This window comes from Pseudomonas palleroniana, assembly GCF_003031675.1.
GTDB lineage: Bacteria > Pseudomonadota > Gammaproteobacteria > Pseudomonadales > Pseudomonadaceae > Aquipseudomonas > Aquipseudomonas palleroniana.
Genome location: NZ_PYWX01000034.1, coordinates 173,015 through 230,685 on the forward strand (window position 1 = coordinate 173,015; position 57,671 = coordinate 230,685).

Genomic DNA, 57,671 nt, shown 5'->3' on the forward strand with positions numbered 1-57,671 from the left:
AGCATAGTGCCGCCCACCAGCAGCGGAATATTGCCCCGCGCGGTAATGTCAGCCATGGCAGCCAGGGCGTCGGTACGGAAATCCGCCGCAGAATAGCTTTCGGCCGGGTCGATAATGTCGATCAGCCTGTGCGGGTACTGGGCCAATAGCGCTTTTGAGGGCTTGGCCGTACCGATGTCCATGTCCCGGTAAACCAGGGCAGAGTCGACACTGATCAGCTCGCACGGCAACACTTTGGTCAGCTCGATGGCCAGGTCGGTCTTGCCGGCGGCCGTGGGGCCCATCAGGAAGATGGCGGGGGGCAAGGCACTCATCAACGGCCGCGCAGGAACAGTTTGTCCAGATCGTCCAGGCCCATCTGGGTCCAGGTCGGTCGGCCATGGTTGCATTGCCCGCTGCGCTCGGTGTTTTCCATGTCGCGCAGCAGCCCGTTCATTTCCGGCAGGGCCAGGCGGCGATTGGCGCGGATGGCGCCATGACAGGCCATGGTGCCAAGCAGCTCATTGATGTGCGCCTGGATACGATCGCTGGTGCCGTACTCCATCAGGTCCGCCAGCACATCAGCGACCAGGCGGTTGGCTTCAGCCTGTTTGAGCAGCGCAGGAATCTGGCGGATCGCCAGGGTTTCCGGCCCAAGGCGCTGCAATTCGAAGCCCAGTTTCTGGAACACGCCGTGATGCTCTTCGGCGCAATCGGCTTCCCGCTGGCTGACCGCCAGGGACTCGGGCACCAACAGCGGCTGGCCGCTGAGGCCTTCGCTGGCCATGGCGATCTTCAAGCGCTCGTACATGATCCGCTCATGGGCGGCATGCATATCGACCAGCACCAGGCCGTGGGCGTTTTCCGCCAGGATGTAGATGCCTTTGAGTTGCGCCAACGCATAACCCAGCGGTGGAATATCCCCCCCACCCTCCGGCAACGCAACGGCGCCCGGCTCGGCCCCCGGCAATGGCGCAAAAAACTCGCGATAGGCCGCCTTGGCTTCCGCCACCGGCACTGTCGATTGCGGACGCGGCGTGTATTGGTACTGATAACCCGCGCCCGAACCGGAACCCGGCGCGGTGTATGACGGCTGTGGCTGCGGCGATTGCAACAAATTGGCCGCCAAGCTCATTTCGCCCTGTGGGCCAAACTCGCCGGCCTCCGGCCCGCTCGGCCGTACCACCGCCGTCACGATCGGCGCAGACAACTGATCATCCGGACGCACATCGCCCAAGGCACGGTGCAACGTGCCATAGAGGAAGTCATGCACCATGCGCCCGTCACGAAAACGCACTTCATGCTTGGTCGGATGCACGTTGACGTCGACCACCGACGGGTCGACCTCGAAAAACAGCACAAACGTGGGGTGCCGCCCATTGAACAGAACGTCGCGATACGCCTGGCGCACCGCATGGGCCACCAACTTATCGCGTACTGCACGACCATTCACGAAGAAATACTGCAGGTCCGCCTGGCTACGGGAGAACGTCGGCAACCCGACCCAACCCCACAGGCGCAAGCCGTTGCGCTCGATCTCAATCGGCAGTGCCTGCTCCAGGAAACCCGACCCGCAAACAGCGGCCACACGCCGTGCACGGGCAGCGTCGTCATTGGCTTCATGCAGGCTGAGGATGGTCTTGCCGTTGTGGCGCAGATGAAAAGCCACGTCGAAACGGGCCAGCGCCAAGCGCTTGATGACTTCCTGCAGGTGATCGAATTCGGTTTTTTCAGCCTTGAGGAACTTGCGGCGCGCCGGGGTATTGAAGAACAAGTCGCGCACTTCCACCGAAGTGCCCACCGGGTGCGCAGCCGGCTGGACTCGAGGCGCCATGTCACGGCCTTCGGTTTCTACCTGCCAGGCCTGGTCGGCACCACGGGTCCGCGAGGTCAGGGTCAGGCGGGCCACGGAGCTGATGGAGGCCAAGGCCTCACCGCGAAAACCCAGGCTCATCACCCGCTCAAGGTCTTCCAGATCGCGAATCTTGCTGGTGGCGTGACGCGCCAGAGCCAGCGGCAGGTCATCGGAGGAGATGCCGCTACCGTCATCGCGCACGCGCAGGAGCTTGACGCCGCCCTGCTCCACATCGACATCGATGCGCTTGGCGCCTGAGTCGATACTGTTCTCCAGCAGCTCCTTGATCACCGACGCCGGACGCTCAACCACCTCGCCCGCGGCAATCTGGTTGGCCAGGCGCGGGCTGAGCAGTTCGATGCGTGCGCCGCTGTTCAACTGTGATTCGCTCATTACTGCGCCGCCAATTCAGTGCCGGGAATGGTCAATACCTGGCCGACTTTCAATTCATCGGTTTTCAGGCCATTGGCACTGCGCAACGTGGCAGGCGAAACCTGGAAGCGCACGGCCAGCATGGCCAGGGTGTCGCCGGGCTGCACGCGATGGTCACGTGGGCCCTGGGCGATTTTCCCGGAGTCGCGCAGCCAGGCAATGTAAGTGCCCGGCGGCGGGTTCTGCTGGAAGAACTGGCGGATACCGGCGCTGATCGAACGCGCCAGCGCCTGCTGGTGGCTGGTACTGGCCAGCTTGGAGGCTTCGTTGGAATTGGAGATAAAGCCGGTTTCCACCAGGATCGACGGGATATCCGGCGACTTCAACACCATGAACCCAGCCTGCTCGACACGCTGCTTGTGCAGCGAAGTGACCCGGCCGATATTGCTCAGCACTTTCTGGCCGACGTTCAGGCTGGAGGTCAGCGAAGCAGTCATCGACAGGTCGAGCAGCACGCCGGCAAGCATTTTGTCCTTGTCATCCAGAGACACGTTGCCGGCCCCGCCGATCAAGTCGGAACGGTTTTCGCTGTCGGCCAGCCAACGGGCCGTCTCGGAAGTCGCGCCGCGATCGGACAGGGCGAACACCGAGGCGCCGAAGGCGGCGGACGAGGGTGCGGCGTCGGCGTGGATCGACACAAACAGGTCGGCGCCTTTCTTGCGGGCGATTTCCGTACGGCCGCGCAATGGAATGAAGTAGTCACCGGTACGGGTCAGCTCGGCGCGATAGCCTTTCATCGCGCTGACCTGACGCTGCAGCTCACGAGCGATGGCCAATACCACGTCTTTTTCATGCTGGCCGCGCGAGCCGGATGCGCCCGGGTCTTCGCCACCATGGCCGGCATCGATCACCACAATAATGTCACGCTTGCCCGGCGGGGCCGGTGGGGGTGGCGGCAACTTGACCTGCGGCTGCGACGGGTTGACCGGCACGGCCGGTACCGTGGCAACACTCGGGGTCGGCACGGGCGTCGGGTTGGCATCGGCGGGATTGTCGAACAGATCGACCACCAGCCGGTTGCCGTACTGGGCATTCGGCGCCAGGGAGAAGCTTTTCGGGGTCACGGCCTTTTTCAGGTCGATAACCACACGCAGATCGGTCGGCGTACGCTGGGCCGAGCGCATGGCGGTAATCGGGGTGTTGGCGGTGGACACTTTGAGCGGCGCGGCCAGGGACGCACCATTGATGTCGATCACCAGGCGATCGGGCGCCGTCAGGGTAAAGACACTGTGCTGGACCGGGCCAGACAGGTCGAACACCAGTCGCGTGTTATCCGGCGCTCGCCACAGGCGAACACTTTTCACCTGCGAAGCAGCCAGAGCATTGACAGTCATTGCCGCAAGCAATACCCCTACGACAGCAACCAACGCGCGAAAGCGCATACCTAACCCCACCAATTATTTGAATTCCAATGCCAAAGCGGCGCACCAGGACTGGCCGCGCACGCTTTGGGGCAACAACTTCAACTGACGTCCTGATTCATGCGGCGTAATGGTAATGGTCAGGTCCGGCTTTGGCAAAAAGCCTGTGCCTTTATCTGGCCACTCGATCAGGCACAACGCGTCTTCGTCGAAATAATCCCGGATGCCCATGTACTCCAGCTCTTCGGGATCGACCAGGCGATAAAGGTCGAAATGGAAAGCTCGCACCTGGCCAATTTCGTAGGGCTCTACCAGCGTGAACGTCGGGCTTTTAACCGCGCCAGTGTGGCCCAAGCCACGAATGATGCCGCGCGAGAGCGTGGTTTTGCCCGCCCCCAGGTCACCCTCAAGAAAAATCAGCCCGGTGCCCGCCGTCACTTGGGCGATACGATGGCCGAAGGCGACCATTGCGTCTTCATCTGCCAGAAACAGGGTTACTTCAGACACGGCGATTGCTCCTCCAGCAATTGACGAATGGCAGGAATCAGGTCACTGGCAGCCAGCCCGCGACCCAGTATGCCTTGGCGCTCTCCCGCCGCAGCGTGCAGCCACACGGCCAGACAGCCCGCCTCATAGGCCAGCATACCTTGAGCCAGCAGGGCGCCGACCAAGCCCGCCAGGACATCACCCAGCCCCGCCGTGGCCATCGCCGGATGACCACGATCACAGCGGGAAACCCGACCGTCCGGGCTGGCAATCAAACTGCCAGCACCCTTGAGGATAGCGACTGCATTGAATTTCTGGCTTAAAGCGCGCGCCACCTTAAGACGCTCGGCCTGAACCTCGGCTGTCGTGAGCCCCAACAAACGCGCCGCTTCGCCAGGGTGCGGGGTGATGACCGAGCCAACCGGCAAACTGACACCGCCCTTGGCCAGTTGATTCAACGCATCCGCATCCCAGACTTGCGGCTGCCGGGCGTTGGCGGCAGCCGACAGCAGGCTTTTGCCCCAGGATGCCTCACCCAGGCCAGGGCCAATGACAATCACCGAGATTTTTTCCAGCAACCCCATCAATTGGTTAGCCGAACTGACGCCGACGGTCATGACCTCCGGCAAGCGCGCCAGCGCCGCCGGCACATGCTCCGCCCGCGTCGCCAGGGACACCATGCCGGCACCACTGCGCAAGGCGCTTTCGGTACTCAGCAGCGCAGCACCGCCAAAGCCGTGGTCACCGCCGATGACCAGCAGGTGGCCGAACAAGCTTTTATGGGCCTGCGGAGGACGCGCAGCCAGTTGCGGCAAATGGCCGGGCAACAAAGGCTGAACGTCGGTTATTTCGTGTTTTGTCTGCGGCATGCGTCTTCAAGCTCCGATGTCTGGCAGAATTATACGCATCTCACCCGTGGTTTCCCGTGTCTCATGCCTGCTATTACCTCCGATCTGCCCGCCCTCGCCCAATCGATCAAAGACTGGGGCCGCGAACTGGGCTTTCAACAAGTCGGCATCAGCGGCCTGGACCTGGCCGAGCATGAACAGCACCTGCAACGCTGGCTCGCCGCGGGTTATCACGGCGAGATGGAGTACATGGGCGCCCATGGCAGCAAGCGCTCCCACCCGGATGAGCTGGTTCCGGGCACCTTGCGTGTGGTCTCGCTGCGCATGGACTACCTGCCCGGCGACACGCAAATGGCGCAATTGCTGGCCCAACCGGAAAAAGCCTATATCTCGCGCTATGCCCTGGGTCGTGACTATCACAAGCTGATCCGCAAGCGCGTACAGCAACTGGCCGAGCGCATTCAGGCACAGATCGGCCCGTTTGGCTTTCGCGCCTTCGTGGACAGCGCGCCCGTGCTGGAAAAAGCCATCGCCGAACAAGCCGGGTTGGGCTGGATCGGCAAGAACACCCTGGTACTCAACCGCAAGGCCGGCAGCTACTTCTTCCTGAGTGAACTGTTTGTCGACTTGCCACTGCCGGTGGACGCCCCCCATGACACCGAACACTGCGGCCGCTGCACCGCGTGCCTGGACATCTGCCCGACCAATGCCTTCGTCGGCCCCTATGTGCTGGACGCCCGACGCTGCATTTCCTACCTGACCATCGAACTCAAGAGCGCGATCCCTGAAGACCTGCGCCCGCTGATCGGCAATCGCGTGTTCGGCTGCGATGACTGCCAGATCGTTTGCCCGTGGAATCGTTTCGCCCGGCCTACCGCCGAGGGTGATTTCAAGCCACGCCACAACCTGGATAACGCCGAACTGGCCGAGCTGTTCATGTGGGACGAGGATAAATTCCTCAGCAGCACCGAGGGCTCACCGCTACGTCGCGCCGGTTACGAGCGCTGGCTACGCAACCTGGCGGTGGGCCTGGGCAACGCGCCGTCGAGCATCCCGGTGCTGGAGGCGTTGAAGGCACGCCGGGATTATCCGTCGGAACTGGTACGCGAACACGTCGAGTGGGCGCTGAACCAGCACGCTGGGCGTCAGTGCACGTCGTCGTTGTAGACGAACTTGGGCATTTCCCAGTGGAAACGGATCGCCAGCAACCGCAATAGAAAGCCGCTGAACAGCGTCAGCAAAATCGCTTGCTCGCTGGGCAGCTCCAGATACAGGCACAGCATGTAGAACCACGCGGCGAGGAACGAAACGCTGGCGTATAGCTCACGGCGGAAGATCAAGGGAATGTCGTTGCAGAAGATATCCCGCAGGATGCCGCCAAACACCCCGGTGATCACGCCACTGACCACAGCCACCAGCATGCCGTGGCCCATTTCCAGGGCGGTCATGCAGCCGATCAAGGTAAACGCCACCAGCCCCACGGCGTCCAGCGCCAGGAACAGCGAGCGCAGATGGCGCATCAGCGGTGCGATAAAGATCGTCACCAGTGCGGCAACCGACGTCAGCACCAGGTATTCCGGGTGCTTGACCCACGTCAGCGGGTAATGCCCCAGCAACACATCGCGCACCGAACCACCGCCCAGGGCGGTGACGCAGGCGATCAGCACCACGCCAAACCAGTCCATGCCACGGCGCCCGGCGGACAGCGCGCCGGTCATGGCTTCGGCCGTGATGGCGATGAGGTAAAGCATAAGCAGCATGAAGCAGTCCTTATCATCAAGCCTTGATGAAATGCTTGCGGTAGTGCTGCAACTCGGCAATCGACTCGCGAATATCATCCAGTGCCAAGTGCGTGCTGCCTTTGTGGAAGCTGTCTTTGACTTCCGGCGCCCAGCGTGCGGCCAGCTCTTTCAAGGTGGACACATCCAGGTTGCGGTAATGGAAGTAGCTTTCCAGCGCCTTCATGTGGGTATAAAGGAAGCGGCGGTCCTGGCAGATACTGTTGCCGCAGATCGGTGACTTGCCCTTGGGCACCCACTTCTCCAGGAAGGCGATGGTCTGGGCCTCGGCTTCGGCCATACTGATACGGCTGTCGCGCACCCGCTGGGTCAGGCCGGAGTTACCGTGGGTGCGGGTATTCCACTCGTCCATGGTGGCCAACACTGCATCACTGTGATGGATGGCAATCACCGGACCTTCGGCCAGGGTGTTGAGGTTGCTGTCGGTGACAATGGTCGCCATCTCGATGATGACGTCGGTGTCGGGGTTCAGACCGGTCATTTCCAGATCGATCCAAATCAGGTTCTGTGGGTTTTGCATGGCTTGATTCTCTTGGCACCTTGGCGTGGCTGCGCAGTTTAGCAGGCGGGGGCATGCTAGACTCGCGACCGTTTCACCTATCCTTTGCATTATCGACACGGAACACCAATGGCCAAACGCCAGCTCAATCGCCGCCAAAACTGGCGCATCGAAAAGATTCAGGGTGAACGCGCCGCTCGCGCCGCCAAACGTGAATCCTCCGCCGTGGAAGCGCTCGAAGGCGGCGACCTGGGCCCCGAACAAACGGGCCTGGTGATCGCGCACTTCGGTGTGCAGGTCGAGGTCGAGGCGCTGGAAGGCGAACTCGCCGGCCAGGTTTTCCGCTGCCACTTGCGCGCCAACCTGCCTGCGCTGGTCACCGGCGACCAGGTTGTGTGGCGTGCCGGCAACCAGGGCATTGGCGTAATCGTCGCCCAGTTGCCACGCACCACCGAACTGCGCCGCCCGGACAGCCGTGGCCAGCTCAAGCCGGTAGCCGCCAACGTCGACATGATCGTGATTGTGTTCGCGCCGCTGCCCGAGCCCCATGCCAACCTGATCGACCGCTATCTGGTGGCCGCCGAACATGCCGGCATTCGCCCGCTGTTGCTGCTGAACAAATTCGACCTGATCGACGAGCAAAACGCGCCGGCGCTCAACGCATTGCTGGCGGTCTACCGCACCTTGGGTTACCCGGTGCTGGAAGTCTCGGCGCATCACGGCAATGGCATGGAACAGTTGCAACAGCAGCTGGACGGGCGCATCAGCGTGTTCGTCGGCCAGTCGGGCGTAGGCAAGTCATCACTGGTCAACAGCCTGCTGCCTGAAGTCGAGACCCGCGTGGGGCCGCTGTCGGAGCTGTCCGGCCAGGGCACCCACACCACCACCACCGCGCGACTGTTCCACTTCCCCGGTGGCGGTGAGCTGATCGACTCCCCGGGCATCCGGGAATTCGGCCTCGGCCATGTCAGCCGCAGCGATGTGGAAGCAGGCTTCATCGAATTCAACGACCTGATCGGCACCTGCCGCTTCCGCGACTGCAAACACGACCGTGAGCCGGGCTGTGCGTTGCTCAAGGCCCTGGAAGATGGTCGTGTGCAGCAGCAACGGATGAACAGCTATCGGTCGATCATTGCGAGTTTGCCGGAGAACAGTTACTAACCTGCACCAACGAAAAGGCCGCGATCATCGCGGCCTTTTTGCATGGTGATTACGACTTGGGTGCAGGCACCGTAGGATCCTTCACTCCACCATCATCAAACAGGTTCAGCTTCTGCCGTAGCTCATGGGCCGGCAATGGCTCCTGCCCGGGAGGAATGGCGTTCGGGTCAGCCGGAACTTCCCCTGGCGCGCCTTCGCCAGGTTTCGGTACCGCAGGCGCCGCACTGTGATCACCCTCGATCGCGCGCTGGGCCTTTTTGGTCAGCACCACGATATCGATCCGGCGGTTGACCGGGTTGAACGGGTCTGCGGGATCAAACAATTGCGACGAAGCAAAACCCACCACTCGCGCGACTTGCGGGTCCGGATAGCTGCCCGCCACCAGCGCACGACGAGCAGCGTTGGCGCGGTTGGCCGAGAGTTCCCAGTTGCCGAAGTCGCCCTGGCCTGCATAGGGCTTGGCGTCGGTGTGGCCGCTGATGCTGATCTTGTTCGGCACCGCCTTGATGGTGTCGGCCATGGCCAGCAGGATATCTTCGAAGTACGGCTTCAAGCGGGCACTGCCGGAGTCGAACATCGGCCGGTTAGCGGCGTCGGTGATCTGGATACGCAGGCCCTCGGGCGTGATCTCGAAGGAGATCTGATCCTTGAACTTCAACAGTTGCGGGTTTTCTTCGACCTTGGTCTGCAACTCCTTGAGCAACAGTTCCAGGCGCTCCTGCTCGACTTGCTCAGCCATGGCCTCGACCGTGTCGCGCTCGACGGGGATTTTTTCCTGGGGGGCCTCGGTCTTGACCTCGGGGTTGATCGTGCGCTCAGGCGCCAACTGCGGCGAACCGCCGAGGTCGATCACAAAAGGCGTACCGCTTTCCGAGAAGCCAATGGGGTCTTTGAAGTAACCGGCAATGGCGATCTTCTGTTCCGGCGTGGCGGTAGACATCAGCCACAGAACCAGGAAGAACGCCATCATCGCCGTCGCAAAGTCGGCGAAGGCGATTTTCCAGGCGCCGCCGTGGTGCCCCGCAGCGAAGCGCTTGACGCGCTTGATGATTATCGGCTGGTTGTTTTCCATGGCTTAGCGACCGCGAACCGCTTGTTCCAGCTCGGCGAAGCTTGGGCGATGTTTCGGGTACAGCACCTTGCGACCGAACTCCACCGCCAACGATGGCGGCATGCCGGAGGCCGAAGCGACCAGGCACGCCTTGATCGCTTCATAGAGGTTGATCTCTTCCTTGGCATCATGCGCCAGGGAAGTCGCCAGCGGGCCAAAGAAACCGTAGGCCGCGAGAATACCGAAGAATGTCCCCACCAACGCCGCACCCACGTGCATGCCGATGGCCTTCTGGTCGCCATCGCCCAGGGACGCCATGGTCACCACGATACCGAGTACCGCCGCAACAATACCGAAGCCCGGCATGCCGTCGGCAATGCCGGTGACAGCGTGGGAGGGGTGTTCCAGTTCTTCCTTGAGGCTGAACAGCTCCATGTCGAACAGGCCTTCCAACTCGTGGGGGGCCATGTTGCCGGAAGACATGATGCGCAGGTAATCGCAGATATAGGCGGTCATACGCTCGTCTTTGAGCACGGCCGGGTACTTGGCGAAAATCGGGCTGGCCGCCGCATCTTCGATGTCGGCCTCGATGGCCATCATCCCCTCGCGGCGACTCTTGTTGAGGATCTCGTAGACCAGGCCCAGCACTTCCAGATAGAAGGTGTGGGAAAAGCGTGAACCGAACATGCTCAGGGATTTTTTGACCACATGCATGGTCATGTACCCAGGGTTGGCTTGCAGGAATGCACCGAATGCCGCCCCGCCGATGATCATCACTTCGAAAGGCTGGATCAACGCGGCAATTTTACCGTGGGAAAGGACGTAACCGCCGAGCACGCTCGCGAGGACGACGATGATGCCGATAATTTTAGCCATAGGAGATGGGTACTTGCGCCGTCGGGTTCATGGACATAGTGGGTGTAGCAGAAAAACTCTTGTTCTACTTATCGGCAAAACTGCGCCAGACTATAGCCCGTTAAGGCGAAAAGCCAATTCGGCCCATTCCGGGCGTGTTGAATGCATGTGATGACCGCGCCCCAACCATGGCTAATGAAACGACAGTCCCAACTGCAAAACCGACCACCCTCGCCGCTTGGATCAAGCGCCTGGATGATGTGCTGCTGCCCATTCCCCAAGCCAGCCACGAGCGCGTGTGCAAAGCCATTCGCGATAGCCGCAGTTCATTGCGAGATATTGCCGAGCTGATGCAAGACAGCCCGGCGTTGGTACTCAGCGTGATGCGCGAGGCCAACAGCCACACCCACGGCAGCCTCGCGGCCCCTGCGGAAAACCTCGAAGTGGCGCTCAACCGCCTCGGCCTCAAGCGTGCCGAAGAATTACTGGCGCGCCTACCCTCGGTGCCGGCCAATGAAATCCCCGTGGCCTTGCGCCAACTGCTGCTGGTGAGCCTGCACGCATCGCAGCAAGCCAACGGTTTATTCGGCAGTCGCCTGGCGCGCTTGTGGCAAGACATTCACTGGGGCAGCCTGCTGTTTTTATCGCCGCTTTGGCCGATGGCCGTCACCTACCCCAAGCTCCTGGAAGAATGGGAATTGCGGGTGATCCACAAGGGCCAGCCGGCACGCCAGGTCGAGCAGGAATTGTTCGGCGTACGGCTGCTGGATTTGTGCCTTGGCTTGACCGAAGCGTGGCACTTGCCGATCTGGGTGTCCCAGGGCTACAACCTGCTGCTGAGCGAACAACGCTTGCTGGTCAAGGCGCTGCATATCGCCCGCGAGGAAGATGAACTGCGCCACCAGCAGTTGCTCGACGCCGAACCCAACCTGCGCCGTTGGTTGAACCAGCCGGCCAATACTGTGCTGCTGGCTAACGGCCTGGCAATGTCGGCCCAGGAGTCCTGGACCTGCCCGCATACCGAACGCTGGCAATATCTGACTGCGCTCTACCTTCAAGCCCCCCTGGGCGACGTGCAGCAGCAAGCCCACCAGCAAGCGGTGACCAGCGCCCGCCATACCCTGATGCCCGACCTCTGGCACCCGGCCTTGTCGCTGATCTGGCCGTGGCATGTACAGAAGGTCCATCGCGGCTTGCTGCCCGCACCACCGCCCACCGCCGAAGCCTTGGCCGTATGGCGCAAGCGCTGCACCGAGTTGCTGGTTGAACCGAGCCGGTTTGCCAACGCCATGCACCTGACCACTTGCGCCAAAGAAGCATTGGTGGCGAGCGGCATGCAACGGGTGCTGCTGTTCATGGCCGACCGCGCCTTGAGTACCTTGCGCGTGCATCAAGCCGAAGGGTTGCCCAAGGACGCCGCAAACCTGAGCCTGGACGTGGTCAACAGCACGCTGCTGCAACGGCTTTTGGAAAAGTCCGCGCAGGTGCGTCTCACACCCGACAACCACGCACAGTTCTCTACGCTGCTGCCGCCAGTGCTGCGTCGCCTGTTTACCGGCGAACACCTGTTGTTGCGCTCCCTGAGCTGCAACGGCCGAGTGGTCATGCTGATGGTTGCCGACCAGGGCGGCGGGCCGTTCTCGGAAACCACGGTGCAGGCCTTCGGCAAAACAGCGCAATGCGTCGAGAAAGCACTGCACAGCTTTACCAACCGCAGCACTTGATGCTTGCGCTACAATCGCCGTCCTTTATCGCCAACATTTGTGCCCAGGAGACCTCACATGCCTGACTTCTCTGGCTTGCCGCTGGTGATCGAACCCGGCGACCTGCTCGGTCGACTGGATGCCGAACACCTGATTCTGGTGGACCTCACCAGCGCCGCCCGCTACGCCGAGGGTCATATCCCAGGCGCGCATTTCGTTGACCCCAAGCGCACCCAGTTGGGCCAGCCACCGGCTCCCGGCTTGCTGCCGAGCAAAGCCGACCTGCAAAAGCTGTTCGGCGAACTGGGCCACACCCCGAACGCAACCTACGTGGTCTACGACGACGAAGGCGGTGGCTGGGCCGGACGTTTTATCTGGATGCTCGACGTGATCGGCCACCAGAAATACCACTACCTGGACGGTGGCCTGCTCGCATGGCTGGAAGGCCAGCACCCGCTTTCCACCGAGGTACCCGCCCCCGTCGGTGGCCCGGTCAGCCTGACCTTGCACGACGGCCCTACCGCCACCCGCGAATACCTGCAAAGCCGTCTCGGCGCGGCTGACCTGGGCATCTGGGACGCACGCGGACCGCTGGAATATTCCGGCGAGAAAGTCCTCGCCGCCAAGGGCGGTCACATTCCCGGCGCGGTGAACTTCGAATGGACTGCCGGCATGGACAAGGCACGCAACCTGCGCATCCGTCGTGACATGCCGCAGATCCTCGAAGACCTCGGGCTGACCCGCGACAAAGAAATCATCACCCACTGCCAGACTCACCATCGCTCTGGCTTCACCTACCTGGTGGCCAAGGCGCTCGGTTATCCGCGAGTCAAAGGTTATGCCGGTTCCTGGGGCGAATGGGGCAACCACCCCGACACCCCCGTTGAGATTTAAGGTTTAAGGACAGTCAATGAAAAAGCAGTTATTCATCCTCAGCCAGTACCTGTTGCCGCACCACTTGCTATCGCGCCTGGCCGGGTGCATTGCCGAGTGTCGCGTGCGCTGGTTCAAGAATGCCTTCACCCAATGGTTTGCCAAGCGCTATCAAGTGGACATGTCCCAGGCCCTGGTTGAAGACCTGACCGCCTACGAGCACTTCAACGCCTTCTTCACCCGCGCGCTGAAAGACGGTGCCCGCCCGCTGGATCAAACCCAAGGCGCAGTGCTCAGCCCTGCCGATGGAGCGGTCAGCCAGCTAGGCCCTATCGAACACGGCCGCGTGTTCCAGGCCAAGGGCCACAGCTTCAGCGTGGTGGAACTGTTGGGTGGTGATACAGCGGTTGCTGCGCCGTTCATGGGCGGCGATTTCGCCACGATCTACCTGTCGCCCAAAGACTACCACCGCGTGCACATGCCCCTGGCCGGTACGTTGCGTGAGATGGTGTATGTGCCCGGGCGGATTTTCTCGGTGAACCAGACCACGGCTGAAAACGTGCCGGAGCTGTTTGCGCGTAACGAGCGTGTTGTCTGCCTGTTCGACACCGAACGCGGCCCGATGGCGGTGGTGCTGGTGGGTGCAATGATCGTGGCGTCGATTGAAACCGTGTGGGCAGGCCTGGTGACACCACCGAAACGCGAGCTGAAAACCTTCCGCTACGACGAAGCCGCGCGTGCGCCGATTCACTTGGAGAAAGGTGCGGAGCTGGGCCGCTTCAAGCTGGGTTCGACCGCCATCGTGCTGTTCGGGCCGGATCAGGTGAAGTGGGCTGAAGAACTGGTGGCAGGTTCGCCGGTGCAGATGGGCCAGGGTATTGGTTCACCTAAAGCCTGACCTGAAGCCGACGAAAATCAAATGTGAGAGGGGGCTTGCTCCCGATAGCATCAGTCAGTACATCTGTTGACTGAATCACCGCTATCGGGAGCAAGCCCCCTCCCACATTTTTGCTTGTATTCCTATAGTGAGAGCCGCTTAGAGCTGACCATCGCGGTCGCGAAAGCCCAGTAGATACAACACGCCATCCAACCCCAGGGTCGAAATCGCCTGCTTGGCCGATTGCTTGACCAGCGGCTTGGCGCGGAACGCCACACCCAACCCGGCAATCGCCAGCATCGGCAAGTCATTGGCGCCGTCGCCGACCGCAATGGTCTGCTCCAGGCGCAAACCTTCCTTATGGGCCAATTCCTTCAGCAGGTCGGCCTTGCGCTGCGCATCGACAATCGGCTCTACCGCCACGCCGGTCACCTTGCCATCCACCACTTCCAATTCGTTGGCGAACACATAGTCGATACCCAGCTTGGCCTGCAGTTGCTTGGCAAAGTAGGTGAAGCCGCCGGACAGGATCGCGGTTTTGTAACCCAGGCGCTTGAGTTCAGCGAACAGGGTTTCAGCGCCTTCGGTCAATCGCAGCGAAGCACCGATCGAATCCAGCACGCTCACGTCCAGCCCCTTGAGCAGCGCCAGACGCTCCTTGAAACTGGCACGGAAATCCAGCTCGCCGGCCATGGCGCGCTCGGTAATCTCGGAGACCTGCTCGCCCACACCGGCGGCCTTGGCCAACTCGTCAATCACTTCGGCCTCGATCAGCGTGGAGTCCATGTCGAACACCGCCAGGCGACGATTGCGGCGGAACAGCGAATCTTCCTGGAAGGCGATGTCGACATTCAGCGCCTGGGCCACGCTCAGGAATTCGGCGCGTAATGCCTGCGGGTCAGCCGGCTCGCCGCGCACAGAGAACTCGATGCAGCCCTTGCCTTTGTCGGCTGGCGTGTCCAGGGGCATACGACCCGACAGACGGTCGATGTGGTCGATATTCAAACCATACTGGGCAGTGATCGAACTGACGCGCTGCAATTGTTCAGCCGTCACCTTGCGGGTCAACAGGGTCACGATGTGGCGTTTTTTGCCCTGACCGTCGACCCAATGCTGGTAGTCCTCTTCGGACACGGGGGTGAATCGCACCTGTTGATCGAGCTTGTATGCCGTAAACAGGATGTCCTTGAGTACCGAGGACGCCTGCTCGGTGCTCGGGATTTCGACAAGGATGCCGAAGGACAAGGTGTCGTGGATCACCGCCTGACCGATGTCGAGAATGTTCACACCACCCTGGGCCAGCACGCCGGTAATGGCTGCGGTGAGACCCGGGCGGTCTTCACCGGTGATGTTTATCAGGACAATTTCGCGCAAAGCGCACCCCCAGGCTGGAAAAAAACCGCATTCTACCCACTTTCAGTGACCATCGGGCACAGCCAGCGCTTTGCCGGCCCTAGGGCTATCGCTATACTGCGCGTCAACTTCACGGACCAAGAGCCGAGCGCAAGTGAACCGGCCCACGCCAGTAAAAACCGATAACTTCTTCCTGCTGATCTTCCGGGCACTGCGCCACCGCCGTGTGCCGATCGCATTACGCATCGCCAGCCATAACGTGATCCTGGTCGCCCTGGCCTTGGTGATCTACGCCTGCGTGATGGGTTTGCAGTTCAAGCAGGCCATGCACGAACAAGCTGACGCGCTGGGCGCGAGCCTGACAACCCAGACCGCCACGTCGGCGACTGAGTTGCTGGTGTCCAACGACATCCTCAGCCTGAACGTGCTGCTCAATAACCTGACCAAGAACCCGCTGGTGGCTCACGCCGCTATCTACAGTGTGGATAACCGGATCATGGCCGAAGCCGGGCAGCGCCCGAAAAACGGCCTGTTGGGTGAGGCCGAGGGGCTGTACCAGAGCAACATCACGTTCCAGGACGTGAAGGCCGGCCAGTTGCGTATCAGCCTGGATATGCAGCAATTCCAGCAGCCGATGACCATCAGCCTGCAAAGCATGGGCATTCTCAGTGCGATCCTGTTGGCACTGGCCCTGGCCTTGAGCTTGCGCCTGGGTCGGCATATCTCCACGCCGCTGATGCAGTTGCGCATCTGGCTGCGGGATATCGACGAACATACCCCGGCCACCGACCGCCAGGACGAAATCGGCGATCTCGCTCGCCAGCTTCACGCCAGCTTCGCCCCGGAGCCGGTGGTGCGCGAACCTGAGCCGGAACCCGAGCCCGAATACAACGAGGCCGATGAGCCCGAGTTTGAAGTACGCGACCTGCGTGACCCAGGCTTTGATGACAGCGCCCCGGTAGCCGGGCTGAAGGCAATGCCGCGCCACGTGGTCAAGGCTGAAGAAGACGAACTGGACGACGAAGACCCGTTCGCCGACTTGCGCGACACGTCGGCCACTGCGCCAGTCACGGCCCCCAAGCCGGTCCCCGTGAAGAACGCCGAGCCCCAGCACAGCGCGGTATTGGCGGTACAACTGGGTGCCCAGGACCAACTGCGTCGCCTGCCCCGCGCCCGCCTGACGGAATTGCTCGAACGCTACCGTGACTGTCTCGACCAGGCCGCCTCGCTGTATCAAAGCGAGTTGCACACCCTGAACGATGGCAGCACCTTGATGCTGTTCCACAGCGAAGACAGTGGCGAAGACTACCTGACCAACGCCATCTGCTGCGGTGAGCTGCTGCGTGCCCTGGGCCATGCCCTGCAAATCGAAGTGGCGGACAGCGGCATTACCTTGCAACTGCAACTGGGCCTGACCGTCGGCGACGACCTGTTCGGCATGAGCCAGATCGACTTGCTGTTGACCGAGATCGCCCAGGATGCGCTGGCCTTGTCCCAACACAGCCGCAATTTGCTGCTGGTGGAGCGCAAGATCAGCGAAGACGCCTTGATTCGCCAGCGCGCACGTATCCGTCCAATCGCCAGCCCCGAAGGTGCAAGCTGCGTGGAACGCCTGATGGAGCCGTACCCGTCGATGCTCGAACGGCAGTTGGCGCGGATGCATGAGACCCGCACCAAGCCTTGAAACACGGCGGTGCGGGCTTGTGTGGGAAGGGGCTTGCTCCCGATAGCGGTGGGTCAGCAGCCAATCTGTAGCTGAACCACTGTCATCGGGAGCAAGCCCCCTCCCACAGTTGATCTTCAGCGCCACTCAACTCTGGCGCAAACAAAAAGGCCCGCTGAATCAGCGGGCCTTTTTTGTATCAGCGGTTCGGCTTAGAACCTGAACACTTCCATGTCCGTACGAATCGGCGTGGCCATCGGCATCTTCGGCTTGTCCGGGGCTGCCGGCTTGGCATGTACCGGCGCTGGTTTGCGCGGCGCTTCGGCGACCGCCGGCTGATTGGCCAATGGCTTGATCGCTACCGACAACTGCTGCGCCAAATGCTGCAACAACACGCCCTGGGCCTGGACCTGAGATGCAGTGGTGCCGACGTGCTCTTCCTGCAGGTGCACGATGCGGTTATCACGCACCTGGCCACGGCGATCGATCAAGCGCCACTGGGCATCCAGGATTGCCGGCTGCGAAGCCCCGGAATCGAGCCGGGTGATGGTCAGCAACACCTGCACATCCGGCGTAAAACCGGTAGGCGCAGGTGCCAGCACCACACGCTGGCTGTCCAACTGACCGGCCACCTGACGCAGCATCAACTGATTGATATCGGACGACAAACTGCCCGCCCAACGCCCATCGGTGGAACCTTGCAGGCTGCCGTCGTTCTGACGTTGTAGCAGGGTCTCGCGTTGCAGGTAATCGGCAACGACCACCGGGCCCAGCAATACGGCCATGCCGGCTGCTTGGGCAGGCTGAGCCGGACTTCCGCTGTCCAGCTGGTACAGCGACACCGGTTGGTGCGTGCTGCAACCCGCCAACCCCAGGAGGCCAGCGAGCATTAAAAATAGAGGAAGGCGTGGAGCAGTCATCATCCCATCCAGGTGGCTGCCACAAGGCGAACCACAACGTAATACAAAAAATACCTAAACACGCTCGGCCACGCCGGCGCTGGAAAGGCCATATCATCCGTGAATATGCGCCATGACTCCAGCGCCAAAGCGTCGATCTACGGGTTAAATCGTAGATCGAGCGTCTTAGTACGCCTTAAAGCGGCGCTTCCACCAACAAAGCATCCACTCGCTGGAAGCCTCGCGGCAGTTTGTTGCCTCGCCGACCGCGCTCACCCTTGTAGTGTTCAAGGTCGTCAGGGCGCAGCGACAATGTGCGCTTACCGGCCTGAAGCACCAGGGTCGCGCCTTCCGGGATCACGGCGATGTCGGTCACGTACTCCTCACGACTGGCCACCCGCTCCCCGGGAATCCCGATAATCTTGTTGCCCTTGCCTTTGCCCAACTGCGGCAGGTCGCTGATCTTGAACACCAGCAAACGGCCTTCAGTGGTCACCGAGGCCAGCCAGTTGCTCTCACGATCATCCACCGGGCGCGGCAATATCACTTTGGCATTATTCGGCAGGCTCAACAGAGCCTTGCCCGCCTTGTTCTTGGCCTGCAGGTCTTCACCCTTGACCACGAAGCCGTAACCAGCGTCGGAGGCGATCACGTACAGCGCATCATCATCCGGCAGCAGCACACACTCGAAATTCGCACCCGGCGGCGGCGTAAGGCGGCCTGTCAGCGGCTCGCCCTGGCCCCGCGCCGAAGGCAAGGTGTGGGCCGGCACCGAATAGCTACGCCCGGTGGAGTCAATGAACACCGCAAACTGGTTGGATCGTCCGGCCGCAGCGGTCTTGAAGCCATCACCGGCTTTGTAGGAGAGCCCGGTAGCGTCAATATCATGCCCCTTGGCGGAACGAACCCAACCCTTTTCCGACAGAACGACGGTAATTTTCTCATTCGGCAGCAGTTCGGTTTCCGTCAGCGCCTTGGCTTCCGCACGCTCGACGATTGGCGAACGACGTTCATCACCGTAAGTTTCCGCGTCTTTGATCAGCTCGCTGCGCACCAGTTTCTTGAGCTTGGCTTCACTGCCCAGCAGGGCTTGCAGCTTGGCTTGCTCCTTGAGCAGTGCGTCCTGTTCATCACGCAGCTTCATTTCTTCCAGCCGCGCCAGCTGACGCAAGCGGGTATCAAGGATGTAGTCCGCCTGGATCTCACTCAGCTCGAAACGCGCGATCAGTTCGGCTTTCGGGTGCTCGGCGGTGCGGATGATGTGGATCACTTCATCCAGGTTGAGGTAGGCAATCAGCAAACCGTCCAACAGGTGCAGGCGGCGCTCGACCTTGTCGAGGCGAAACTGCAGGCGGCGGCGCACGGTCTGCACGCGGAACTCCAGCCACTCCACCAGCAGGTTGCGCAGGTTCTTCAACTGCGGCTTGCCGTCCAGGCCAATAATGTTGACGTTGACGCGATAGCTGGACTCCAGATCGGTGCTGGCGAACAGATGCTGCATCAGCACCTCGTGATCGACCCGGCTGTTGGTCGGGATGATCACGATGCGGCAGGGGTTCTCGTGGTCGGACTCGTCACGCAGGTCGGCGACTTGCGGCAACTTCGACGGTTTGGCCTGCATCAGCGCAGCGATCTGCTCCAACACCTTGGCGCCGGACACCTGATGCGGCAGCGCGGTGACGATGATGTCGCCATCTTCGATGTGGTACACGGCACGCATGCGCACCGAGCCCTTGCCGGTTTCATACATCTTCAGCAGGTCGGCGCGCGGCGTGATGATTTCCGCTTCGGTCGGATAGTCCGGGCCCTGGATATGCTCGCAGAGCTGCTCGACCGTCGCTTTGGGCTCATCCAGCAAACGTACGCACGCCGTGGCGACTTCGCGCAAGTTGTGGGGTGGCACGTCGGTGGCCATGCCGACCGCGATGCCGGTGGTGCCATTGAGCAAAATATTCGGCAAACGTGCAGGCAACACCAAGGGTTCGTCGAGGGTGCCGTCAAAGTTCGGCCCCCAGTCCGCCGTGCCCTGGCCCAGCTCGCTGAGCAAGACTTCCGAGTAGCGCGACAGACGCGCTTCGGTGTAACGCATGGCGGCAAAGGACTTCGGATCATCCGGCGCACCCCAGTTACCCTGCCCGTCCACCAAGGTGTAGCGGTAGCTGAACGGCTGCGCCATCAGCACCATGGCTTCGTAGCAGGCCGAGTCGCCGTGGGGGTGGAACTTACCGAGCACGTCACCGACGGTACGCGCCGACTTCTTGTGCTTGGAGTCGGCGTCCAGGCCCAGCTCACTCATCGCGTAGACGATACGCCGCTGCACGGGTTTCAGGCCGTCGCCGATATGCGGCAAAGCACGGTCCATGATCACGTACATGGAGTAGTTGAGGTAGGCCTTTTCGGTGAAGTCAGCCAGCGACCGGCGTTCTACGCCATCTAAGCTGTCTGCGAGGATGTCACTCATGCGGGCCTCATCAATATCAGGTAAGGCGCAGCGGAACTGCCGCCGCGCTGAGTCAATTCAAAAAAACAGTGGTTCATGGCTGGGCGCTCCAGCCACCGGCCGGGGCAGCGAAACGATAGACCATTGGGCGTTTCTCACCATCGGCCCGTGGGCCGAAATTATTGTCGATGCCCACCCAGGCACCGTCTGCATCCACTATCAGGGCTTCAGCCAGGCCGTAGGGCTGGGCATAACGTCGGCTGGGCGTCAGCGCCTCGTCGGCAAATGACCAGCACAGCTCGACCTTGGCGGTGAGGGTATCGCGCCGGCAAATCTGGAACGCATTGCGCTCCAGGGTAAACAGCTTGCCGTTGTACAGCGCCAGATCGGCGAAGTCCTTGGACACCGCCTTGGCATTTTCAAACTGTGCCGGCTGCACTTCCTGGCCCGCTTCGCTGAGCAATACGCAGGGGCCGTCGCAGTCCCATACGCTCTGCCCGCGCTTGATGGCGATCAGGCCACGTCGCTCGCGTTCGGCCGCCAGCCAGATCTGATTGCCCTCGGCATTCACCGCCAGGCCCTCAAACAAGGCATTGAAGTGCAGCAACATGCCACTGGCCCGGGCTTCACGCACCATGCCAGGGGCGATTTTCAACCACTCGGCCGTCCCCGTTGCCGGCACCTGCAGCACCGCCGCATGGGCTTCGCTGACGATGTAACGATTGCCTGCGGCATCGCAGGTGATGCCTTCAAAATCCAGGTCGCCCCCGCGAATGAAGGACGCGGCCTTGGTCCGCGAACGCAAGCCCCACGGCAAACCGGAGTCAGGCACCGGTGGCACGTCGATCTTTACCGTTTCGGCCTTCCAGGTCGGCGCACTGATATCCAGGCGATAGATCTGGTCGTCGTCACGGTCCGACACCGTCCACAGCTCCTTGCCGCACAAGGCCAGGCCCGACAGATTACCGCCGCGCATACCGTCCACCGGGTGTTCGCCTACCAGCTTGAGCTCAGCCACGGGCGCGGCGACCCCTTCGGTGGCCGCCAACCCGCTCAACATCAGGATCGCCAAGGCGAAACCTGTGCGCATCAGCCCAGAACCTCGGCCAGGTTGCCGTTGGATTCCAGCCAGGATTTACGGTCGCCGGCGCGCTTCTTGGCCAGCAACATGTCCATCATTTCGGCGGTGGCGACGAAGTCGTCCAGGGTCAGTTGCACCAGACGCCGAGTGTTCGGGTCCATGGTAGTTTCGCGCAGCTGCGGCGGGTTCATCTCACCCAGCCCCTTGAATCGCGTGACCTGCGGCTTGCCACGCTTCTTCTCGGCCACCAGGCGATCGAGAATGCCATCGCGCTCGGCTTCGTCCAGGGCGTAGAAGATCTCCTTGCCCAGGTCGATACGGTACAGCGGTGGCATGGCGACATAGACGTGGCCGGCCTCCACCAACGGGCGGAAGTGCTGGACGAACAGCGCGCAGAGCAAGGTGGCGATGTGCAGGCCGTCGGAGTCGGCGTCGGCGAGGATGCAGATTTTGCCGTAGCGCAACTGGCTCATGTCCTCTGCGCCCGGGTCCACGCCAATAGCCACGGCAATGTTATGCACTTCCTGGCTGGCGAGGACCTCGCTGCCGTCGACTTCCCAGGTGTTGAGGATCTTGCCGCGTAACGGCAGGATCGCCTGGAATTCCTTATCCCGCGCCTGCTTGGCGGAACCACCGGCGGAGTCACCCTCCACCAGGAACAGTTCGGAACGCATCGGGTCCTGCCCCGCGCAATCGGCCAGTTTGCCTGGCAGTGCCGGGCCTTGGGTGATGCGCTTGCGCTCGACTTTCTTGCTCGCCTTCAGGCGTCGGCCGGCGTTGCTGATCGCCAGTTCCGCCAGGGCCAGGCCCAGCTCCGGGTGCTCGTTGAGCCACAGGCTGAAGGCATCCTTGACCACTCCGGAAACAAAGGCCGCCGCTTCCCGGGACGACAGGCGCTCCTTGGTCTGGCCGGAAAATTGCGGTTCCTGCATCTTCATCGACAGCACGAACGCGATGCGCTCCCACACGTCCTCCGGCGCCAGCTTCACGCCGCGCGGCAACAGACTGCGGTATTCGCAGAACTCGCGCATGGCGTCCAGCAAACCCTGGCGCAAACCGTTGACGTGAGTGCCGCCCTGAGCGGTGGGGATCAGGTTGACGTAGCTTTCCTGCACGCTGTCGCCACCTTCGGGCAACCACAGCAGAGCCCAGTCGACGGCCTCTTTATTACCCGCCAGGCTGCCGCAGAACGGCTCGTTGGGCAGGCGTTCGAAATCGCTGACCGAGTCTTCCAGATAGGAGCGCAGGCCGTCTTCGTAGTGCCACTCGACCTTCTCGCCGGTGCCTTTGTCTTCAAAGGTGACGAGCAGGCCCGGACACAACACGGCCTTGGCCTTGAGCACATGCTTGAGGCGGCTGATGGAGAATTTCGGTGAATCGAAGTATTTCGGGTCCGGCGCAAAGTACACGCTGGTGCCGGTGTTGCGCTTGCCAACGGTGCCGATCACTTCCAGGTCGGTGGCCTTGTACCCATCGGCGAACGTCATCTGGTACTCGTTGCCGTCACGCTTGACCTTGACCCGCACCAGCGTGGACAGGGCGTTGACCACGGAAATGCCTACACCGTGCAGGCCGCCGGAGAACTGGTAGTTCTTGTTGGAAAACTTGCCACCGGCATGCAGCTTGGTGAGGATCAGCTCGACGCCCGGCACCCCCTCTTCCGGGTGAATGTCCACCGGCATGCCGCGACCATCGTCGGACACTTCAAGGGAGTGGTCGGCGTGAAGAATGACATGCACCGACTTGGCATGCCCGGCCAAGGCTTCGTCGACGCTGTTGTCGATGACTTCCTGGGCAAGGTGGTTCGGCCGACTGGTGTCGGTGTACATGCCGGGGCGTTTGCGCACCGGGTCGAGGCCCGAGAGGACTTCGATGGCGTCGGCGTTATAAGAGCTAGCGCTGGGAGTGGCCATGGGGTCTCGTCGTGAGTCGTTCGATTAAAAAATGACCTGCGACTTTACAGTGCCGCAAAGTCGAAGGATTGATACTGATCTGCGCCGATGCCGGCAAAACTCAACATCGCCGGCAATTGCTGGGCGAACCCTTGGTAACCATGGTCGCCACCGGCCTGGATACGCAAGGCACAGGCCCGGTAATACTGTTGGGCGAGGCGATAATCCAGGGTTTCATCCCCGGTCTGCAACCACACCTGGTAACGCCCGGCGTCCAGCGGCGCCGGCACTTCCAGCTCGGCCAGGGCCGCGACGTGATCGTGGGTCAATTCCCAGGCCTCACCGGTGTAAAGATTGGTCTGAGTGCCCAGGTAACCATCGAACATCCGATGGGGGCTGACCGCCGGGTTGACCAGCAGTGCCTTGAGGCCATGGCGCTCGGCAAGATGGGTTGCATAGTAGCCGCCGAGTGAGCTGCCGACCAGCAGCGGCCGCCCCAACTGCGCAATGGCCTCCTCCAATTGAGGAATCGCCTGACGCGGGTGGTGATGCAGCGCCGGCACGCGCAACTGGTCGGCCAAGCCGAGGCTATCCATCACAGCAGTCAACTGGCTGGCCTTGTTGGACGCAGGCGCGCTGTTGAAACCGTGGATATACAAGATCGAAGCGGACATGCCGGGCTCTCCGTGCAGCAGCCAAAGAGGCGCAGTTTACAGGTAAATCTCAGTAGTGAGCGGGCTTGCCCTAATGCCAGTTAGTTAAGCGATAAAGCGGGCGATGAATAAATTGTGGGAGGGGCGGTGCGACGATTCGACTTGCTCCCGATAGGCCGCGCAGCGGCCTCAAAAATGGGCCTGCTACGCAGTCCATCGGGAGCAAGCCCCCTCCCACAGTGACCGCGTTAATCCTTAACTGACTGGCATTAGGGCTTGCCCCGCTCACTACTAGTAGCCGTTACTGCCGTAATCTAGGGTGAACACAAAATTTTTTACCCGCTCAACACCGGTTTCCAACCGTCCGTCGGCATGCAGGCGCAGCCAGCGGTAGCCCGGCGCCTGCTCGCTGACCTCGAAGTCTTCACTGCCCGGGGCGAACTGGATGCACGTGGACGGCGAGGCCAGCAGGCGCACGCCGTTGCGTTCGCCATCAATCTCTTGATGCACATGCCCCCAGAGCACAGCCCTGACCTGCGGGAAACGGTCGAGCACGGCAAACAAGGCTTCCGGGTTGCGCAGGCCGATCGGCTCCATCCACGCACACCCGATGGGCACCGGGTGATGGTGAAAGCACACCAGGTGGTGCCGGTTCGGCGCTTCGCTCAGGGCCTGGGCGAGCAATTGCAATTGCTGGTCTTGCAGGTAGCCAGGCACCGAGCCGGGCACGGCGGAATCCAGCAAGGTGACCCGCCAGTGGCCAATGTCGAGCACCGGCTCCAGCAAATCGCTGTGCACAGCAGCGTGGGCCATGATGTGCGGTTCGTCATGGTTGCCGGGGATCCAGCGCGCCGGCGCGTCGATCTGACGGGTCATGTCACGAAACTGCTGATACGACTCAAGCGTACCGTCCTGGGACAAATCGCCCGTCGCCAGCACCAGATCGATCTGCGGCTGCTGGGCGCGCACCAACTCGATCACCCGCTGAAGGCTTTCGCGGGTGTTCATGCCCAGCAACGTGCCGCTTGCCTCGGCAAACAGGTGGCTGTCAGACAGTTGCACCAGCAATGCGGGTGCGTCAGGGTTCACGGTGGATACGCTCGGCAAGGCGATCTCCCAAGACAATCACAGGAAAATGGACGACTGGCGCGATTATGCTGGGCAGGACACAAAGAGGAAACCTGGGGAAGCAGACGCAGTTCACATCTACCGCACGACTTCGAACTCGTGGCCCAGGGCCAGGCAGTGGCTCAACCACTCACCGAGGAACACATTGAGCTGTGCTTTCTCATCGGGCTGGTGCATGAACACATTCGGGTACGGATAGATGCTGCGAAAACGCCGCGCATGTTCGGCGCTGATCACTTCGGCCATCCGTGCATCGTGGTACACCTGCACTTCCAGCTGCGGCACCGGCAACCATGGCAGGCTGTGTTCCTGACGCACGCGCAGGGTGGTGGTGTAGGGGCAGTTGATGATGACTTCAAGCGTCAACACGCCGAGCATCTGGTCGCCATGGGTCACGGCAATGCGCCGTGCCTCGGGCGCATGGCGCATGTCGGGAAGCAGGCGCATCAGCCGCGCATAGTTGGCCTCGCAGGCGGCTTGAAGCCCGATCAGGTCAACTCGATATCGTTCCCGTGCCTTTACTGCCATAACCCCCTCACTTCCGCGCGATTAAGCGCAAGCCATTGCAGGGCGATGATGCTGGCTGCATTGGAAATCTTACCGTCACGCACCGCCTGCAGAGCATCTTCGAACGCCCAGCGGGTGACGCGGATATCTTCGGCCTCTTCTTCCAGTCCATGAACGCCTCCGGCGCCTGTGCTGTCGCAACGGCCCAGGTACAGGTGAACGAATTCGGTACTGCCGCCGGGCGAAGGGAAATACTTCGTGATCGGCCATAAAGCGGAGAAGGTCAGCCCAGCTTCCTCCTCGGCTTCGCGGTGTGCAACCTCCTCCGGTTGCTCGTCCTTGTCAATCAGCCCCGCAACCATTTCCACCAGCCAGGGGTTGTCGGTACGGCCCATGGCGCCTACGCGAAACTGCTCGATCAACACCACTTCGTCACGCTGCGGGTCGTAAGGCAGCACGCAGACTGCGTCATGCCGAACGAAGACTTCGCGGTTGATCACCCGGCTCATGCCGCCATCGAACTTTTCATGGCGCAACTGCACGCGATCAAGCTTGTAGAAGCCCTGGTAGGCATTGTCGTGCTGAACGATTTCGATCTTGCTCGGCGTCGACTTCGCAATGTCCGTCATATCCATTCCCGTTGTGCCCATACAATTGGCGCCATCCTAACGCGCTCACGCCCCCGGATGCAGCCCCTTTCCAGTTGCCGGGATAGACGGCGGGCGTCAAACTCACTCTCATCAGTCTAGTGGCGAACTGACTGCCTTGTGGGCAGTCCAAGCGCTACTCTTTTCGCTTTCCATCGATTTACGAAGGACGCACATGTCGCTTTTAAAAATCGCCTCCGTGGCTTGCATTGCCTTGACTCTGGGTGCCTGCCAGAGTCTGTTCCAACCCAGCTATCTCAAACCGCTGGACACCCAGCCGGACGCCTCGGAACAGATCAAGCCCGGCTGCAACAGCCCGGATTGCCCGCTGGTCAACATCGATACCGTGCATTTCCCCACCGAGCCGCAACTCGACACCCTGGTGGAACAGCGCCTGCTGCAGATGACCCGGACCACGCCGGGGGCCAGCGTGCCGCCGACCTTGAACGCTTACCGGGACAAGTTCCTGCGCGAGTCCGCCGACCGCAACAGCATGTATCTGCAAGCCAAGGTACGCGAGCAGCATGACGGACTGGTGATCATCGAAGTGTCCAGCTACCTGGATACCGGCGCTGCCCACGGTGAGCCGGGCCGTGGTTTCATCAACTATTCGCGCCTGCTGCACAAGGAGCTGAGCCTCACCGACATGTTGCTGCCAGGCCAGGAACAGGCGTTCTGGAACACTGCGAAAGTCGCTCACAACAGTTGGCTGATTAACTCGCAGATGGACCGTGACCCGGAGTTCGTGAAGAACTGGCCATTCCAGAAGACCCCGAACGTGGCCTTGACCAGCAACGGCGTGGTGCTCAAGTACAACGTGGCCACCATCGGCCCGTACGCATTGGGGTTGATCGAAATGACCATCCCCTACGCACGCCTCACCGGCGTACTCAAGCCTGAGCTGATGCCCGCGCGCCACTGAAGGCCAGGCCCAGGATGAACTGCAGCAGCCCTGCCAGCACCAACGCCGGCAGGGTCGCGCCGACATTCGGATACAGGTTGGCCAGCAGGTGATAGGCAGCGATGCCGCCCATCCAGGCCACCAGCGCCGGCCAGTGCAGATGAGTGACGGCGCCGCGGCCACGGCGGCGCAGGATGAAGTGGTCCACCAGCACCACGCCGAACAACGGCGCAAACACTGAGCCGATCAGCAGCAGGAAGTTCTGGTATTGCGCCAGCGGCGCAAGGCAGGCGATCAAGGTGCAGATCACCCCGATGACCAGCGCCAGGTGCTCGACCTTCCAGCGCAGTAGCATCCCGCTGGACACCGCCGCCGAGTGAATATCGGCAAAGGCGTTTTCCGTTTCATCCAGCAGGATCAGCAACAGCGGAATCCCCAGGCCCGCACCGGCCAGCGCGAGCAATAGCGCATTCACTTCACCGCTGGGCGCAAACGCCAGGGTGTAGGCCACACCCAGGCTCATCAGCCAGAAATTACCGATAAAGAAGCCCAGCGCGGTACCGCCGAACACGCTTTTTGCGCGTTTGCCGAAACGCGAATAGTCGGCAATCAGCGGCAGCCACGACAGCGGCATGGCGATCGCGATATCAAAACCCACCGCAAACAGCATCGTACCGTCACCGGCCTGGGACCACAGCGCAGCCAGGTCGGCCTTGGCGAACAGGTTCCAGGTCAGCCACAGGCAAGCGGCGAGCAGCAGCCAGATCCCCCATTTGCGCAGGATCTGGCGTACAAAAGTCAAAGGGCCGCTGACCGCCAGCAGGGTCGCCAACCCACCGAACACCAACGTCCACAACAAAGGGCTCGCCAACAGGCTGCCTTCGCTGAACGCCCGCGTGCCCAACAAGCTGGCGGCGTCGCGCATGACGATAATTTCGAACGAGCCCCAGCCGACCAACTGCAGCAGGTTCAGCAACGCCGGCAGGCTCGCGCCCCGGGTGCCGAGGCTGAGTTTGAGGGCCGCCATGGCGGACAGGCCGGTGTCGCTGCCGATTACGCCGACGGCGGCCAGCAACAGCACCCCTGCCAGGGTGCCGAGGAAGATCGCCAGCAACGAGCCGGACAAGCCCAGCCCCGGCGCGAGCAAGGCACCGGTCTGCAGGACCATCAGGCCGATGCCGAGGGAGAACCACAGGGAAAACAGATCGCGGGCGCCGAATACGCGCCTATCGGCGGGGACCGCGATGTCGGGAGAATAGGTGTTCAAGTCAGAGTTCTCGAGAAGAACGTGGGTGACCAGCTGCGAGCTGCAAGCCTCAAGAAAAAGCAGATTCGCCTTTGCTTTCAACTTGCAGCTTGCAGCTTACTTATACCTTCTTGTAAAGCTGACTCCCTTCCTGCTTGAACCGCTCCGCCTGCTCGGCCAAGCCCTTGGCCACGTCCACATCCACCGCATCGATCCGCTGGTTGGCCGCGTACTCACGCACTTCCTGGGTGATCTTCATCGAGCAGAATTTCGGCCCGCACATCGAACAGAAATGCGCGACTTTGGCCGAGTCTTTCGGCAGGGTTTCGTCGTGATAGGAACGCGCGGTGTCCGGATCCAGGCCCAGGTTGAACTGGTCTTCCCAACGGAACTCGAAGCGCGCCTTACTCAAGGCGTTATCGCGGATCTGCGCGCCCGGATGCCCTTTGGCCAAGTCGGCGGCGTGGGCTGCGATCTTGTAGGTAATGATCCCGGTCTTCACATCATCCTTGTTCGGCAAACCCAGGTGTTCCTTGGGCGTGACGTAGCAGAGCATGGCGCAACCGAACCAGCCGATCATCGCGGCACCGATACCGGAGGTGATGTGGTCGTAGCCCGGTGCAATGTCGGTGGTCAGCGGGCCGAGGGTATAGAACGGCGCCTCGTCGCAGCACTCCAACTGCTTGTCCATGTTCTCCTTGATCAACTGCATCGGCACGTGGCCGGGGCCTTCGATCATGGTTTGCACGTCGTGCCTCCAGGCCGTCTTGGTCAGTTCGCCGAGGGTTTCCAGCTCACCGAATTGCGCGGCGTCGTTGGCGTCGGCAATCGAGCCCGGGCGCAGGCCGTCGCCGAGGGAGAAACTGACGTCATAGGCCTTCATGATTTCGCAGATTTCGTCGAAATGCGTGTAGGTGAAGTTCTCTTTGTGGTGCGCCAGGCACCACTTGGCCATGATCGAACCGCCACGGGACACGATGCCAGTGACGCGTTTGGCGGTCAGCGGCACGTAGCGCAGCAGGACGCCGGCGTGGATGGTGAAGTAGTCGACGCCCTGCTCGGCCTGTTCGATCAGGGTGTCACGGAACAACTCCCAGGTCAGGTCTTCAGCGACGCCACCCACTTTTTCCAGTGCCTGGTAGATCGGCACAGTGCCAATCGGCACCGGCGAGTTGCGGATGATCCACTCGCGGGTTTCATGGATGTGCTTGCCGGTGGACAGGTCCATCACCGTGTCCGAACCCCAGCGAATGCCCCAAGTCAGTTTCGCCACTTCTTCTTCAATGGACGAGCCCAGGGCGCTGTTGCCGATGTTGCCGTTGATCTTCACCAGGAAGTTACGGCCGATGATCATCGGTTCCAGCTCGGTGTGGTTGATGTTGGCCGGGATGATCGCGCGGCCGCGTGCGATTTCCTCGCGCACAAATTCCGGAGTGATGATTTTCGGCACGCTGGCGCCGAAGCTGTGGCCGGCGTGTTGCTGGTCGAGCAGGCCACTGGCACGGGCCTCTTCAAGCTTCATGTTTTCGCGGATGGCGACGTATTCCATCTCAGCGGTGATGATGCCTTTGCGGGCGTAGTGCATCTGCGTGACGTTGGCACCAGCCTTGGCCCGGCGTGGGTTCTTCACATGGGCGAAGCGCAGCGCAGTCAGTTCGGCGTCGTTGAGGCGCTGCTGACCGAAGTGCGAGCTCAGGCCGGGCAGGCGCTCGGTGTCGCCGCGCGATTCGATCCATGGCGAACGCACATCGCCCAGGCCTTTGCGCACGTCGATGATCACATTCGGGTCGGTGTAGGGGCCGGACGTGTCGTAAACGGTGACCGGCGCGTTGATTTCGCCGCCGAAGTCGGTGGGGGTGACGTCCAGGCTGATTTCGCGCATCGGCACGCGGATATCCGGGCGAGTGCCCTGCACGTAGATTTTTTGCGAGCGGGTAAAGGGTTGCACGGAGCCGGTGTCGACCTTGGCCGATTCACTCAGGTGCACGGTATTTTTCAGTTTTGTACTTTTTATTTCTGTGCTCATCACGGGCTCTCCAACTATCCAGGCGGTGGATTTTTGTCGGAGCGAACCTGAGACGGATGGACGCACTGAAAACAGTGCTGTGCTTGGCGCACGGAGTGTTCGATTGTCGAACATTCATCCCGGACGAAGCACAAGAGGACTCGCCGGGTGACGAGAAATCTTGTTCCCTACGCAGGCGCTAACCTGATCAGGTTCAACGGGATCCGGTATTTACCGATCTCAGCCTTCCAACAAGGCACCCCGACAAGAACGCAGGCAGTCTAGACCATGGCATGGGCAAATTGCCAATAGCGCTGCATTCAGCGTGATGAATGGCATGATTGCGGGATTGTTGCGCCGGGTCAGCGCCACTACACTCGGTTGCCGCCACAATGCTTGACGCCAGGAACGGCCAGCCTTAGCCTTGGGCGCTAAATTATCACCGTAATATTCAATCTAGGGATCGCCTCATGCTGCGCAAACTTTCACTGGCGCTTGCCGTGTCTTGTGCAACCAACGGAATGGTCTGGGCAGCTGAAGCGCCCCTGACGACCAAAACCGACCTGGTCAGCGTTTACCAGGAAGCGGTGGACAACAACGCCGACCTGGCAGCCGCACGCGCCCAATATGGCGCACAAAAGGAAGTGGTGCCCCAGGCCCGCGCCGGCTTGCTGCCCAACCTGTCGGGCGGTGCCGATATCAACACCGTGCGCACCCAGATCGACACGCCGGCCGCCACCGCCAACCGCGACGCTCACTCCTGGCGCGCGACCTTGAGCCAGCCGCTGTTCCGCGCCGATCGCTGGTTCCAGCTACAGGCTGCCGAGGCCACCAACGAGCAGGCCGCGCTGCAACTGTCGGCCACCGAGCAGAACCTGATCCTGCAAAGCGCCGAAAGCTACTTTGCCGTGCTGCGCGCCCAGGACAACCTGGCCTCGACCAAGGCCGAAGAAAACGCCTTCAAGCGCCAGCTGGACCAGTCCAGCGAGCGCTTCGACGTGGGCCTGTCGGACAAGACCGACGTACTGCAATCCCAGGCCAGCTACGACACCGCGCGCGCCAATCGGATCCTGGCCCAGCGCCAGGTGGAAGACGCCTTTGAAGCGTTGATCACCCTGACCAATCGTCAATACAACTCGATCCAGGGCATCGTCCACACACTGCCGGTGTTGCCACCGCTGCCGAACGACGCCAAGGCCTGGGTTGAAACCGCCGGCCGCCAGAACCTGAACCTGCTCGCCAGCAACTACGCCGTCACCGCCGCCGAAGAAACCCTCAAGCAACGCAAGGCCGGGCATGCCCCGACACTCGATGCGGTGGCGCAATATGAGAAAGGCGACAACGACGCCCTCGGGTTCAGCAACCCGAATGCCTTTGGCACGCCCTATCGCGGCGATGTGGAACAACGCACCATTGGCCTGCGCCTGAACATTCCGATCTACAGCGGCGGGCTGACCAGTTCCCAAGTGCGTGAATCCTACTCGCGCCTGGGCCAGACCGAGCAGCAACGCGAAGGCCTGCGGCGCCAGGTGGTGGAAAATACGCGCAACCTGCACCGCGCAGTGAACACCGACGTGGAACAGGTACAGGCACGCCGCCAGTCGATCATTTCCAACCAGAGCGCGGTGGAAGCCACGGAGATCGGCTACCAGGTGGGTACGCGTAACATCGTCGACGTGCTCGACTCACAGCGCCAGCTCTATGCGTCGGTGCGCAACTACAACAACAGCCGCTACGACTACATCCTCGACAACCTGCGCTTGAAGCAGGCCGCGGGCACCTTGAACCCGGGGGACTTGCAGGACTTGGCGCGCTACCTCAAGGCTGACTACAACCCGGACAAGGACTTCCTGCCGCCGGACCTGGCCAAGGCCGCCGCCGAACAGCTCAAGGCCCGCCCGGGTAATTAAGCACAGCGCCTACAATGGAATCAGTGCTGATCCAATAGCCTGTCCAGGCCATCCAGCAAGCGCTTGAGCGCGCCCTGGTTGGCCTGCATCACCTTGAGCCCAGCCTGCGCCATCTTGCGCGCATCCTGTGGCAGCTCGAACAGCTGGCGCACGGCTTCGGCCAGACCTTGGGCATCGTCGACTTCGCGCAACGCCCCCGCCTCATGCATCATCGCGCTGATTTCGAGGAAGTTGAACCGGTGCGGCCCCATGATCACAGGCAGGGCCAGCGCCGCCGGCTCCAACGGGTTGTGACCGCCGGTCGGCACCAGGCTGCCGCCGACGAAAGCACTGTCGGCCAGGGCATACAGAAACAGCAATTCGCCCATGGTGTCGCCCAGCAACACGGAGGTCTGCGCGGTCACGGGGTCACCGCTGGAGCGACGCACCGTGGCGAATCCTCGTTGCCGGCACAACTCAAACATCGGACCGAAGCGCTCCTGATGGCGCGGCACCAGAATCAGCAACGCATTGGGATAGCTCTCGAGCAACTGGCGGTGGGCCGCCAGCACCACTTCATCTTCGCCTTCATGGGTACTGGCGGCGATCCACACCGGGCGCTCGCGCGCCCCCCATTGCTCCCGCAGGGCGGCGGCGCGCAGCGGCAGCTCGGGGTCGACAGTCAGGTCGAATTTGATCGAACCCGTGACTTCAACGGTTTCCGGGCGCGCACCCAGGCTCAGGAAACGCTCGGCCTCGGTACGCGTCTGCACGGAGAACAGGCTCATCTGAGCCAGCATCGGCGCGGTCAGCTTGGCGAAACGCCCATAACCCTTGGCCGAGCGCGCCGACAGTCGCGCATTGGCCAATGCCACCGGAATGCCACGCTGGTAGCAGGCGTGGATGTGATTGGGCCACAGCTCCGTCTCCATGATCACCGCCAGTTTCGGCTGCACCTGATCCAGAAAACGCTTGGCGGCGCACGGCACGTCATAGGGCAGGTAACAATGCTGAATGCGCGGCTCATTGGCGAACAACGCCTGGATACGCTCAGAACCGGTGGGCGTCATGCAGGTGATGGTGATCGGCAGCGTCGGGTGGCGCGCCATCAGCCCGCGTATCATCGGCGCGGCAGCGATGCTTTCGCCGACCGACACCGCATGCACCCAGATCCCGCCCGGCCGCATCATCGGCAGGCCATAGGAAAACCGCTCGCCCACGCGCTTGGCATACGCCGGCGCCTTGCGCGCGCGCAGCCACAGACGTAAAGCCACCAACGGCAGCGCCAGGTAAAACAGACAGCTGTAGAGAGTTCTATTCATGGCGGCGGAGTTTATCGGCTTTTTCAGTCGATCGCCTGCAAGCACTCGGCAAATCGTTCAGCCAGGAAGCGTGCGGCAGGCCCGAGGTGTTCATCCCGACGCCAGACCAGTTCCACCACCAGGGCCGGTGGCGTCCATTCGCTGTCCAACTCGACCATTTGTTGCTGATAGGTGGGGTACTGCACGATATGCCGCGGCAGCCAGGCCCAGCCCAGGCCACTCATCAACCATTCGGCCAGCACATAGAAACTGTCGGCGCGCCACACCAGAGGGCTGGCAGCCTCACTGCCGGGGTAGACACTGGTCTGGGTCGACATCAACAGTTGGCGAAACTGTGCCAGACGCTGACAATCCACATATCGCTCCTTGGCGAGCGGGTGGTTCACGCCGCACACCGTGACCATTTCCACACTGCCCACCACCCGCCGCTCAAGCGCCTCGGGGATTTGGTCGTGATAGAACAGCAGGCCCAGGTCGGCTTTGCGCTCCACCAACTTACGCGCTACGTCGCCTTGGGCAGCGCTGGACAATTGCACTTCCAGCAACGGGTATTGCGCGGCCAGCGCTTCAAGGCTGTCGAGTACTGGCTGGAACAACATGGCTTCGTCCTGGGCCAGGCGCAGGCAGGCTTCTTCACCCCGGGTCAAGGACAGCGCCCGACCATTGAGCCGCTCACACTGGCGCAACACCTCACGCGCCTCCTCCAGCAACACACTGCCCGCCTCGGTCAGGCGTGGCTGGCGGCCACTGCTACGATCAAACAGGCTCAGCCCCAGGTCCGCCTCAAGCAGGGCGATCCCATTGCTCACCGCCGATTGAGCCTTGCGCTGGTCACGGGCCACCGCGGAAAACGAACGCTGCTCGGCGACACTGACAAACAGGCGCATTTGCTCAAGGTTCCACTGCACGCTCATGGCCTAACCCATCTTTAATTCGGATAGGTAATGACTTTACCGCATCTTGGCAGTCGCTAGAATGCCGACCTTATCTAGCACGCAACACACCGAGGATTACCCCATGAATGTCGCCTACCTCTACCTGGCCATTGCCATTTGCTCGGAAGTGATCGCGACCGTTTCCATGAAAGCGGTCAAGGGCCTGAGCACACCCATCCCGCTGATGCTGATGATTGTGGGTTATGGCGTAGCGTTCTGGATGCTCACCCTGGTGGTGCGCAGCGTACCGGTGGGCGTGGCCTATGCGGTATGGGCCGGGCTGGGGATCGTGATGGTCAGCGTCGCGGCGTTGTTTATCTACGGGCAGAAGCTGGATGTCCCGGCGATGCTGGGGATGGGCCTGATCGTACTGGGCGTGGTAGTGATTCAGTTGTTCTCGAAAACCGCCGGGCACTGACCGCTACTCAACAGGCTGTATACTGCGTCCCTTGTCTTGAACACTGAGGTCGCCGATGCCATCCGTTATTTCCACCGACGTACTGATTGTCGGCGCCGGGGTTGCCGGCCTCTGGCTGAATGCGCGCCTGCGCCGCCAGGGGTTTTCCACGGTACTGGTGGAAAGCGCCACCCTGGGCGGCGGGCAAAGCGTGAAGTCGCAGGGAATCATTCACGGCGGGGCGAAATATGCCCTGCACGGCGCGCTCACCGGCGCGTCCGAAGCCATTGCCGACATGCCGCGCCGCTGGCGTGAAGCCCTGGCAGGAACGGGCGAGCTGGATTTGTCCGGCGTACGCTTGCTGTCCGAAGCCCACTATCTATGGTCCCCCGGCACGCTCGCCGGCAACCTCACCAGCTTCTTTGCCAGCAAGGCCGTGCGCGGGCGTGTGGATCAGGTCAAAGGCGACGAATTGCCCCCCGCCCTGCAGGATCGCCGCTTCAAGGGCAAGGTCTATCGCTTGGCCGAACTCGTGGTGGACGTGCCGAGTGTGATTCAACGCCTGGCGCAACTGGGCGGTGATAGCCTGCTCGCCGCAAAGCAGATCGAACCGCTGCGCGAAGACGACCACTTGGTGGGCTTGAAGGTCGATGGCCGCGAGATCCGCGCGCAACGCATCGTGTTGAGTGCCGGCGCCGGCACGGCTGACTTGCTCGGCGCCCTGGGCCTCAGCCAACCGGCCATGCAGGAACGCCCCCTGCATATGATCATCGCCAAGGGCCCAGGCCTGAAGCCGCTGTATGCCCATTGCCTGGGTGGCGGCACCAAGCCGCGCCTCACCGTTACCACCCACCCGGCAGCGGATGGCAATTGGGTGTGGTACATCGGCGGAGATATCGCCGAAGCCGACGGTGTGGCACGTACCCCTGAAGAACAGATCGCCACCGCACAAAAGGAAGTGGCGCAACTGCTGCCGTGGATCGACATGAGCCAGACCCAGTGGGCCACCTTGCGGGTCGACCGCGCCGAGCCGCTGCAATCGGGTCTGAGCCGCCCCGACAATGCATTCCTCGCCGAACAGGGCCGCCTACTGGTGGGCTGGCCGACCAAGCTGGCCCTGGCGCCGGACTTCGCCGATCGCGTGCTCGACAGCCTGGAACGCGACGGTATCCGACCCGGCGCCGGCGAGCCTCTGCCCGACCTGCCGAAACCCGCGATCGGCGTGCCTGCCTGGGAGCAACTGTTGCCATGAGCCTGCCTACCCTGCACGACCTGCATCGCCCCCTGGGCAGCACGGGCCTGATCGTCTCGCCACTGGGCCTGGGCACCGTCAAACTGGGCCGCGACCAGGGCGTGAAATACCCCAGCGGCTTTCAGATCCCCGACGATGACGAAGCGCGAATGTTGTTGCGCCAGGCCCGACAGCTGGGCATCAACCTGATCGACACCGCCCCCGCCTACGGTCGCAGCGAAGAACGCCTGGGGCCGCTGCTACGTGGCCAGCGCAAGGATTGGGTGATTGTCAGCAAGGTTGGCGAAGAGTTTGCCGACGGCGTATCCCGTCATGACTTCAGTGAGGCCCACACCCGCCTGTCGATCGAGCGCAGCTTGAAAAGACTTGAAACGGATTTTATCGATCTGGTGCTGGTGCACTCCGACGGCAATGATCTGCACATCCTCAACGATTGTGAGGTTTACCAAACCCTGGCGGCACTGAAAAAAGAGGGCAAGATTCGCGGCTTCGGCTTCTCCGGCAAAACCGTTGAAGGCGGTGTGAAGGCTCTGGAACAAGGCGATTGCGCGATGGTCACCTACAATCTGAACGAGCAGGCCGAGAAGGCCGTGATTGATTACGCCGCGACCCATGGCAAAGGCATCCTGGTGAAAAAAGCCTTGGCCAGCGGCCACGTTTGCCTTGAGCCCGGAATGGATCCAATTCATGCCAGTTTCATGTTGTTGTTTGCGCAAACGGGCGTCGCCAGTGCTATTGTCGGGACCATCAACCCGCTGCACCTGGCCCATAACGTGGCGACCGCTGCCCAGGTCATTCGTCAACTCTGATGCCGCCGACGCGGCCGACCCCGTCGCAAGAAGGAGCCGACATGCCGCGAACGCTCATAAGAAAAAACCCCAGCAACTTCAAGACACTGCCGCTGCACGTCGAAGCCACCCCCGAGGGCCTGAGCTACCAGAGCGTCGGCATGCCGCTCAACTTCGCCCAGACCCTGCAACGGCGCAAACCGGTAGACGTGCCGAACGCCGAGCGCTTTGCCCTGGAACTGGCCAACCTTGGCGTGTCGGTGCGACTGACGCTGCATTGGCAAAACAAGGACTACTGGGTACTCGTGCGCCAACGCCGCCAGGACCGTGGCGATGTGGTGCTCAAGCTGATCTCCGGCTACGTCCCGGCCCATGAATTGAACCTGCCGCTGCACACCGCCATCCAGGAAATTGCCGAAGAGTGCCTGCTCGAAACCCCGGAAGGCTGGCTCGGCGGGCGCTTCAACGACACATGGCTCCCGGCGCCCTACTCCGCAGCTCTGCACTACCGTGAAGCCTTGCCCTTTCGCCTCAGCCCACTGTCTGGCGCGGCGCGACCGGTGCGTTGCGCAACCACTCAATTGATCGAGCGCCCACGGGCTTATGTGCACCTGCCCACCGCATCGCTGCAGCTGATTTATGACTTGAGGCTGGAAGTCCCGAAGGAAGCCAAGTCCCTGAGCCTGTTCCATGTCGATGAGCGCCTGGAAGGTGACCAGTTGGTCGCCCGGCTGGACCGCCAGCGCCCCGACCTGTACCTGATGCCTCTGAAAGACGGCCAGCCACTGGCCGAGCTTTACACCGTCAAGAAAGACCAACTGTACCCGGCGAGCACACGGGGTTTGTACCTGGCGGAAAGCTTCGCCCAACAGGAAGGCTGGTTGGTACGTGATGAGCGGATTCGCTGGAAAGACTGGCTCAGGCAGCAAGGCCTGGCAGAGCCGGAAAAAGAGTCGCGATTGAAGCATCTGGCACAGCGGATGCTGCGCAAAATCGTGCCTAAGAAAAAAGCCAGCCGATAAAGGCTGGCCTCCTTACCGTCAGCCTCTGAGCAAACGCTCCAGGCCCACCTTCAACGGCGTGGGCTCGGGCAGCGTAAAACTCGCCAGCAGCCGTTGGTTATTCGCCCGCGAATGTCGGATATCCCCAGAACGTGCAGGCCCGTAAGTCACAGCCGGCAACTTGCCGACGATGTCTTGCAAGGCTTGCAGTACGTCCTTGAGCGTAGTGGTGCGGTTCCAACCGACATTGATTGCACCCAGCGGTGCAGCGGGCGCTTCAATGGCCTGTACCAGCACGTCCACCAGATCTTCCACGTACATGAAGTCACGGGTTTGCTCGCCATCGCCAAACACGGCGATCGGCACACCTTGCTGCGCGCGCTCGCTGAAGATACTGATCACACCGGAATACGGCGATGACGGATCCTGGCGCGGCCCGAAGATATTGAAGAAACGGAAGATCACCGGCTCCAGGCCATGCTGGCGGCGGTAAAAATCGAAGTAATGCTCGCTGGCCAATTTATCGGACGCGTAAGGCGTCAATGGCGCCTTGGTGGTTTCTTCGGCAATCGAAGCCCCCTCGCCGTTGTTGCCATAGACCGCGGCGCTGGAGGCATACACCACACGCCTGACGCCGGCCTTGCGCATGGCCTCACAGACATTCAAGGTACCGACAAAATTGCTCTGGTGCGTGCTGACCGGGTCATCCACCGAGGCCTGCACCGAGGCCACTGCAGCCAAGTGCACCACGGCAGTCGCGCCGACGGCGGCCTTCGCCACCAGGTCCGCATCGGCGACATTACCTTCAATCAGCTCCAAACGCGGGTTATCCATCGGCAAGTTGCTGCGTTTGCCGGTGGACAGGTTATCCAGCACCCGCACGCCATAGCCTTTGGCAAGCAACGCGTCCACCAGGTGCGAGCCAATAAAGCCCGCACCGCCGGTAATCAGGACCCACTTATCAGAGTTACTCATTGTTGCGGATCTTCTCGACAATGGCGGTGGTCGAGCTGTTCTCAACCAAGCCCAACACTTTGACCTTGCCGCCGTAGGCGCTGACGATGTCGGCACCGACCACCTGGTCGACGGAGTAGTCACCGCCCTTGACCAGCACGTCCGGCTTGACCTGGGCCAGCAGGTTTTCCGGGGTGCCTTCGGGGAAGCTGATCACCCAATCCACCGCGCCCAACCCCGCCAGCACCGCCATGCGACGGTCAACGCTGTTGATCGGACGGCCCGGACCTTTCAAGCGACTGACCGAAGCATCGTCATTGACCGCGACGATCAGGCGATCGCCTTGGGCACGCGCCTGCTCCAGGTAAGTCACATGGCCGGCATGCAGGATGTCGAAGCAGCCATTGGTGAACACAATGCTTTCGTTGTGGGCACGCGCATCGTCAATCGCCAACAGCAACTGCTCGATACTCAGTACGCCACGCTCGGAACCTTCGGAACGCTGGATCGCCCGGCGCAGCTCAGGTGCACTGATGGCCGCCGTACCCAGTTTGCCAACCACAATACCTGCCGCCAAATTGGCCAGGGCCACGGCGTGAGGCAATTCTTCACCTGCCGCGATAGACGCGGCCAAGGTAGAAATGACGGTGTCACCGGCACCGGTGACATCAAACACTTCACGGGCACGCGCCGGCAGGTGCATCGCCGGGTGGCCTGGGCGCAACAGGGTCATGCCGTGCTCGCCACGGGTCACCAGCAAGGCGCCCAGGTCGAGGTCGGCCATCAGCGCCGCGCCCTTGCTCACCAATTCATGCTCATCGGCGCAACCACCGACGATGGCTTCGAACTCACTGAGGTTCGGCGTGATCAGGCTGGCGCCCCGATAAATCGAGAAGTCCTTGCCCTTGGGATCGGCCAGCACCGGAATGCCCTTGGCCTTGGCGGCCTGAATCAGCGCCTGATGGTTCCTCAAGGCGCCTTTTCCGTAGTCGGACAACACCAGCACCTTGATGCCTTCGAGCAACTCGTCAACCTGGCTGCCGAGAGCCAAGGCGTCGGTGGCGAAGGGTTCTTCGAAATCGATACGCAGCAACTGTTGGTGCCGGCTCATGACCCGCAACTTGACGATGGTCGGCTGATGGGCGATACGCTGGAACACCGCACGCACGCCGGCCCCGCGCAGGCTGTTGGCCAGGCTGTCGGCGGCTTCGTCGTCGCCGGTCACACCCACAAGGGAGGCTGGAGCGCCGAGCGCGGCAATATTGAGGGCAACGTTGGCAGCACCACCCGGACGGTCTTCGATTTGCTCGACCTTGACTACCGGCACCGGTGCCTCAGGGGAAATCCGTGAGGTACCACCATGCCAGTAACGGTCGAGCATGACATCGCCGACCACCAAGACAGGGGCTTGATCGAATCGCGGCATGGACAACTTCATGGTGCAACCCACATACAAAATGAACAGGGGCGCGATATTAGCACAGGGTTTGCGATGGCTTGTGACTAGCGCGACGCCGAATCCACTACGGGGCGAATGCTGGAGGGGGCGTGCCCGCCGATAGCGAAATATCAGCTGGCATTTCTGCACGCTGACACTTCGCTATCGGGGGCAAGCCCCTCCCACATTGCCCTGTGTACCTGTCGATCAGGTGATATCGGCCGATACCGGCGTATCCAGGCCCATGGAGTGCAGGCGGGCATAGTAGCCATTTTGCGCGAGCAACTCGCCGTGGGTACCGCGCTCCACGATACGGCCGTCGTCCATCACCAAGATCAGGTCAGCCTTCTCGATGGTCGACAGGCGGTGCGCGATCACCAGGGTCGTGCGACCTTGCATGACGTTGTCCAACGCCGCCTGAATGTGGCGCTCGGACTCGGTGTCGAGCGCCGAGGTGGCCTCGTCGAGAATCAGCAGTGGCGCATTCTTGAGTAGTGCACGGGCAATCGCCAGGCGCTGGCGCTGGCCACCGGACAACAACACGCCGTTTTCACCGACCTGGGTATCGAAGCCCTTGGGCAACTGGTCGATGAAGTCCTTGGCATTGGCATCCGCCGCCGCGGCTTCAACCGCCTCCCGTGGTGCTCCGGCCAGGTCGCCGTAGGCGATGTTGTTGGTCACGGTGTCACTGAACAGGGTGACATGCTGGGTTACCTGGGCGATATGCTTGCGCAGGTTGAGCAGCTTGTAGTCTTCGATTTCGACGCCATCGAGCAGAATCTCCCCACTCTCGTGGTGGTAAAAACGCGGGATGAGGCTGGCCAGGGTCGACTTGCCGCTGCCTGAACGCCCAACCAGCGCAATCATCTGCCCCGGCTCGGCGGTGAAACTGATGTCCTTGAGCACATGACGCTCGGTGCCGGGGTAAGTGAAGTTCAACTGGCGCACTTCCAGGCGCCCGCTGACCTTGTCGCGTTCGATAGTGCCGTGGTCGACTTCAACCGCCTCGTCCAACTGCTCGAAAATGCTTTCAGCACCGGCGACACCTTTCTGGATGGTCGAGCTGACTTCCGACAGTTGGCGGATCGGCTTGGGCAACAAACCGGCCAACGTGATGTAGGCGACCATGTCACCGGCGGACGCATCGCCACGAAGATACAGAACCAGGAACATCAATACCGCCATGGCGGTGTAGATCACCAGTTGCAACGCCGGCGTGTAGATCGCGCCCGTACGGGTCATGCGCAGTTGCTTGTCGGTATTGCTCTGGCTGGCCTTGAGGAAACGCTTCTCCTCGTAGACTTCACCGCCGAAGCTGCGCACCACGCGATAGCCCTGGATGGTTTCCGAAGCCACGTGGGTCACGTCCCCCATCGCCACCTGGATCTTTTTGCTCTGCTTGCGGAATTTCTTGCTGGCCGTGCTGACCATCACCGCAATCAACGGCAGGATGGCGATCATGACGAGCGTCAGGCGCCAGTTCATGAACAGCAGGGAGGCGAACAGGAAGATCACCGTCATGCCTTCACGGATGACCACCTTGATCGCATCGGTTGCCGCACCTGTGACCATGGTCACGTTGAAGGTGATGCGGGAAATCAGGTGTCCCGAGTTGTGGTTGTCGAAGTACCGGTTAGGCAGCGTCAGCAGGTTGTTGAACAACTGCACCCGCAGGTCGTGGACCAGGCCCAGGGAGACCTTGGCCAACAGGTAGTTGCCCAGGAAAGACCCCAGGCCCTGCCAGGCGGCGATCAAGATGATCAGCAGCGGCACGGCCTGCAGCAGTTGCAGGTCCCGCAGGAACGGCACGGTGGGGAACAACACGGCTTGCGGGTTGGACAGGCCATCGACAAAGTACTTGAGGATGTAACCCAGCATCGGCTGGGTTGACGCGAAAATCAGAAATCCGACGATACTCAACGCGAACAAGCCCATGTAAGGCTTAACGTAGCTGAGCAGGCGGAAGTATATTTTCAAGCTCGAAGGGCTTGCGCTCGGACTGGAGTCGGTCATATCACGCGGCGTTTTGAAAAAGGAGGCTGACTTTAGCACAGCTTCTCTGTTGTACTTGCACCCGGCTTGCCCCTCGGCCCGGCTGGATCCGACCGAAGACATTATATAGCCACTATCTTAAGATGGTCGGCTTTCTCTCTCTGGAATGGCTTTACTGTATGCACTCCAAGCGCCTGACTTACGGCTCAAATCGCGTTTTCGACTTCCTGGTCCTTTGGATTTTGCCCATTGGTTTGTTGCTGCTCCTGAGTTCGCTGTTCTTCGTGTCCAACCGCAATGTATTGCACCGAATCGTCTACGTCCTGTTTACCGTACCGACCTTGTTGATGTTTTTGCAGCGCCCCCGAGAGCTCAGGGAACTGCTGCGTGAACCCTTGGCAATCGCGTTCCTGGCCTTCGCAGGTTGGGCTATGACCAGCCTGCTGTGGAGCGTTGAACCTACCCTCGACAGCGACCTGCTCAAGCGCCCATTGAACACCTTCCTCCTGTTTGGCGGCTGCGCGCTGCTGCTGCATTACCGCGCCGAACTGTTCAAACCGATTTTCTTCGGCGCTGCGGTGATCGCCCTGGTGGTGTGCCTATGTAATCTCGTGGCGTTCGTCAAAGGGTTCCAACCGGGCATGCGTATGATCGGGGGACGTGGTGCCCTCGATAACCCGCTGCTCAGCTCGCATTTGTTCGGTTTCTTCTGCGTTTACTGGCTGTATATCTGCATGACCACCAAGCGCTTCCAGGTGCTGTGGCTCAGCGTGCCGGCCATGATGATCATGGCAGCAGCCTTGCTGGCTACCGGCTCACGGACACCTTTGGTAGCCATGGCTCTCGCCGTCCTGTGGCTGAGCTTCCTCAGCCGTAACCGCCGCGCCGCGCTGCTGATTACCAGCTTGGTAATAGCTCTGGTCGGGTTACTGATCCTATATCCAGAAGCCATTACTGAACGCGGCAGTTCGTTCCGCTTTGAGATATGGAGCCTTGCGCTGCAACGCATTGCCGAGCATCCATGGATCGGCCACAGCTATAACTCCGAGCTGTACCTCACCCTCTCGGATGGCTATCAACTGTACGAACCTCACAGTTTTGCCTTGGGCGTTCTCTACTATGTCGGCATCATCGGCTTCATCCCGTGGGCATTCATGCTCGGATGGGGGCTGTATAAGGGACTTAAACAACGTGCCCAGCCGTTGTTTATCCTGGCATCGACGCTGTTGGCGTACGGCATCGGCGCGGGCCTCACCGAAGGTGGCGGCATCCTTTCGCGGCCCAAGGAGCACTGGTTCCTGTTGTGGATTCCGCTGGCACTGCTGGCCGGGCTGAGCATCGCCCAGCGTCGTCGCAGCCTGCTGGACACACCGGTCAAAACCCTCACACCGCAGGCATTTGACCAGCTATGCTGCAACGCCCACGTAATCGAGGCCGACGGCCTGGGCCCGAAGGTCCTGCGCCTGGAGGACGGCAGCTTCCTCAAACTCTTCAGAGCCCGCCGCTGGTATACCTCCGGCTGGTTCAACCCTTATTCGGAACGCTTTGCCAGCAACGCTGCGCAGCTTCGTGCACTCGGCATCGTCGCGCCGACCATCCTCGACCTCTACAGCCTGCGCGACGGCAGCACCGCCGTGCGTTACCAGCCGCTGCCGGGGCTGACCGTGCGCCAGACCCTGCAAAGCCTGGACAGCAGCCTGCGCGGCGCTCTTGTGGAGCGTCTAGGTCGGTACATAGCCCTGCTTCACGAACGAGGCGTGTACTTCCGCTCTCTGCACCTGGGCAATGTACTGTTCATGGAAGACGGCGAGTTCGGGCTGATTGACGTGGCGGATATGCGCCTGTATCCGTCGGCACTGCGCAACGCCCTGCGTCAACGCAACCTCAAGCACATGCAGCGCTATTCGCAAGACCGCAACTGGTTGTTCGAGAGCCATTTTGAACAACTGATGCAAGGCTATGCCGCCGTCGCGTCGGCACAAGCCACGCTGAAGATCCGCGAAAAGGCACAGACGCTGCGTCCGACAGAACAGGATACAAGCCCCGCCAGCAGGTGACAGGGCCCGTAGGGGGGTCAGTCTTTTTCCAGCGGGGAAAAATACAGGCGGGCCAGTCCTCGCCAGGTCTTCTTGTTCCAGGCGCGAAACGGAATCTGCGCCAACAACTCCCGGGCCAGCTCGCGGTTGCGATTGGACGTCTTGAGGAACATGGAACTGAGGAATTTGTAACGCACCTCGTCGTACAGCGGGTGATCGCTGAACAGGGCGTAGGTGCGCAGGATGCTGTCGATCATGAAGCGGTGGTTTTTGTAGGAGTTGGTAGCGTGCTTGCGATAGCGCGCCATCACCACGTTCAAACCGTCGATGAAGTAACCCGCGTGAGTGATCTTCAATTCGATGAACAAGTCTTCCAGACGAATCTGCGGGTCGAACCCCCCGACCGCCTCCAGCGCCTCGCGCCGAATCATCAGCGTCGGTGCTGGCGGATAAGGCTTGCGCTCCAGGAACATGTCATCGAAATCGAGGCGCCGAAAGGGTACATCGCGGCGCTGGCGGCTTTCCGGATACAGCGCCCCCTCGGAGTCAATCAGTTCGATATTACCTGCGCAAATCCCCACCTCAGGCTTGCCGTCCATATAGGCAACCTGGGTCGCAATACGCTCGGGCAACATAATGTCATCGGAACCGAACGGCACAATCAACGAGCCCCTGGCGCGTGCGATGGCGTCATTGAGAGTGTTGGTCAGCCCCTGGTTCTGCTGTACGCGAAAATCAAAGGCGTGATGTTCCAGCAAGCCGCGAATGCGCTCGACGCTGTCATCGGTGGAGCCGTCATCGATCACCAGCAGCTCGATGTTGGCATACGTCTGGTTCAGCACGCTCAGGATGCTCTCTTCTATATAGGGAGCGTGGTTGTACGACGCGATGATCACAGTGACCAACGGTTGATTCTGGTTCATACATTCTCTCTGCGTGCTTGAGCCAGTCCCGACTCGATGAGCTCGAGATATTCGCGACGGAACACCTCGATGTCATGATTGGCCTGGAGGTACTGATAAGCCTGTTCACCCTTGCGCGCCAAGGCGTCATCGGGCAGAGCCAAGTAGCTGTCCAGCGCCTGCGCCAGCGCCGCAACGTTGGCCGGTTCGACCGCCAGGCCACCCGCCCCCTCGATCAATGGCAGCATGGCCGGCACGCTCGACGCGATGATCGGCAGGCGCCCACTCATGCCTTCCAGCAGCGCCAGGCCCAAGCCCTCGGCCAGGGACGGCATCGCCCAGATGTCAAAAGCGCGTACATAACGCAAAGCGTTCTCGCGAAAACCGAGCAAGTGGACACGCCCGCTCAAGCCCAGGCGCTCGATTTCAGCCGACAGGTTGGCCTCCTCCCGTCCGGCGCCGATGATAGCCATCTGCGCCGAGGGATAGCGCTCCTTGAGCTGCGCAAAAGCCTGCAGTAAATAAGTATGCCCCTTGACCGGCACCAGCCGGCCCAACGCTCCGACCAAGCGCACCGAAGGGTCGAGCCCCAGCAGCTCACGCGCCTGCTCCCGGGAATACTGCAATGCATCGGTCTGTTCGATATCGATGGCATTGGTAATCGCGTAGGTGTTGCTGTCGGTGAATCCGCACTGACAGTCCAGCAGGTACTGCTTGACCGCCGGTGACACGCCGACAAACCGCCAATGGCCGTCAATCAGTCGCTGGGCCTGTTTGCGGCGGTATAAGCGGTCGTACTCGCCAAACCCGTGGGAGATCCCGATACACAGGGGGATCTTCAACCAGCGGTTGAGCTGCAGCAGCATGTTGACGGGCTTGAAGCGGTTGCACACCACTACGTCGAAGCGTTCCTTGCGGCAGAACTGATACAGGCGCCACATGGCAAGCAGGCGCATACCTTTGAGGGCCTTGTCGGAAAACTCGAAATACACCGATGCGTGCGCACGGCTTACCGGCTCGCCCGGCCCCGGTCGACCGCGCAGGAAAGCTGCGGTGACCTCATAGCGATCCGTCGGCAGTGCCTTGACGATCTGCTCGGCCAAGTCAGCGAAATCATGGGATTTGACATTGTAGTCAGGCTGCAACTGCAAGACTTTGAACCGCCGGCTCATAACGCTCCTCGATGAAAACCCGTAGCATCAATAATCCAGGACGGTGCAGCCGCCAGCGCCTGGATCTGATCAGGACACGGTGTTTCCACCAATGGCCACTGATTACGCTTCCAACAGACAAAATGAAAATAGGGAAATTCCCGCTCGCCGTCCCGGTCATTGGTCAGGTGTCCCTTGTTCCAATACCACTGGTGCGGGAAGCGGTCCGTGCCGTCGTGCCATTTGATTACGCCGCCGGGCGTGCTGAATGCCTCGACGAACTCACTCTGCCGGCGCCACGGGTTGAGCTTACCGACCAGCTCGAACAATGGCTTAGGAAAGTTCTTGCGCCACAGGAAGATCCTGCTGAAGGCGCCCTCGTCCAGTGCATGGTGTTCCTGATCAGTGAAACGTTGCTGCCAATTCTTCATCTGCATGAACACTTCACGCTTGCTGGCGGTGTTGCGCATCAGGCACAAGTGGCCCGCCACGCGGCGCTCATGGGTGGAGAACAAGTTGTAGCCGCCAAGACGCTCTGCGGTGAAATAGTTGCGCAGGTTGCCGTAGATCAGGTCCAGATCGCCAAAGGCCCAGAAATCATACCCTTCAAGCCGGTCGGCGTGGATATACCCGAGCGCTGGCTTGATGTCGCACAGTTTGTAAGCAGCCTGAGGGGCAAACGGGATATTCAGGCGCTGTGATACCAGGGCGCAGTAATCGGCAAACGTGATGTGCTCGATGCGCACATTGGTCGGGACGTTGGCCGGCATTGGACAATCACTGAACAACAGCCAGTCGATATCCGGATTGTGACGGCAGCTTTCCAGGAAAAACGGCATCCAGAACGGCCAGCAGCCGAAGTAGGGGATGATAAAAATAATACGAGGGCATGGGTTGATCAAAACGGGGACTCACTGCCATTTACAGAGAGCACTCAGTGCTCTCTCACATTGCCGAACGCTTGGGGACGTCGGATCACCCAGTACAGCTCATGACGACGAACGGCCTTGCGGAAAAACTCGTTTTCTCCCCAAGGTGAAATCGTCCGGCGCGCCAGAACCCGCTGGATAACCCGCCGCAGTCGCCGCTTGAACGGCATCCGCGGTTGCAAGTCATGCATCATTCCAAGCGACATTGCCTTGTCACACTGCTGCTCATCAGTCAGCGATATGCAATAAGGGTGCAAAGTGTACGTTGAATCAAAGAAAGGTGGCAAAGCGACACCACTGCCGGCATCCCCCATCGGCCAGCGATCATTGTCGTGCAAGTGATTGGCGTATCCGAGCAACATGGACGGTTGCCATTCCAACCCCTGCAGCGCTTCCAGCACCGCTTGCTGCGCGCAGATATGGTCAGGATGCGGGTCGATGACCGGATGCGGTAACACGATGACTTCGGGGCGCGCCGTCAGTAACAAGTGACGCAGGTCAGCCAGCAGGTTGTTCCAGGTCGGCAAACCGTCACCATCGGTCGGCAGCGGGAATGGGTTGAATTGGCGAAACAGACGGGTATCCGCAAGGTCCGCTTCCCGCGAGGTAACCGGCACGTCCGGCGCGGCCTGCATGGCTTGCAGTTGCAGGCAAAAATAGCCCAGCTGCACGCAATGGGATTCGGGCACACCGGCCCAGCGCGGTACGGCGATACTGTCCCAGGCACGCAGCCGACCCTTGACGCGCGACGCCTCGACAGCCCCCAGGCCCATCTGCCGGTAATGTTCAGCTTCGATTTCACCGGCGGTCAGGGTCACGATCCACGGTTCTTCGGCCTGGCTGTAAAGGCCGAACGCCGCCAACTCAGCGTCATCGGCATGGGGCGCGACCACCATCACTCGCCGCGTACTCAGGTCAGGGTTGCTCCAGGCCCACAGCTTGGGCGCGCCTTTGAACCGGCAATGACGCGCACGTACCCGCAACTCCCCGGCGAGCAGGGCCGGCGCCAGCCCCGTCAGATTGATATAGCGCGTACCGTTTACACCGCGCTCGAATGCTTGACGGTCGACCTGCCCGCCGCCTGTCAGCTCGACGGCAGGGTCAAGAAAACGCCCCAGCCAACGGCTCTCCAACCCAATGGCCAGTATCAACGTGGCGTCCGCCTTCAATTCGTCAGGCCGATCAAGTAGCAGCCGATCGCCCTCCAGCCGCACTCCGGCCAATTGAGCGTCTTCTGCAAACGGGTATTGATAGTCTTGCGACGGCGAGTAGAACAAATGGTCGGCAAACCAGGCTTCGTGGGCGACCCATGCCAACACGGCCAGCACTATCGGTAGCCACCAGGCCACCAGCACGCCAATGACCACCAACAGCAACAAACCGATCAACAGACCGATGCGCTTGTTACGCCGGTGACGCTTGAGCAACTGCTGCTTGCGACTCATACGCTGAATACCTGCACCGGGTTGCACCAGCGGTCCTTATACTCGCGATCGGCCCGACCGAAAGAAAACCGCAGCGGTTTGCCGACCTCTCGCGCCTGCTCCCAGGCGGCTTGGGTATTGAGAAAGCTCAGGACGCTGCCTGGACTGAATGAGCGAGTCTCAGGGTCGACACCACCATTGACATATTCCACGCTGATCCAGTCGGACGACTCGACCCGGTACACCAACTGCACAGCAATCGGCGCATCGTTAAGAAAAATCACCGAGCCGATCAGCCATTCACGCAGCAACTCGATCACCTCGGCCATCCGCTCGGCACCCGTGGCGACAAAACCCCAGCGACGCAGGAACAAATCGCAGTAGATCGCAGCCAGTTCCTGGCTGGAAAATTCGCTCACCGACCGCACGACACCACCAGCCTCCTCCAACAAGCGCAATTCACGGCGCTGGTTGTAGCGAAACTTCTTCGACAACTCTTCCGGCGTACGCGCCATGGCTAACTGCTCGGGCTGAGGCTTTAGCCCGCTGAAACGCCCCTCATTGAGGGTCGACAAGTAACGGGCCCGGTGACGCAGCGGTGCTTGGGCGTCGACGGCGGCCGGCAGGATCAATTCGGCATTGCCCAGGTCGAAGAGGCCCTTCTTGCCTTGACGCTTGAGCACATCCTTGGACAACGCCAGGTCGCGCCCCCACGTGGCAATGCACGCCTTGAGTTCGTCGCCTTGCTCCCACGCCAGATAGCGCACGGGAATACCCGCCAGCGCGGCCAGGCGTTCGATGATCTGCGGATGGGTGGCGACACTGCCGCCGAAACGCTTCCACGCGGCGCTGTAGGCAGTCGCGTCGACAACGGACCAGCCACGCTCACGCCAGCCTTGAAATCGATTGAGCATCAAGCCCCCGCGGTCAGTTCAATTACGTGGGGCAACTGCCAGAAAGCCGTGTGTACTGCCTGATCCGAGAACTGTGCATGCAGACGCTCCAGCATCATTTCGGCGCACTGGCGCTTCTGCTGCGGGCCCATTGCAGCCAGATGGACCAGGCCCTGTGCCAGGTGCTCGGCATCACCGAAGGGAAATAATATGCCAACGCCTTCGACCACTTCCCGCGCACCGCCGCAAGCCGTGGCCAGCAACGGTACACCGGCAGCCATGGCTTCAAGCAGCACCATGCCGAAGGGCTCATGGTCGGAACTCAGGGCAAAGGCATCGAACGCACGGAAATACAGGCGCGCATTCGGCACCTGGCCGAGGAACAACACCCGATCGGCAATCCCCAATTCGCGAGCCTGGCTCTTGAGGTCTTGCTCCAGGCGCCCGCTGCCGAGGATCGCCAACTTGCTTTCAGCCGGCAACTGCGCCAATGCCAGGGCAAAGCCCTTGAGCAGCGTGGCCTGGTCTTTGTCCGGGTGCAGGCGACCGACGTTGCCGACCACCCACTCGTCGGGTGACAACCCCAGGGCGTCGCGCGCCTCATCCTTCGACACCTGCTGCGCCTGCAGGGCCTCGACATCGATGCGGTTATACAAAGTCTGAATACGTGCCGCCGGCCATTTCGGCAAACAACGACGGATGTCATCACGCACCGCGTCTGAAACTGCCAGCAGGCTCAGGCGTTTCTGGAAGATCGAGGCAAACAGGCGACGACCTCGACGCTGATAGTCACCAAAGGCGTGATGCACACCGATGACCTGCAACCCCGTGCCCAGCAGGGCGATGTAAATGGGTTTGGCGCGGTGGGCAATGCAGAAGCTGAAGTTGCGTGACGCGGCAATCTTGCGCATCTGGGCGATGGCCGACAGCTTCAGGCCACGGATGGCCTTGGAGCTGTATTCCATGAACAACACTTCATCACTGGCACAGGCTGCCGCCACGCCAGGGTCGGCGACCCCGGTGAGGAACACCGTGGTCACCTTGTAACCCGAGCCCGCGAACAGGCTGGCGTATTGCCGCGCGCAGTCCAGGAACGGCCCGTCGTAGCCGTGGCAAAACTGCAGGACCCGCCGATCAGCCGAGCGCGTCATAAGGGTCCACGCCGTCTTTGACGACCAGGATGTCTTCCATGATCAGGTACTGCAGGTCGGAGCCGAAGAACATGTTCAACGCATCGGTCGGCGAGCAGATCATCGCTTCGCCACGACGGTTGAGCGAGGTGTTCAGGGACACGCCGTTGCCGGTCAGTACTTCCAGCTCTTTCATCATGTCGTAGTAGCGCGGGTTGTATTCGCGCTTGAGCACCTGGGCACGGGAGGTGCCATCTTCATGGACCACTTCCGGCACGCGGGTTTTCCACTCTTCCGCCACTTCAAAGGTGAAGGTCATGAACGGCGCCGGGTGGTCGACCTTGATCATCTGCGGGGCCACAGTGTCGAGCATCGACGGGCAGAAAGGCCTCCAGCGCTCGCGGAACTTGATCTGGTGGTTGATGCGGTCAGCCACGCCGGTGGCGCTTGGGCAACCGATGATCGAACGGCCGCCCAACGCACGCGGACCGAATTCCATGCGGCCCTGGAACCAGGCTACCGGGTTGCCGTCGACCATGATCTTGGCGATGCGCTGAGGCATGTTCTCGATCTTGCGCCAGTTCGGCTTGCTCTCGTGCCTGGCGCACGCGGCGATCACGTCTTCGTTGCTGTAGGACGGGCCGAGGTAGACGTGTTCCATCTTCTCTACCGGTACACCACGAGCGTGCGACACATAGGCCGCCGCGCCAACCGCAGTGCCGGCATCGCCGGACGCCGGTTGCACGAATAGCTCTTTCACGTCGTCACGCGCGATGATCTTCTGGTTCAGCTTGACGTTCAGCGCACAGCCGCCGGCGAAGGCCAGCTTGCCGGTGTCCTTGAGGATGTCGCCCAGGTAATGGTCGATCATCTGCAGGGCCAGCTTCTCGAACAGCGCCTGCATGCTGGCGGCATAGTGGATGTACGGCTCGTCGGCGATGTCACCCTCGCGTTTCGGGCCCAGCCACTCGATCAGTTTCGGCGAGAAGTAGAAGCCCTTGCCCTTCTCTTTGTAACGGCGCAGGCCGATGACGTTGGCATAGTCGGTGTTGATCACCAACTCGCCATTCTCAAACGAGGCCAGGCGGGAGAAGTCATACTTGCTGGCATCGCCATACGGCGCCATGCCCATGACCTTGAACTCACCGTCGAGCATCTCGAAACCGAGGAACTCGGTGATTGCACCGTACAGGCCGCCCAGGGAGTCCGGATCGTAGAATTCCTTGATCTTGTGGATCTTGCCGTTTTCGCCGTAGCCGAAGAACGTGGTGGCGTATTCGCCCTTGCCGTCGATGCCCAGGATCGCGGTTTTTTCCTGGAAGCCCGAGCAGTGGTAGGCGCTGGAAGCGTGAGCCAGGTGGTGTTCAACCGGTTCGATCTTGATCTTCTTCGGATCGAAGCCCAGTTGCTCCAGGCACCAGACGATCTTGTTGCGATAGCGCTTGTAGCGACGGTTGCCCATCAGGATCGCGTCAAGGGCGCGGTCCGGGGCGTACCAGTAACGCTTGGCGTAGTGCCAGCGCGCCTCACCGAACAGGCTGATCGGGGCGAACGGGATCGCCACTACGTCAACGTCGGAAGGCTTGATGCCGGCCTGTTCCAGGCAGAACTTCGCCGACTCGTAAGGCATGCGGTTCTTTGCATGTTTGTCGCGTACGAAGCGCTCTTCTTCGGCGGCCGCGATCAGCTTGCCGTCGATATACAAGGCTGCGGAAGGATCATGGCTAAGGGCGCCGGACAGGCCAAGAATCGTCAATGCCACAGGGGTCTAGCCTCTTTTAGTCTGCATGCAGGCGGGTTGCGCCTGAAAAAAGTGTGCCTCCCACCTCGGCGGGAAACAGCTAAAGGGCGGGATTATAGCTTAAAAGCAGCACAAGACTGTTAGCGGCAAGAGGATCGGCGCGGCTTAACGGTAGACATAGAGGTAGCCGTACTCGACTTGCCGATACAGGGTGTAGGGCAGAACGACCGTGTCCAATGCACCCGACAAGGCGATATCAGCCAACACAAACGGTATGAGCACGCCCGTCGGGTCTGGCGCAGCGTGCAGCAGGCAGAAATCAAACGCCACGCCGCTGTAGATACGAGGAATGGCCGCACAATAGGTTTTTTGCTTGCGCAGCTCTCGGGTCGCTGCGACATCTTCACGCAGCACCGTATTGAGTGTGCCGCAGCCACTGATCGTCATTGAAACCAAACCGACTGCCAGCGCAGTTTTCACTTTCATGGCGAGCCCTCAGAGATGGTTCGCCACGCTAGCACCTGACTTGAGCGGGATTCAGCCCAGCCCCACCGCTACAACGCGTAGGATGCTTCCGAAATGCGCAAAACCTGCCAAACCACTAAACTCGCGCCCTTTTGCGCGTTTACACACAAAGCGCCTCGCATTTCGGCTGACTCATGAAAACCCTCGCCCGCATCACCTTGCTATTACCTGGCCTGTTCGCCATATGCGATACCGCCACGGCCGACGACGCCCTGATCCTCGACCCCAGCGTGGTCACCGGCTCGCGCAGCGCCAGCCCGACGTTCGACCTGCCGTACTCGGTGGACAGTATCAGCCGCGAGCAGATCAGCGACGGCCAACTGGGCATCAACGCCTCCGAAGCCCTGTCCCGCGTGCCGGGCCTGGTGGTGCAGAACCGTCAGAACTATGCGCAGGACCTGCAGATTTCTTCCCGCGGCTTCGGCGCACGCTCGGCATTTGGCGTGCGCGGCATCAAATTGATTGCCGACGGCATTCCCGCCAGCACCCCGGACGGCCAGGGCCAGGCGGCCACGTTCAACCTCGACACCGCCGAGCGCATTGAAGTGCTGCGCGGCCCGGCAGCCACGCTGTACGGCAGCAACGCCGGCGGGGTGATCCAGATGTTCTCGCGTGACGGCGAAGGCCCACCGCGCATCGGCGCCGAAACCCTGGTGGGTAGCGATGGCCTGAATAAAAACCACCTGAGCGCCGAAGGCGCGGCCAACGGTGCCGGCTTCGTGCTCGACGCCTCACGCATGGACACCGACGGCTACCGCGACCACAGCAGCGCCCGCCGCGACCAGACCTTCGCCAAGCTCAACGTCCAGCCAGATGACGACAGCAAACTGGCGCTGATCTACAGCAGCCTGGAGCAGAACAATACGCAGGATCCGCTGGGCCAGACATGGCAAGCCTACAAGGCCGACCCGCGCTCGGTGAGCACCAGTGCGTTGACATACAACACGCGCAAAAGTATCGACCACCAACAGTTGGGGCTCAATTATGAGCGCTACTTCGGCGATGCCACCTTGCAGGTGAATGCGTACACGGGCCGCCGCAGCGTGATTCAATATTTATCGATTCCAGGTGGCACACCACCCGACAAGCGCGGCGGCGTGGTGGACTTCGAGCGTAAATTCTACGGCGGCTCCCTGCGCTGGCTGCAACCCATCACCAGCGCACCTGGCGACCTCACGCTGATCACCGGCCTCGACTACGACCGCAGTCAGGATGATCGCCAGGGCTATTCCAATACGCTCGACGGCGTGCATGGCGTCAAAGGCGCCCTGGGCCGCGATGAAATCGACACCGCCACCAGCCTCGACCCGTTCGTGCAAGCCAACTGGCTGCTGGGCGACTGGACGCTGCAAGCCGGCATGCGCCACAGCACCATGAAGATGAACGTCGACGATCACTTCCAGAGCGACGGTAACGACAGCGGCAACAAGACCTACCAGAAGAACACGCCGTCGGTGAGCGTCATGTACTCCTTTACGCCGGACCTGCATGGCTATGTGAGTGCGGGCAAAGGCTTCGAAACACCGACCCAGGCCGAATCGGCCTATTCCGGCACCTCGAACGGCTTTAACTTCGCGCTCAAGCCGTCAGTCAGCACCCAGTATGAAATGGGGCTCAAAGCCCGCCTCGGGCAGGACACGCGACTCAACGCAGCCGTGTTCCAGATCACCACCGAAGACGAGCTGGTGGTGCAACAATCCAGCGGTGGCCGCACCACCTATCAGAACGCCGGCCGCACTCTGCGCCGAGGCTTTGAATTGGGTATCGAAAGCCAACTGACGGAACAGTGGAGCACCCAACTTGCCTACACCCGCCTGCAAGCCACCTATGACAGCGATTTTGTTGGCGGTGGCAAACCCGTGGACAAGGGCAACTACCTGCCAGGCGTACCACAAACTACCCTGTTCGCCGAGCTGAACTGGAAGCCCCGCGACTGGGTCAGTAGCGCTATCGAAGGCATGTACCGCAGCAAGGTCTACGTAGAAGACACCAACCAGCAACACGCGGCGCCGGGCTACAGCGTCTTCAACTGGCGTGCACGGTTCGAGCAGAAGGTGGAACACTGGACCTTTCACCAGACGTTGCGCCTGGATAACTTGCTGGATCGCCAGTATGTCGGCTCGGTCATTGTCGGTGACGGCAACGGCCGCTATTACGAAGCGGCCCCCGGGCGATCGTGGTATGCGGGCGCAGGGGCTGAGTACCAGTTCTAGATTCACCCCAAATCAACCTGTGGGAGGGGGCTTGCTCCCGATGGACTGCGTAGCAGGCCCATTTTTGAGGCCGCCGCACGGCCTATCGGGAGCAAGCCCCCTCCCACAGATCAACCATCGTCCGTTCTATCGCTTAACTGATCAGGCATTAGGTCTCGCCCGAATCAGACCTGCTTGGGCAAACGCTGGTCAATCAACTTGTAGAGCGCACTGTCCGACGGCCAATTACGCATAAACCGCGCACGATCCCTGGCAAACGCCGGGGCAAAGCTGGCGACTGAGCGGTGCTGGCACATGGCATCCAGATCGATCATTGCCCAGCGGCCTTCGTTCCAGAACAGGTTGTGCCCTTTGAAGTCGCCATGGCTGATGCGCTCGCGGATCAGTTCGGCGAACAACTGGTCCAGGGCCAACAGTTCGTTCTCAGGCGCATCGCCGTGTTCAACGTAGGGCGCGAAGCGCTCGATGATGTCCGGTCCCGGCAAGAACTCGGTCACCAGGTAAGCCCGGCCGCGCAGCCAGAGAAAACGCTTCTCCAGTACAGCCAGCGGCTTGGGTGTAGCGATCCCCAGGAACGCCAGGCGGTTGCCTTCGCGCCAGGAGTGCCAGGCGCGGCTGGGGCGCCAGAAGCGCTTGAGCCAATGCACAAAACCTTTGATGTTGTATCGCTTGATCACCAACGGCCTATCAGCGACCTCTACCTTGGCGACAGTCGCCGCGCCACCGGTTTTATAGAGATGGCCCTGATCGAGCAACACGTCAGCCCGCTCCAGCACCGAGAGCATCGCGGGTTCTTCCTCACGACGAATGGCGCGCAAGGCAAAAGCCCCCCTTACGACGCTGAACAGCGTGCATTCACGGCCGACCTTGTTCAAAAAGTCCCGCAGGCGCCAGGCACTGACCTTGCGCACCTGTTTTTCCAGGGCTTCCAGCGGCAAGGCATGTTCGCCGTTGCCCAGCAGGTAATACACCAGCAGCTCCTCGGTGAACGGCTCAAGGTGTTTGGGTAGCTGGGCGAAGAACACACCGAGGTTTTCCAGCACCCGGCTGCGCGACAGCGGCTTGCCCGCTTCTTCGACACGAATCCCGGCACCATCGATCAGGTACAGCTTGCCATCCTGGCGCAACAGGTTGTCCAGATGCAGGTCTTCCTGCCACAGGCCTTTGGCATGCATCTGGGCAATCGCGCCCAGGGCTTCGGCGAGTACGGCAGTTTGTTCATCGGCCAGCGGCGGCAAACCTTCGACCGCCTGCCAGGCATCGGCGAGGCTTTGCGCACCTTCGATGAACTCGAACAGCAGCCAGCCGCCCTCGCCGTCCTTCAAACCATCAGCCAGCAACAACGGCGTGGTCAGGTCGTGCTCGGCAAGCAGGCGCACACCCGAGAGTTCACGCTGAAAATGCCGTGCCGCCTTGCTGCCCACCAACAACTTGGCCAACACCGGGCGGCCACGCCACACCGCGGCACCGACGTAACGCTCACCCGGCAATACCCGCAACAGGCTCAACAGTTGCAGTTGGCCAGGGCCCGCCGCATCCGCAAGCTCAATGGTCAGGGGCAGGTCGGGAGTACGGCCGGCCATTTTCAGCTCGGACAAACGCATCAACGGTTTTCCTTTTGGCTGCGGCGGGCGGTCAATTTCTGCAGCCATGTAGAGACCAGCGCACTGTCTTGCGGCTCGCCGAGATAGGCGGCCAGCAATTGGCGTACCTGGTCGTCCGACCATTGCGGCGCGCGTCGCAACAACGGCTCCAGATCCTTGACGCGGTCACGCCAACCGAACAACAGCGGCCGGGTTTTCTCCAGGTCAATCAGCTGCGCGGCGTAGCCTTCATCACTGGCCCGCAGGAAAATATGCTTGGGGTAAAAACAACCATGCACCTGGCCTGCGCGATGCAGGCGCCGTGCAAGCTGACCGCACGCCAGCAGGATCGCGGCACGCTGAGCATCGCTCAATTGCGACCATTGCTCCAGCAATGTGTCCAGGTCGCTCCAGCCGTCCAATGCACGGGTCAGCAAGATGGCACGGCGCTCGCCCTGCACCTTGCGCTCGCCAAAAAACGCAGCCTGCAATGCAGGAATACCCAGCTGCCGGTAGCGGCTGATATTGCGGAATTCGCGGGCGAAGCTAGGCTCGCCGAACGGGCTATGCAAGGTACGCGTCAGATAGTTGCTTTGGCGTTTGAGGTAATAACCCTGCCCCTCCAGTTCCAGACGGAATACGCTGCTCCACCCACCACGGCTGGTGTTCGGTTCGTCGACCGCGTCCAATTGCTTGGTCCACAATGCCTCGAAGGTTGCAAGGCCATTGCGCTCAAGCAGGGCTCGGTCTTCGGCCGCCAGAAAGTCACTCATTCGCGTCCCTCGAAAAACTTCACCACATGGCGAATTCGCTGTTTGTCCGACGCCGTCAGGTGCGTACGTTGGCGGTATTGCATGTAGAACCGCAGGCGCTGGGTGGCCGACAAATGATATTTGGCAACCTTGTCCAGGCATGCCAGGTCTTTGGTAATGCGGTACTTGAGCCAGAAGCCGCGCCAGAAATCACCGTTGGGGCAGTCGAT

The 57,671-nt window shown here is 61.2% G+C and carries 50 protein-coding genes and 1 riboswitch (2 of these 51 running past the window's edge); of the genes, 14 read left to right on the plus strand and 36 right to left on the minus strand.

Going from position 1 to position 57,671, the window contains the following annotated elements; all coding sequences use genetic code 11:
* The 5 genes in view from miaA to C9383_RS13145 are tightly spaced (at most 15 nt apart) and all read right to left on the minus strand, a layout consistent with a single transcriptional unit that may run on beyond the window.
* Positions 1–314, minus strand: partial view of a tRNA (adenosine(37)-N6)-dimethylallyltransferase MiaA gene (gene miaA / locus C9383_RS13125; protein ID WP_090367141.1) — the beginning only. Its footprint begins 658 nt before the window's first position; 314 of the gene's 972 nt are visible here — the first part of the coding sequence; it begins with the start codon at positions 312–314; its stop codon lies beyond the left edge, outside the window.
* A complete protein-coding gene (gene mutL, locus C9383_RS13130; protein WP_060755106.1) occupies positions 314–2,227 on the minus strand; it encodes a DNA mismatch repair endonuclease MutL in 1,914 nt (637 codons plus the stop codon). Before mutL ends, miaA begins: the two co-directional genes overlap by 1 nt.
* Positions 2,227–3,648 carry an N-acetylmuramoyl-L-alanine amidase gene (locus C9383_RS13135; RefSeq protein ID WP_090367143.1) on the minus strand — a complete coding sequence of 474 codons (1,422 nt, stop codon included), beginning with the start codon at positions 3,646–3,648 and terminating at the stop codon, positions 2,227–2,229. The genes mutL and C9383_RS13135 overlap by 1 nt, the downstream gene beginning before the upstream one ends.
* 15 nt (positions 3,649–3,663) lie before the next feature.
* Positions 3,664–4,134 carry a tRNA (adenosine(37)-N6)-threonylcarbamoyltransferase complex ATPase subunit type 1 TsaE gene (tsaE, locus tag C9383_RS13140; RefSeq protein ID WP_090367145.1) on the minus strand — a complete coding sequence of 157 codons (471 nt, stop codon included), beginning with the start codon at positions 4,132–4,134 and terminating at the stop codon, positions 3,664–3,666.
* On the minus strand, positions 4,122–4,982 hold the full coding sequence (locus C9383_RS13145; protein ID WP_090367148.1) for an NAD(P)H-hydrate dehydratase: 861 nt from the start codon (positions 4,980–4,982) through the stop codon (positions 4,122–4,124). The genes tsaE and C9383_RS13145 overlap by 13 nt, the downstream gene beginning before the upstream one ends.
* Positions 4,983–5,045: 63 nt before the next feature.
* Here C9383_RS13145 and queG point away from each other — a divergent pair, with 63 nt between their 5' ends.
* Positions 5,046–6,128: a tRNA epoxyqueuosine(34) reductase QueG gene (queG, locus tag C9383_RS13150; protein WP_060755110.1), complete on the plus strand. Its 1,083-nt coding sequence runs from the start codon at positions 5,046–5,048 to the stop codon at positions 6,126–6,128.
* Here queG and C9383_RS13155 read toward each other — a convergent pair.
* Both C9383_RS13155 and orn read right to left on the minus strand, forming a co-directional pair.
* On the minus strand, positions 6,107–6,721 hold the full coding sequence (locus tag C9383_RS13155) for a trimeric intracellular cation channel family protein (RefSeq protein WP_060755111.1): 615 nt from the start codon (positions 6,719–6,721) through the stop codon (positions 6,107–6,109). The two genes, queG and C9383_RS13155, sit on opposite strands and share 22 nt — an antisense overlap.
* Before the next feature lie 16 nt (positions 6,722–6,737).
* Positions 6,738–7,280, minus strand: a complete 543-nt coding sequence (gene orn, locus C9383_RS13160) for an oligoribonuclease (protein WP_034105723.1) — start codon at positions 7,278–7,280, stop codon at positions 6,738–6,740.
* Between the two features lie 108 nt (positions 7,281–7,388).
* Between orn and rsgA the strand changes: the two genes are divergently transcribed.
* Positions 7,389–8,420, plus strand: coding sequence for a small ribosomal subunit biogenesis GTPase RsgA (gene rsgA, locus C9383_RS13165; RefSeq protein ID WP_090367150.1), 1,032 nt, complete (start codon positions 7,389–7,391; stop codon positions 8,418–8,420).
* Positions 8,421–8,469: 49 nt separating this feature from the next.
* Here the strand turns inward: rsgA and motB are convergent, their stop codons facing one another.
* A complete protein-coding gene (motB, locus tag C9383_RS13170; protein ID WP_090367151.1) occupies positions 8,470–9,492 on the minus strand; it encodes a flagellar motor protein MotB in 1,023 nt (340 codons plus the stop codon).
* 3 nt (positions 9,493–9,495) lie between these two features.
* Entirely contained in the window at positions 9,496–10,347 is an 852-nt protein-coding gene (gene motA, locus C9383_RS13175) for a flagellar motor stator protein MotA (protein ID WP_060755115.1), read from the minus strand.
* Positions 10,348–10,514: 167 nt separating this feature from the next.
* On the opposite strand from motA, the gene C9383_RS13180 reads away from it, so the two are divergent.
* Genes C9383_RS13180 through asd form a run of 3 tightly spaced genes read left to right on the plus strand, consistent with a single transcriptional unit; the run spans position 10,515 to position 13,800 of the window.
* A complete protein-coding gene (locus C9383_RS13180) occupies positions 10,515–12,050 on the plus strand; it encodes an HDOD domain-containing protein (protein WP_090367153.1) in 1,536 nt (511 codons plus the stop codon).
* A gap of 57 nt (positions 12,051–12,107) precedes the next feature.
* Positions 12,108–12,923 (plus strand): thiosulfate sulfurtransferase, encoded by an 816-nt coding sequence (gene rhdA / locus C9383_RS13185; protein WP_090367155.1) that lies wholly within the window; start codon positions 12,108–12,110, stop codon positions 12,921–12,923.
* 16 nt (positions 12,924–12,939) lie between these two features.
* Entirely contained in the window at positions 12,940–13,800 is an 861-nt protein-coding gene (gene asd / locus C9383_RS13190) for an archaetidylserine decarboxylase (RefSeq protein ID WP_090367156.1), read from the plus strand.
* Positions 13,801–13,938: 138 nt separating this feature from the next.
* Here the strand turns inward: asd and serB are convergent, their stop codons facing one another.
* Complete coding sequence (gene serB / locus C9383_RS13195; RefSeq protein ID WP_090367158.1) at positions 13,939–15,153, minus strand: phosphoserine phosphatase SerB; 1,215 nt, start codon at positions 15,151–15,153, stop codon at positions 13,939–13,941.
* A 133-nt stretch (positions 15,154–15,286) separates the two neighbouring features.
* On the opposite strand from serB, the gene C9383_RS13200 reads away from it, so the two are divergent.
* Positions 15,287–16,816: a HAMP domain-containing protein gene (locus tag C9383_RS13200; protein WP_090367160.1), complete on the plus strand. Its 1,530-nt coding sequence runs from the start codon at positions 15,287–15,289 to the stop codon at positions 16,814–16,816.
* 191 nt (positions 16,817–17,007) lie between these two features.
* Here C9383_RS13200 and C9383_RS13205 read toward each other — a convergent pair whose 3' ends face one another.
* The 8 genes from C9383_RS13205 to C9383_RS13240 form a co-directional block, all read right to left on the minus strand.
* The gene (locus tag C9383_RS13205) at positions 17,008–17,718 is read right to left on the minus strand and encodes a PqiC family protein (protein ID WP_090367162.1); all 711 of its coding nucleotides are present in this window, start codon (positions 17,716–17,718) and stop codon (positions 17,008–17,010) included.
* Positions 17,719–17,890: 172 nt separating this feature from the next.
* Positions 17,891–20,155: a DNA topoisomerase IV subunit A gene (parC, locus tag C9383_RS13210; RefSeq protein WP_060755122.1), complete on the minus strand. Its 2,265-nt coding sequence runs from the start codon at positions 20,153–20,155 to the stop codon at positions 17,891–17,893.
* 73 nt (positions 20,156–20,228) lie between these two features.
* Positions 20,229–21,224, minus strand: a complete 996-nt coding sequence (locus tag C9383_RS13215) for an esterase-like activity of phytase family protein (RefSeq protein WP_090367164.1) — start codon at positions 21,222–21,224, stop codon at positions 20,229–20,231.
* On the minus strand, positions 21,224–23,128 hold the full coding sequence (gene parE / locus C9383_RS13220; RefSeq protein WP_090367166.1) for a DNA topoisomerase IV subunit B: 1,905 nt from the start codon (positions 23,126–23,128) through the stop codon (positions 21,224–21,226). The genes C9383_RS13215 and parE overlap by 1 nt, the downstream gene beginning before the upstream one ends.
* 44 nt (positions 23,129–23,172) lie before the next feature.
* Complete coding sequence (locus C9383_RS13225) at positions 23,173–23,781, minus strand: YqiA/YcfP family alpha/beta fold hydrolase (RefSeq protein ID WP_060755125.1); 609 nt, start codon at positions 23,779–23,781, stop codon at positions 23,173–23,175.
* A 270-nt stretch (positions 23,782–24,051) separates the two neighbouring features.
* Positions 24,052–24,867, minus strand: coding sequence for a 3',5'-cyclic-AMP phosphodiesterase (cpdA, locus tag C9383_RS13230; RefSeq protein ID WP_090367167.1), 816 nt, complete (start codon positions 24,865–24,867; stop codon positions 24,052–24,054).
* A 99-nt stretch (positions 24,868–24,966) separates the two neighbouring features.
* Positions 24,967–25,416: a DUF1249 domain-containing protein gene (locus C9383_RS13235; protein ID WP_060755127.1), complete on the minus strand. Its 450-nt coding sequence runs from the start codon at positions 25,414–25,416 to the stop codon at positions 24,967–24,969.
* Positions 25,407–26,024: an NUDIX domain-containing protein gene (locus tag C9383_RS13240; RefSeq protein ID WP_060755128.1), complete on the minus strand. Its 618-nt coding sequence runs from the start codon at positions 26,022–26,024 to the stop codon at positions 25,407–25,409. Before C9383_RS13240 ends, C9383_RS13235 begins: the two co-directional genes overlap by 10 nt.
* 193 nt (positions 26,025–26,217) lie before the next feature.
* Here C9383_RS13240 and C9383_RS13245 point away from each other — a divergent pair, with 193 nt between their 5' ends.
* Complete coding sequence (locus C9383_RS13245) at positions 26,218–26,964, plus strand: RsiV family protein (RefSeq protein ID WP_090367169.1); 747 nt, start codon at positions 26,218–26,220, stop codon at positions 26,962–26,964.
* Here the strand turns inward: C9383_RS13245 and cytX are convergent.
* Both cytX and thiC read right to left on the minus strand, forming a co-directional pair.
* Positions 26,933–28,210, minus strand: a complete 1,278-nt coding sequence (gene cytX / locus C9383_RS13250) for a putative hydroxymethylpyrimidine transporter CytX (RefSeq protein ID WP_235863194.1) — start codon at positions 28,208–28,210, stop codon at positions 26,933–26,935. The genes C9383_RS13245 and cytX overlap by 32 nt on opposite strands.
* 100 nt (positions 28,211–28,310) lie before the next feature.
* The gene (thiC, locus tag C9383_RS13255) at positions 28,311–30,215 is read right to left on the minus strand and encodes a phosphomethylpyrimidine synthase ThiC (protein WP_090367171.1); all 1,905 of its coding nucleotides are present in this window, start codon (positions 30,213–30,215) and stop codon (positions 28,311–28,313) included.
* A 147-nt stretch (positions 30,216–30,362) separates the two neighbouring features.
* Positions 30,363–30,468: riboswitch (TPP riboswitch) on the minus strand.
* A gap of 196 nt (positions 30,469–30,664) precedes the next feature.
* Between thiC and C9383_RS13260 the strand changes: the two genes are divergently transcribed.
* Positions 30,665–32,104, plus strand: a complete 1,440-nt coding sequence (locus C9383_RS13260; protein ID WP_060755132.1) for a TolC family outer membrane protein — start codon at positions 30,665–30,667, stop codon at positions 32,102–32,104.
* A 20-nt stretch (positions 32,105–32,124) separates the two neighbouring features.
* Here the strand turns inward: C9383_RS13260 and waaA are convergent, their stop codons facing one another.
* A complete protein-coding gene (gene waaA, locus C9383_RS13265) occupies positions 32,125–33,405 on the minus strand; it encodes a lipid IV(A) 3-deoxy-D-manno-octulosonic acid transferase (RefSeq protein ID WP_090367173.1) in 1,281 nt (426 codons plus the stop codon).
* A gap of 23 nt (positions 33,406–33,428) precedes the next feature.
* The gene (locus C9383_RS13270) at positions 33,429–34,319 is read right to left on the minus strand and encodes a LysR family transcriptional regulator (protein ID WP_060755134.1); all 891 of its coding nucleotides are present in this window, start codon (positions 34,317–34,319) and stop codon (positions 33,429–33,431) included.
* Between the two features lie 103 nt (positions 34,320–34,422).
* On the opposite strand from C9383_RS13270, the gene C9383_RS13275 reads away from it, so the two are divergent.
* From C9383_RS13275 to C9383_RS13290, 4 genes are read left to right on the plus strand one after another with little or no spacing between them, the layout of a single operon-like run.
* On the plus strand, positions 34,423–34,758 hold the full coding sequence (locus tag C9383_RS13275; protein WP_060755135.1) for a DMT family transporter: 336 nt from the start codon (positions 34,423–34,425) through the stop codon (positions 34,756–34,758).
* A gap of 55 nt (positions 34,759–34,813) precedes the next feature.
* Complete coding sequence (locus C9383_RS13280) at positions 34,814–35,989, plus strand: NAD(P)/FAD-dependent oxidoreductase (protein ID WP_090367175.1); 1,176 nt, start codon at positions 34,814–34,816, stop codon at positions 35,987–35,989.
* Positions 35,986–36,798 carry an aldo/keto reductase gene (locus C9383_RS13285; protein ID WP_090367176.1) on the plus strand — a complete coding sequence of 271 codons (813 nt, stop codon included), beginning with the start codon at positions 35,986–35,988 and terminating at the stop codon, positions 36,796–36,798. The genes C9383_RS13280 and C9383_RS13285 overlap by 4 nt, the downstream gene beginning before the upstream one ends.
* 41 nt (positions 36,799–36,839) lie before the next feature.
* Positions 36,840–37,799, plus strand: a complete 960-nt coding sequence (locus C9383_RS13290; protein WP_090367178.1) for a metal ABC transporter ATPase — start codon at positions 36,840–36,842, stop codon at positions 37,797–37,799.
* A gap of 18 nt (positions 37,800–37,817) precedes the next feature.
* Here the strand turns inward: C9383_RS13290 and C9383_RS13295 are convergent, their stop codons facing one another.
* The 3 genes from C9383_RS13295 to msbA form a co-directional block, all read right to left on the minus strand.
* On the minus strand, positions 37,818–38,753 hold the full coding sequence (locus C9383_RS13295; RefSeq protein WP_090367179.1) for an NAD-dependent epimerase/dehydratase family protein: 936 nt from the start codon (positions 38,751–38,753) through the stop codon (positions 37,818–37,820).
* Positions 38,746–40,170 (minus strand): bifunctional D-glycero-beta-D-manno-heptose-7-phosphate kinase/D-glycero-beta-D-manno-heptose 1-phosphate adenylyltransferase HldE, encoded by a 1,425-nt coding sequence (gene hldE, locus C9383_RS13300; RefSeq protein ID WP_090367181.1) that lies wholly within the window; start codon positions 40,168–40,170, stop codon positions 38,746–38,748. The genes C9383_RS13295 and hldE overlap by 8 nt, the downstream gene beginning before the upstream one ends.
* 207 nt (positions 40,171–40,377) lie before the next feature.
* Positions 40,378–42,183, minus strand: coding sequence for a lipid A export permease/ATP-binding protein MsbA (gene msbA / locus C9383_RS13305; protein WP_060755140.1), 1,806 nt, complete (start codon positions 42,181–42,183; stop codon positions 40,378–40,380).
* A 158-nt stretch (positions 42,184–42,341) separates the two neighbouring features.
* On the opposite strand from msbA, the gene C9383_RS13310 reads away from it, so the two are divergent.
* Positions 42,342–44,219, plus strand: a complete 1,878-nt coding sequence (locus C9383_RS13310; RefSeq protein WP_090367182.1) for a bifunctional O-antigen ligase/aminoglycoside phosphotransferase family protein — start codon at positions 42,342–42,344, stop codon at positions 44,217–44,219.
* Between the two features lie 17 nt (positions 44,220–44,236).
* On the opposite strand, the gene C9383_RS13315 is transcribed toward C9383_RS13310, so the two are convergent.
* From C9383_RS13315 to C9383_RS13350, 8 genes are all read right to left on the minus strand, one after another.
* Positions 44,237–45,121 (minus strand): glycosyltransferase, encoded by an 885-nt coding sequence (locus tag C9383_RS13315; RefSeq protein ID WP_090367185.1) that lies wholly within the window; start codon positions 45,119–45,121, stop codon positions 44,237–44,239.
* A complete protein-coding gene (locus tag C9383_RS13320) occupies positions 45,118–46,272 on the minus strand; it encodes a glycosyltransferase (protein ID WP_090367187.1) in 1,155 nt (384 codons plus the stop codon). Before C9383_RS13320 ends, C9383_RS13315 begins: the two co-directional genes overlap by 4 nt.
* On the minus strand, positions 46,269–47,153 hold the full coding sequence (locus C9383_RS13325) for a DUF6625 family protein (RefSeq protein ID WP_090367189.1): 885 nt from the start codon (positions 47,151–47,153) through the stop codon (positions 46,269–46,271). Before C9383_RS13325 ends, C9383_RS13320 begins: the two co-directional genes overlap by 4 nt.
* A gap of 32 nt (positions 47,154–47,185) precedes the next feature.
* The gene (locus C9383_RS13330) at positions 47,186–48,625 is read right to left on the minus strand and encodes a PIG-L deacetylase family protein (RefSeq protein WP_090367191.1); all 1,440 of its coding nucleotides are present in this window, start codon (positions 48,623–48,625) and stop codon (positions 47,186–47,188) included.
* A complete protein-coding gene (locus tag C9383_RS13335; RefSeq protein WP_090367193.1) occupies positions 48,622–49,518 on the minus strand; it encodes an antimicrobial resistance protein Mig-14 in 897 nt (298 codons plus the stop codon). Before C9383_RS13335 ends, C9383_RS13330 begins: the two co-directional genes overlap by 4 nt.
* Positions 49,518–50,648: a glycosyltransferase gene (locus tag C9383_RS13340; RefSeq protein WP_090367195.1), complete on the minus strand. Its 1,131-nt coding sequence runs from the start codon at positions 50,646–50,648 to the stop codon at positions 49,518–49,520. The genes C9383_RS13335 and C9383_RS13340 overlap by 1 nt, the downstream gene beginning before the upstream one ends.
* A complete protein-coding gene (locus C9383_RS13345) occupies positions 50,632–52,389 on the minus strand; it encodes a carbamoyltransferase family protein (RefSeq protein ID WP_065900046.1) in 1,758 nt (585 codons plus the stop codon). Before C9383_RS13345 ends, C9383_RS13340 begins: the two co-directional genes overlap by 17 nt.
* A 144-nt stretch (positions 52,390–52,533) precedes the next feature.
* Complete coding sequence (locus C9383_RS13350; protein WP_090367198.1) at positions 52,534–52,854, minus strand: YceK/YidQ family lipoprotein; 321 nt, start codon at positions 52,852–52,854, stop codon at positions 52,534–52,536.
* 173 nt (positions 52,855–53,027) lie between these two features.
* Here C9383_RS13350 and C9383_RS13355 point away from each other — a divergent pair, with 173 nt between their 5' ends.
* Positions 53,028–55,106, plus strand: a complete 2,079-nt coding sequence (locus C9383_RS13355; RefSeq protein WP_090367200.1) for a TonB-dependent receptor family protein — start codon at positions 53,028–53,030, stop codon at positions 55,104–55,106.
* A gap of 164 nt (positions 55,107–55,270) precedes the next feature.
* On the opposite strand, the gene C9383_RS13360 is transcribed toward C9383_RS13355, so the two are convergent.
* The 3 genes in view from C9383_RS13360 to C9383_RS13370 are tightly spaced (each overlapping or abutting the next) and all read right to left on the minus strand, a layout consistent with a single transcriptional unit that may run on beyond the window.
* Complete coding sequence (locus tag C9383_RS13360) at positions 55,271–56,710, minus strand: lipopolysaccharide kinase InaA family protein (RefSeq protein ID WP_090367202.1); 1,440 nt, start codon at positions 56,708–56,710, stop codon at positions 55,271–55,273.
* The gene (locus C9383_RS13365) at positions 56,710–57,462 is read right to left on the minus strand and encodes a lipopolysaccharide kinase InaA family protein (RefSeq protein WP_090367205.1); all 753 of its coding nucleotides are present in this window, start codon (positions 57,460–57,462) and stop codon (positions 56,710–56,712) included. The genes C9383_RS13360 and C9383_RS13365 overlap by 1 nt, the downstream gene beginning before the upstream one ends.
* A protein-coding gene (locus tag C9383_RS13370) for a lipopolysaccharide kinase InaA family protein (protein WP_090367206.1) crosses the window boundary here: on the minus strand, positions 57,459–57,671 show its 3' portion. 522 nt of this gene lie beyond the right edge of the window; the window shows 213 of its 735 coding nt (coding positions 523–735); its start codon lies off the right edge, out of view; its stop codon occupies positions 57,459–57,461. The genes C9383_RS13365 and C9383_RS13370 overlap by 4 nt, the downstream gene beginning before the upstream one ends.

Bases quoted from the DNA above. Each gene is read 5' to 3' on its own strand.
- C9383_RS13350 (WP_090367198.1), bottom strand. From the start codon at position 52,854: ATGAAAGTGAAAACTGCGCTGGCAGTCGGTTTGGTTTCAATGACGATC.
- C9383_RS13235 (WP_060755127.1), bottom strand. From the start codon at position 25,416: ATGGCAGTAAAGGCACGGGAACGATATCGAGTTGACCTGATCGGGCTT.
- C9383_RS13330 (WP_090367191.1), bottom strand. From the start codon at position 48,625: ATGAGTCGCAAGCAGCAGTTGCTCAAGCGTCACCGGCGTAACAAGCGC.
- C9383_RS13290 (WP_090367178.1), top strand. From the start codon at position 36,840: ATGCCGCGAACGCTCATAAGAAAAAACCCCAGCAACTTCAAGACACTG.
- C9383_RS13225 (WP_060755125.1), bottom strand. From the start codon at position 23,781: ATGTCCGCTTCGATCTTGTATATCCACGGTTTCAACAGCGCGCCTGCG.
- mutL (WP_060755106.1), bottom strand. From the start codon at position 2,227: ATGAGCGAATCACAGTTGAACAGCGGCGCACGCATCGAACTGCTCAGC.
- asd (WP_090367156.1), top strand. From the start codon at position 12,940: ATGAAAAAGCAGTTATTCATCCTCAGCCAGTACCTGTTGCCGCACCAC.
- queG (WP_060755110.1), top strand. From the start codon at position 5,046: ATGCCTGCTATTACCTCCGATCTGCCCGCCCTCGCCCAATCGATCAAA.
- waaA (WP_090367173.1), bottom strand. From the start codon at position 33,405: ATGAATAGAACTCTCTACAGCTGTCTGTTTTACCTGGCGCTGCCGTTG.
- C9383_RS13315 (WP_090367185.1), bottom strand. From the start codon at position 45,121: ATGAACCAGAATCAACCGTTGGTCACTGTGATCATCGCGTCGTACAAC.
- C9383_RS13215 (WP_090367164.1), bottom strand. From the start codon at position 21,224: ATGCGCACAGGTTTCGCCTTGGCGATCCTGATGTTGAGCGGGTTGGCG.
- C9383_RS13320 (WP_090367187.1), bottom strand. From the start codon at position 46,272: ATGAGCCGGCGGTTCAAAGTCTTGCAGTTGCAGCCTGACTACAATGTC.
- C9383_RS13340 (WP_090367195.1), bottom strand. From the start codon at position 50,648: ATGACGCGCTCGGCTGATCGGCGGGTCCTGCAGTTTTGCCACGGCTAC.
- C9383_RS13360 (WP_090367202.1), bottom strand. From the start codon at position 56,710: ATGCGTTTGTCCGAGCTGAAAATGGCCGGCCGTACTCCCGACCTGCCC.
- C9383_RS13270 (WP_060755134.1), bottom strand. From the start codon at position 34,319: ATGAGCGTGCAGTGGAACCTTGAGCAAATGCGCCTGTTTGTCAGTGTC.
- C9383_RS13205 (WP_090367162.1), bottom strand. From the start codon at position 17,718: ATGATGACTGCTCCACGCCTTCCTCTATTTTTAATGCTCGCTGGCCTC.
- C9383_RS13260 (WP_060755132.1), top strand. From the start codon at position 30,665: ATGCTGCGCAAACTTTCACTGGCGCTTGCCGTGTCTTGTGCAACCAAC.
- msbA (WP_060755140.1), bottom strand. From the start codon at position 42,183: ATGACCGACTCCAGTCCGAGCGCAAGCCCTTCGAGCTTGAAAATATAC.
- C9383_RS13275 (WP_060755135.1), top strand. From the start codon at position 34,423: ATGAATGTCGCCTACCTCTACCTGGCCATTGCCATTTGCTCGGAAGTG.
- thiC (WP_090367171.1), bottom strand. From the start codon at position 30,215: ATGAGCACAGAAATAAAAAGTACAAAACTGAAAAATACCGTGCACCTG.
- C9383_RS13365 (WP_090367205.1), bottom strand. From the start codon at position 57,462: ATGAGTGACTTTCTGGCGGCCGAAGACCGAGCCCTGCTTGAGCGCAAT.
- C9383_RS13355 (WP_090367200.1), top strand. From the start codon at position 53,028: ATGAAAACCCTCGCCCGCATCACCTTGCTATTACCTGGCCTGTTCGCC.
- C9383_RS13240 (WP_060755128.1), bottom strand. From the start codon at position 26,024: ATGACGGACATTGCGAAGTCGACGCCGAGCAAGATCGAAATCGTTCAG.
- rsgA (WP_090367150.1), top strand. From the start codon at position 7,389: ATGGCCAAACGCCAGCTCAATCGCCGCCAAAACTGGCGCATCGAAAAG.
- C9383_RS13155 (WP_060755111.1), bottom strand. From the start codon at position 6,721: ATGCTGCTTATGCTTTACCTCATCGCCATCACGGCCGAAGCCATGACC.
- C9383_RS13285 (WP_090367176.1), top strand. From the start codon at position 35,986: ATGAGCCTGCCTACCCTGCACGACCTGCATCGCCCCCTGGGCAGCACG.
- motB (WP_090367151.1), bottom strand. From the start codon at position 9,492: ATGGAAAACAACCAGCCGATAATCATCAAGCGCGTCAAGCGCTTCGCT.
- hldE (WP_090367181.1), bottom strand. From the start codon at position 40,170: ATGAAGTTGTCCATGCCGCGATTCGATCAAGCCCCTGTCTTGGTGGTC.
- orn (WP_034105723.1), bottom strand. From the start codon at position 7,280: ATGCAAAACCCACAGAACCTGATTTGGATCGATCTGGAAATGACCGGT.
- parC (WP_060755122.1), bottom strand. From the start codon at position 20,155: ATGAGTGACATCCTCGCAGACAGCTTAGATGGCGTAGAACGCCGGTCG.
- C9383_RS13180 (WP_090367153.1), top strand. From the start codon at position 10,515: ATGGCTAATGAAACGACAGTCCCAACTGCAAAACCGACCACCCTCGCC.
- C9383_RS13245 (WP_090367169.1), top strand. From the start codon at position 26,218: ATGTCGCTTTTAAAAATCGCCTCCGTGGCTTGCATTGCCTTGACTCTG.
- parE (WP_090367166.1), bottom strand. From the start codon at position 23,128: ATGGCCACTCCCAGCGCTAGCTCTTATAACGCCGACGCCATCGAAGTC.
- rhdA (WP_090367155.1), top strand. From the start codon at position 12,108: ATGCCTGACTTCTCTGGCTTGCCGCTGGTGATCGAACCCGGCGACCTG.
- C9383_RS13310 (WP_090367182.1), top strand. From the start codon at position 42,342: ATGCACTCCAAGCGCCTGACTTACGGCTCAAATCGCGTTTTCGACTTC.
- C9383_RS13135 (WP_090367143.1), bottom strand. From the start codon at position 3,648: ATGCGCTTTCGCGCGTTGGTTGCTGTCGTAGGGGTATTGCTTGCGGCA.
- C9383_RS13145 (WP_090367148.1), bottom strand. From the start codon at position 4,982: ATGCCGCAGACAAAACACGAAATAACCGACGTTCAGCCTTTGTTGCCC.
- C9383_RS13280 (WP_090367175.1), top strand. From the start codon at position 34,814: ATGCCATCCGTTATTTCCACCGACGTACTGATTGTCGGCGCCGGGGTT.
- C9383_RS13295 (WP_090367179.1), bottom strand. From the start codon at position 38,753: ATGAGTAACTCTGATAAGTGGGTCCTGATTACCGGCGGTGCGGGCTTT.
- motA (WP_060755115.1), bottom strand. From the start codon at position 10,347: ATGGCTAAAATTATCGGCATCATCGTCGTCCTCGCGAGCGTGCTCGGC.
- C9383_RS13335 (WP_090367193.1), bottom strand. From the start codon at position 49,518: ATGCTCAATCGATTTCAAGGCTGGCGTGAGCGTGGCTGGTCCGTTGTC.